We start from the raw sequence: 57671 nt of genomic DNA, 5'->3' as shown, positions 1-57671 counted from the left end.
CCAATTCCTGACCCGATCGCGCCACCAAGTCCAACTCACCGGCCCGGCAGCGCCATCGCCGCGCCTCGATCGTCCAGCCCTCTTGGATCAACCAGGCGGCCACCAACGCTTCACCCAATTCGCCTAACTGGGCCGCAGTTGATCGGCGATCGGAACCTTGGGAATGTGGGGTCATAGGCCGATGTCCTAGCGGCCCTCGCCCGTATCGAGCATTACGCCCAGAGCCAAGGCAATCCGGCGATCGAGATAGCGATTGAGATCCGCACTCATATCCAAAACGTAGCGATCAAGCAGGGTAAATTTGCGGTTAAATTCCCCAATTTGGCGATCGCTATTCCCCTCCAAAATGATGAAGTTCGTTCGCAAAACCCACATCAGTGGTTCTAAAAAGCGCCGCAATAATGACAGCACAATCGAATCCTCTTTGGCTACGCAAAGCAGTGAGCCATCGGGGCGATAGCAGTGCCACCGTTTGCGCAATATATCGTAGAGATAGTTCTTGCGCAATCGAGCTAAGTCCCCTTTCAAATCGCGCACAGTGAAAGTGGCGGTGAACCATTCAAATTTTTTCTCTTGAATGATTTTAATCAGCGGTTCCTGTTTGCTGGCATCTCGATAGATAGTGACATGGCGCTTAGGTGAAATCAGCACAATCACCGCCAGAACAACCCCACAAGCAGCAAGCGTACCCACCAAAAACACTGGCCATTGCAGGTTTTCTGGCATCACAGATAGCAGAAGAGCCAACAGCACAATCATGACGATGGTGGCGACTAAACCGGCCAAAACCGCCAGCAAGCTACGCGCCCAATGGGTTGGCCGTTCAATGAACAGGATGGGGTCTCCGTGATCATCACAAACGTCATACTTTTCCGAAAGGGTCATCAACTTTTGTCGCAATAGAAATCGATCGCGGTTAAAGACTGAATCGACCTGAAACATGCTCAATTCTCCACAACATCACCCGATCGCCCCGTGGCGACGGCCCCGGTTAGCCCAGGTTTCTGGGCCAACGTTAACCGACAACCCACCTCATCGCAGGGTCACCACTACCCCTTGGCTTTCACGGGCCGATCGATCCACGGCACATAGGGCATAGGTTCCGGCCCCCAAGGCGAGCGATCGCGCTCCGGCCGCCAACAGGCGATCGAGCGTCCAACTGTTGCCCTGCTGTCGGTAAAGGGCCCAACCGCGTAACCCTTCGCCACCCCCAGCCCAAGTGAGTTCCCCGCCATTGACTCTCACCCCCGTGGGCGGACTCGGCGGGTTGCCGGTGGCCCTCAAAACCGGCGGCAAGGCTGGTTGGGCGTAAAGTTCCTGGCGCAGTTGGTCGGCAAACCCTTGGCGATTTTCCGCGATCGGCTCAATGTTATAGAACGCATTCCCCAGGGCCCGCTGGGCTGCCAGCTCTCGCGTGAGGGTAATTTGCTGCTCAAATTCGGCCACTGACCAAGCGCTGCTGCTGCCCAGTTTGTCCAAGTTGTTGCCGGGGTAAACATGGGCCCCGTTGGCAATCTGCACCCACCAATTCAGCAGGGTGCGGTAACTTTGGGCCGTTTGGTCAATTCGCCAATAGAGTTGAGGCGCAACGTAATCTAACCAGCCGGCCTTAAGCCACCATTTGGGATCAGCAAATAGGCGATCATACTGATCCAATCCCACAATGCCCGCCGGTTCTCCGGGGCGATAGATACCAAAGGGGCTGATACCGAATTTCACCCAAGGCTTGACCGATCGAATCTGTTCCGACAACCGCTTCACCAGCTTGTTTACGTTGTCTCGCCGCCAATCGGCTACGGTTTTGCCACCCCCCCAAGACCAGTAGGTTTGGCGATCGGGAAACTCTTGCCCCTCCACGGGATAGGGATAGAAATAGTCATCCAGGTGAATGCCGTCAATGTCGTAGCGCCGCACCACATCCAACACCACCTCCACGGCTCGGTTTTGCACCTCGGGCAGGCCCGGATCCATCCAACGCTGCGTGCCGTAGGTGTAAACGGCGTTGGGGTAAACGGCTTCCACATGGTTCCCGGTGCCGATCGGGGCGTTGAGGGAGGTGCGGGCCCGGTAGGGATTGAACCAAGCGTGGAGTTCCAGGTTTCGTTGGCGGCATTGCTCGATCGCGAAGGCCAGCGGGTCATAGTAAGGATTGGGTGCGCGGCCCTGGGTGCCCGTTAACCAGCGGCTCCAAGGCTCAATGCTGGAGTCGTAAAGCGCGTCTCCTTCGGGGCGAATTTGCAGAAAGATGGCGTTTAAGCGGGCCGCCGCCGCCCGATCGAGCAGGGTCACCAATTCCGCCTGCTGCTGGGCACTGGACAGGCCCGCCTTGGACGGCCAATTCACATTCCACACGCTGGCAATCCAAGCGGCTCGAAATTCCCGCCGATGGGACAGATTCACCAACTGGGGCGGCGGCTCCCCGGGTTCTACCAAGTAGGGCGAGTCGATCGTGGGGAAATCCCGATCGGCCACCAAGGCTTGATAGAGCATGGTGGCCACTTCCGCCCGGCTGCTGGCTTGGCTGGGGCGCAGTTGCCGCAAGTTGGGAAAATTCGCCACCAAGCGACGGTGCAAGGCTCGCTGCACCGGTTGTCGGGCATAGGTTGCGATCGCCCCCGCATCATCAAAAAAACGGCTCAGATCCAAGGTTTCGCCGCCGGTTAAGCCCAACCCGTTCACCAAGGCCACCAACACATCGGCCCGCATGATCGTGGCATCGGGGCGAAAGGAACCGTCCGGGTAGCCACTGAGCAGACCACGTTCCCAAGCCTGTTGAATCGCGGTTCGGGCCCAATGGTTGGCGGCCACATCCCGAAAGCTGCGGGGCGATCGCACGGGGGGCCGATCGACCGATCGAACCAGCAAGGCCGCGAATTGGGCCCGAGTTAAGGGGCGATCCGGCTGGAAGGAGCCATCGGGAAATCCGCTAATCAACCCTCGATCGGCCAGGGCCACGATGAAGGCTTGGGCCCAGTGGTTGGTGATGTCTGCAAACGTCGCCATTGTCTTCCAATCCCTTGCTGCGCTGCGATCGCCTCTCGCACCCTAGCATGGCCTTGAACTTTCGCCCCATGGCCCGATCCCCTTTTGGGCCCCGGCCAAGGGGGCGCTGATTAGAATCGAAAATCACTGCGATTGCAAGATCCAATCGGGCGATCGCCCCCAGATTCCCAAAGAAGTTCAAACACTCAGCGTTGCGATCGCCAATCGCCCGTACAATGTTGCGTGGACGCTCAACCCCGCGTCACAACCCCGGGCGCTGTTTGTGTTCGGCAATTTGCGCTGGGCAGTTGAATTTGCGCTGAGCAATGGGTTGTGACCGCTGCCGGTTGAGGCGGTTCCATGTCTTGCAACTTTTGCAACCCACTGTTTTCATTTAGCTAGGCTTTTCACAGGAGAGCGCCCCATGGCCCAAGCGGTAGGCTCGATCGAAACCAAAGGCTTTCCCGCCGTCTTGGCCGCAGCCGATGCAATGGTTAAGGCCGGGCGCGTCACCCTCGTTGGCTACATCCGCGTGGGCAGCGCTCGCTTCACCGTTAATGTGCGCGGCGAAGTGGCTGAAGTTAAACAATCCGTTGAAGCGGGCATCGCGGCGGCCGAAAACGTCTTCGGCGGCGTGGTGGAATCGTGGGTGATCATCCCGCGTCCCCACGAGAATGTGGTGGCGGTGCTGCCCATTGAATACAACGACAAGGTGGAACAGTATCGCGTGGCAGTGGAAGGCCCGCGCCTGCTCACCTCGCGCTAGGGCTGATTGCTAAAGGCCCCATTGGTCACTGGCCGCCCTTCCTCGGGCGGCTTTTGTTTGGGCATTGGGTCGTTGGATGGGCCTAGGTCTCAGCACCATTCCTAATCCCAACGATCGAGGTCGTCTGACCAACGCTGTAACAGGGCCATGGCGCGATCGCGCTGGGTTTCAAAGGTGGCCGCCAGCCAGATCATCCCCGTGCCCAACGCCAGCCCCACCAACCATTTCAGGAACGACCACCGAGCATTCAACTCCACAAAGTTGGCCAGGGTGGCGGCTCCCAGCAACAGGGATCCCATCAACAGATAGGCGCGCACTTGCCAGAAAATGCCGGCCCCGATCGCCCCGAGGGCCAAAACCAGACTTACCCAATCGGTGCTGTGCTGTGCGAAGGCCGCCCAAGCAATGATTCCCGTGCCAGCTAACCGCAGGCCATGGCGCAGGGGCCGGCCTTTGGCCCCTTGCCAAGCGGGATCAATTTCCGCCGCCAAAATTAAGCTGCTGCCCAAGGGCCCCACATAGAGCAGGGCTTCCATGGAACCGGCCAGCCACAGACTCCGCCAAATCGACCAAGTGGCAAACAGCAGCCCCAGGTAATACAACCGGCGACGACGCAACAGGGCAGCCAACGCACCATAACTGGCGGCCACCACCATCAACGCGGGCGGGGCGATCGACCCGGCCAGCAAGAGGCTGATGCTGGCGGGCAACCAGAGGGCAACCCGTTCCCAGGCGGTTTTTTGGGGGCGGGTTTGGCCCAAGATGGCCAGCCCGATCGCGCTGAAGGCCGCCAAGGCAGCCCAATGGGGGTCAACGGCGGCCCAGTCCGGCAACCAAGCCCGACCCCAACTGATCCAGGCGATCGTTTGCAGAACCGCCAGATCCACCCACAGGCCCGAGGTGCGCCACCCCTGAACCCAGGGATAGGCCACCAACAATCCCAAAGCCACCCAGGCCAAGGATCCGTGGGTGGGGCCCGCCGTCAACCACAGCAAGCCCGAAAACCCAGTGCCCACCAACCAGTGGCCATGGGCTGTCCAGGCCAGGGTAGGGCCATTGAGGGCAAAGAGCGATCGCCCCCATCGATCGCGCCCCAGGTCATAAAACCAAGCCAGAAAACCCGCCACCACGGCAAACAACACCAGGGCATCCGTGGTGGTTCCGGCGGGTAACCAATGGCCCGTCCAAAAGAAGGCCAATTCACCCCAACCCCAGGAGGCGATCGCCAGGGAACCGTAACTCAGCCAGCGTTGATGGGGCGATCGGGCGGCCACCCGCAAACCAATGAGCGCCACCCCCACCATCAGCAAGCCCGTCCAACCGTCCCAATAGCTCGATCGCCACAACAGAGTTAACAGGCCATAGCCCAAGGGCAACCATCGACGGCTGGGAAACTGTCGCCCCAACCGCTCCGTAGCCAGCAGGCAGATGAACCCCAGCCCAAGCGTCACAGCGGCGTAGTGACTGAGGGAACCGTTCAGTTGGCGAAGGGTTTCCGCCGCTGCCAACTCCAAGGCCGCGGCTCCCGCCCAGAGCAGTCCCGGAATGGCGGCGGGCCGACCAGCCCGCCGACTGGTGAACAACCGAAACCCGATCGCCCCCAACAGCAGCCCAATCACCCACCCTTCCCAAAGCGCTTGGGGCTGATCCCAGTCCAGGGCCAACACCAACAGTCGCAGGGCCGTGAAGGGCAACAGCAACCAACTCACCGCCGTGGCCCAGCGATCGAGGGCTTGGCCATAGAGACGCAGCAGCGGATTCGATCGCCCCACCCCCAACCACCACAGCCCCCAAGCTACGACCAACAGACCACTTTGCAACGTCACCCAAGGGCCAAAGGCTAACCCGCTCCAAGACCCCACGCCGGCCCCGGTCAAGGCGGATAAGGACAACCAACCAAAGGTCACGGCCATCAGGGCCACCCACCCTTGTCGAAACCCAGGCAGCAGGGAGCTGGCCCCCAAGGCCAACCCGGCCACACCCAGGGACAAAGTGAGGGACTGGGGTGAGGCAATGGCCAGGGATTGGGCCAACACTAATCCACCAGCCCCAAGGCCCTTGGCAGCTTTGCGGAGCCTTCCGGGCCCGATCGCCGCCAACCCCAACAGGGCCAGCGGAATCACCAACCAACTGAGCAAGCCCGAGGTTGCCACCTGTGCAGGGACGGTTTCCCAAACCCCATGGGTCAGTTGCACCAGGCTCAAACCCGCTAGCCCCAAACCCAGCCACCAACTGGTTTTGACCCAAGGTTGCCAAGGGGAACGATCGCCCCCGATCGCCACCAAACTCCACACAACCAGGGTGGCTCCGATGCCCACCTGCCCCCAACCGATCGGGGCGCTGGTGGTGGGCAAGGCAAACCGGGCCAGGGCATAAACAGCGGCCAGGGCGGCCGTGAGGGTGCAGTTGGCCAGGGCTTGGGGCAGCAGGGATCCCAAGGGCGATCGACTGGCCACTAAGCCGAAGCTAGCGGTGGTGAGCAAGCTGAGGGGCAAAAGCCGCAGGTTATGGGGCCAGAGGGCGAGGGCATAGGCATTGAGCAGCAACAGGATCCCCAGCGCCAGGCCCAAGCCAAATTTCGCCAAATCGGGGCGATCGCGCCGCTGCTGGGCAATCGCCAGGCCCCCGGGCATGATCGGGTAAGGCAACCACAGCAACCCCAAAACCTGCTCCGGTTGCCGCAGTTCCAGCAGGGATTGGGCCGCCATCAATAGGCTCGATCGCCAATCGTCGGGCAACAGGGCCGCGGCTCCTCGGCAGGCTCCAGCCATGACCAGGGTTAAGCCCAACAGATCCGTTCTTCGCCCCGATCGCTGCAACCGTTCCCACAACAGACCTCCCACGATCAGGGCCAAGGTCAACTGCTGCCAAGGAGCCGTGGCATCCGTCTGCCCCAACAACCAACCCAAGCCCACCAGCAACCAGCCCAACCCACTCAATCCCGCCTTAGCCCGGGTTGCCTCGCGCGCATCCAAAATCACCAGCAACCCAGACACCACCATCACCAACGCCACATCGGCCAAGCTGGCGATCTGGGTGGCCAGGGCCCGCAACAACAAAATCAGCAGTGAACCGGCCATCAGGGCCCGATGATGGCGCGATCGCAGTTGCCACCGGCCGGGCCAAGCGGCCGCCAGGGCGATGAACCCCGCACAAATCGTCACCCCAGCCCAAGCTTGGCCCGATGGCCAGTTCCAGTGCAATCCACAGGCCAACAGGATCAAGAGAGCGACCGATCGACGACTCACCATCGTCCAGGCAATCATTAACCACAATCCGCCTGCTCCAAACCAGCCCCACAGGGGCAACCCCAAGCCATCGGCGGCCCAGGCATTCACCGGCAACAGCAGGGTTACTAGGCCACGCAGGGTTTGACCCGTCAGGCGCAATCGGGCCTGGCGATCGGTCCAGAGGGCAGCCCCCCAAAACAACATCGTGTAGAGCAGCAAGATGCCATATTGCCCCACACCTCCCACTTGGCTCCAAAAGCTGGCCGCCAACCAAGCGGAGGACACCACCACCAAAAACGCCCCCAACAGCAGCAACCAAACCACGCTCAGCTCGGCCGTGATGGCCCGCAGCCGGCTGGGGGACTGGGTGGCGGGTTGGGGGGAGGGGCTGGGGACGGGAGCAACGGGCGATCGAGCGGTTACCGGTAGAGGACAGGTGAGCCAAGTGCTGGCCACTTCGCGCACCCAATCTTCGGACACCAACCCCAAACGCAACCACACCTCCAACCCCTCCAAAAGTCGGGGGTCAGAGGTGCGGACAGCCAATTCAATGGTTAGCAGGTGGTCACGGTGTTGCGGAGCAAGGTCAGCCATAAAGGGGGTCGAAGGGACGCGATCGGCTCAGGAGGGGTCAACCGCCATGAGCCTAACCCGATCGTCCCGTCATCCCCCAGCCACCGGACCAGTTCCGCCGCTGTCGGTGGGCCACCGCCAACAACTGCCCACCGATCGCTTGCCCTAGACCAACTCAACCTAAACCAAGATGAAGTCCTGGCTGTTCACGAATTGCAAGGCGGGAATGCCCTGAAGACGAGCGATCGGGGTCTCGCCCGCCCGAACCAGGATCGAGTTGCCCTCTTCCACAAAGGACAAATCGGTAAATCGCAACCCACCGGCCAGCGCGATTCGGTCATTGTTAGCGAAGTAGTCGGAAATGATGTCCACGCCGCGATTGAGACCGATCACAAAGGTGTCAATTCCCTCGCCCCCAAAGAGCACATCATCCCCTTGATCGCCGGAGAGCACGTCATTGCCCGCGCTGCCCGTGAGGGTGTCGTTCCCCTTGCCCCCAAAAAGGGTGTCGTCATCCTCGCAACCATCCAGTTGGTCATCGCCATCGTTGCCAAAGAGCAAGTCATTCCCGGCGTTACCGGACAACACATCGTTATCGGAAGCCGTGCCAACGGACTGGGGCCGATCGGGATTGTTGCCGTAGAGGGTATCGTTGCCCGCTTCACCGCAGAGGGTGTCGTTGCCCCGATCGCCCATCAACAGATCCAACCCAGCACCACCCCAGAGGTAGTCATTCCCCTGACCACCCCGGGCCGTGTCGTTGCCATCTTCGCCCGCCAGGCTGTCGTTGCCATCGTTGCCCAACAGCAAGTCTTCATTGCCGCCGCCCAACAGCAGATCGTTGCCGGTGCGATCGGGATCCCGCGTGTTGTTGTTGCCACCAATTAGGGTGTCGTTGCCCAGGTCACCGGACAACACATCATTGCCCTTATCGCCATAGAGCAAATCGTTGTCCTTACCGCCATACACCAAGTCATCCTCTTGACCGGCATAGATGGTGTCTTGGCCCTGGCCGCCATTCAGGTTGTCTTGGCCACGACCGCCATAGAGCAGGTCATCGTCCGCGCCGCCCCCGATCGGGACATTGCTGCCGCCGCTGCCCAACAGGGTGTCGTTGCCCAGGTCACCGTAGAGCACGTCATTGCCCAAATCGCCCAGGATCAAATCATTATCCCGGCCGCCAAAGGCCGTGTCCTTGCCGTCGCCCCCGGAGAGGGTGTCTTGACCTTCGTTCCCATAAAGCAGGTCATCGCCGCCCAAGCCAAACAACAGGTCTTGGCCGTTGGGATCGGAAATGAGGCGCACGCCGGTTCCACCGATCAGGGTGTCGTTGCCCAAGTCACCGATCAGAATGTCGTTACCCCGATCGCCGTGCAGCAAGTCGGCTTCCTTGCCGCCCCGGATGTAGTCATCCCCTTGGCCGCCAAACACCGTATCTTCACCTTCATTGGCGCTGATTACGTCGTTTTCGGTGTTGCCAAAGATCAGATCCCGATCGCTCGGATCCGGCCGGTTATCCGGGCGACCCTGGCCGCCGATGATGGTGTCGGCTCCTTGGTCGCCACGCAGGATGTCACTGCCCCGATCGCCCAGCAGAATATCGTTATCCTTGCCGCCATTGATGATGTCTTGGCCATTACCGCCAAAGATCACATCATCACCCTCATTCCCGTTGAGCAGATCGTTGCCCTCGCCGCCACCGAGGCGATCGGCATCCACCCCGGAACCCACCGCAGCACGATTGCCCAGACCACCAAAAATGGAATCGTTGCCAAGGTCGCCAATCAGTTCATCGGAACCGGGGCCGCCCCGCAGGCGATCGTTCCCCGCAGACCCCGACACAAAATCGTTGGACGCTGTGCCCACCAAATCATCATTACCCGGCGTACCCAACAGTCGGTTCCCGCCAGTTTCGGGCGGCGGCGGAATCACCAACGCGGGTAGCTCAGGCACAATCAGAGGATTGGGAATTTGCCAGGAAGCCGCCAACGGCGAGGCCACACAACCGCAATTCGGGGCCGCACCCGCCACATCAGCAAAGCTAGTGATGAAGAAGGGTAGATCTCCCAAGGCCCTATTAACCGTAGTGGGCGGCGTGGGCGGCGTGCTGGCCACCGAAATTCCCGGCGGCGCAATGAAGGAAATCGTGCCACTGATCAGGCTGCGATTGCCTTTTATATCAATCACGTCGAAGGTCAGAAAGTCCTTACCCGTGAAATCGGCCCGGGGAATAAAGAACAGATTGCCGAATTCTTCCGGAGTCAGGAGGCCCGTGCTGGTGATTTTGCGCCCCCCATTGAACGGATCGCCCACGTACAAGTCACCCAAGGCCGGTAGGCGGGTGATGTTGTAATTTTTGATGGAATCGCTGTTCGGGTCGATCGCCGTGGGTGGTAATCCCCCCAGTCGAAACTTGGCAACGCCGTTTTCGGGAGGTTCGGTCAAATCCGTGGCCGAGCCGGGAACCACGTTGAAGATTCCGTTCAAGGGAACCGGCGGTTCGGCAATAATTTCCGGGCGATCGAACAATACCGTTGCTGAATCTGGACTCAGGTTCCCCTTGTCATCCCTGGCGGAGTACTTGAAGAACCCTTTGCCATCCGGTGACTCAAACCGTAGGTTACCGACATTTCCCGGCGGAATCGATTGCCCCGCCGACAGGGAAACTTTCGCCCCCGTCAGTGGATCGAGCAGAAACAGTGAACTCCCCGGGGGAATTTCCGTAATCACAAATTCCCGAATCGGATCACTATCGGGATCCGCCGCCGCCAACGGAATGGAACCATTGGGGTTATAGGGCAACACCAAGTTGAGCGGGGTCGGCGGTGTATTCACACCCCCCACCACGCGCGTCGCATCGGTCGCTGTAATCACCTGGGGCGCGAGGGGCCCCAAATCCGGATCAAAAAGCCCGGCCGGAAGGGAGACTCGGGCCGTGTTGGTGATCACCCCGGTAGCCGTCTCCGAAAGGCGACCCGACACCTGGAAGGTTTTCGTTTCTCCAGCATTGAGCGCCAAGCCAATCCCGGGAGGAGCCAGCACATTGGGATTCCAAACGGGACTGAGCAACTCTGCCGGGGGCGCATCGGACAGATTCAGCAAAAACGGGGCCGTAATGTCGCAGCCCCCGGTGTTGGAGATCGTAATGCTGTAGGTAATGGTGCTGCCGGGCAGTACTGCTTCTAGACCATCGGTTTTGGTGAGATTAATGTTGGGCTTGATCGGCTGGCTGGGCAACGTTCCCAGGTCACCCACGCTGATTGCCTGATCGGAGGTGAGGGCTACACCGTTAATCACGGTTCCCGCTGGAATCCGTGTGCGGGCCACCAGGGACACGGCTCCCGAATTTTGGTCAATCCGATATAGCCCTGCACCACCCGGGTTTTGACCCGTTGTGGTGGCATAAAGGTTGCCATCGTAACCTAAGGCTAGCCCTGCGAAGGGAACACTGTTTTTGGTTAAGAGTTGCGCCGAAACTGGGATGGGAGTGCCATCAAAAGGTTTAGCCAACTCAGTTGCCGGGATCCTATAAAGACGACCGGTCGTTGCTCCGTTGGCGGGGCTCCGCAAAACCATGAGCAGTGATCCATCGGTGGGATCCACCGCAAAATCACCACTGGTAAAGCCACTCACCCCATCAGCCGGTGGCAAATCATCAGGGTTACTGGAACCGATGATGCTCGTGATTTGCAGTCTTTTGGAGAGGATTTGGCTGGAGGCGGCTGTGGAAGCGGCCACATTGATAAAGTCGATCGTCCGACCACTGCCCGCAATTAGGTTCCCCGCCGTATCAAAGGCTAAGCGCCCAGAGTTGAGGGTGTTAGGCACGGGAGTGCCACTGCCACCGGCTAAATCGGTGACCTGGATCGTACCGCCCCCGTTGGGTAAGCCATAGATGCGGTTGGAGTTGGGTTCACGGGCGATCGCGTCGCTGGCCAGGAAATTAGCCTGCTGTAGCTTCACTTCTCCCGTGGCCAAATCAACCGTTACCAGGTCGTTTTGTCCACCACTACCATCGAAGTTGGCGATCCCAAGGAATTGGTTGGGAATACAGGGAGCCAACAGACCGGGATATTGGGCGATCGCCCGTTGCGTGAAGGGCACTTGGGCTTGCAGGGGCCCGGTCGATCGATCCAAGCGCCAAGATCCACCCCGATCGGCCGATCCCACGGGGCTGGTGGCCGCGCCCACGGTTGCTTGGGTCAGGTGGGCCAGGGTTTCAATCAGTTGCTGCCCCAAGATGCCGGCCCCCGTGCGGCAACCATAGAGCAAAATTTCGGCTCGATCGCTCAGCAACAAAGCCCAACGCCGCAGCCAGTCCCGCACATCCCGAGACAGATCCGCCGCAGACAGCCCCCGATCGCCCAACTGCAACCAGCCCGGTTGACCGTGAGCAATCACATGGAGTTGTTGAACCGGTTTTTCAGCTAAGGCTTGGGTCATTTGGGCCCAAGCTGCTTCCGTTGGCTCCAACCTCAGCACCCTTGTGCCGGGCTGCACTCCCTGAATCAATTGGTCGATCGCTTCTACCCTTGCATCAATCACAACCAGGGTGGATTCAAGGTTGTTGGGCTGGCGTGACTGAAAAGACGTAGACAAAACAATCGATCGATCGGTGGACTGCAATGAGCCATCAAAATGTTGATCTTGCGAATCACAATTTTGATCATTGCTTTGGCATTGCATCGATGATGAACCCTCAGCAAAAATACTCAGAGTAGTCAACCCAGACGATTGTGTTGATTGATGCGTGCTCATGAAGCTCTCACAGAAAGGTAGAAAACAATGTGTCTTGCATCCCTTTAACGGGGAAATAAATAGATGCCCCGGACGATTGATAAATTTGAGAGAACTTGATCGTTCTCGTCTAAATTTAATGATGGACTAGTTTTGCCGAGAGAAGGGTCATGGGTAGTTCCAAAGCATGATATTGATCACGGATTACACCGTGAAAACCAAGCAAGGAAAGTTAGTCCAGACTGTGGCAGAACGAGTATTCGGAAATTCACAATCTTGATTGAAAATTCACAATCTTGATTGAAAAATTCTCGAAAAATTTAAATTTTTTAGAGTGAAATTGATCCATGCATTTTGAGTTCTGATCATGACTCAATGCCAACCAATTCATTCACTCCTCGTCTTTACGTCTTTCGCTTGAGATCAATCTCAAGGCCATGAAAAGCCATGACGATATCACAATAGCTTGAACGTACCCTGACCAACGACCTGGGTTTCACCAGGGCGCTGATTTGAGTAAACTGTCTCAGTTGCGAACTTGTAAAGGACTCTTGGGACAGTCCGTGAAATTGATGAGACGGTTCGACACCCAAAGGAACGACTTCAAGGCAGATTCTGGGTGATCGAGTATCAAAGACTACAGCCAGTTTCACTGGTTCTTCATCTTTGGTGTGTAATCTGCGATCGCTCAAACCTTGGGTAGGGTGGCCATCCTTGAGCAACTTCTTGAGTCCTATCTATCTAAAGGAAACATATTTTTCTGTTTGAATGTGCTTGGATCGATCTGCGCCCTGATTTTAAAATATAGCGATAAATTTCTTAAGAAAAGTCAGTTCAAAGGAAGATTTTAGATTTTTTCACTGAAATAAAGTCTTCGTACAATTATTTCTTCAGTTCTCAATCAAGAAAATAAATAATCATCGTTCGATAATTTAAGTTTGGTGATTCAATAATTTGATTTTTAATTTCCAATGATTTTTGATAATTATTTGACAATTAAGTCATCTCGAAATCATGAAAATATCATGATCAAGGTACTTCATTAGCTCTTACACTGCTCAATCATAATTTAGTCATCATAGTTTGTAGTATTTAGCAGTTGGGATCGAATAATTATCGAATCATAAACACTGAAAGAGAGAACGGATGGGTGAAGGACGAATTGATCGTAATCTGGTTTTGATCCTTCAATTACCGTAGCTTGCGTGGCTCAAAATCGAGGGAGACAAAAGACTTTTCGATTGACTCAGACCAATCAGTTCGATCGAGTCCAGACAATTACAACACTGAGCGCAGAAAGTTAGTTTTCTTGAGTAGATGGGACTCCAGAAATGATGTCAAGCTGAGTCATCCCGCCTGGGGTTTGGTTGATTGCATCCTAAACCGCAAAAATGAAAAACCAGTGAAGCCACAGAAATCATGGCCCCCAGATACCCTGAATCATCCCTGACTCAGGTTATGGATTCGTGAGCGTTTGCAAGGTCAAAACCTGGGGCGGAGTGGCATCGGGGGGATAGATCAGGCTGACTTGCACGAGCCGATCGCCCTGGGGGGGTAATTGCACGGTCGCAAGGGGCTGACCCGGTTCTCCTCGGCGCTGCACCAAATGCACATATCGCGTTTGTGGCAACCCCCGATCGTCGGGGTATCGAATGCGGACGGTTCCCCGAAAGAAGACCGAGTTGGGCAACGGATCGAAAAACTGCAACCCAGGCGCGGGCGCATCAAATTTCACTGGCGTTTCTAGGGCGATCGCCACCGTCTGCGGTTGGGCTGTGGGGTTATGCAGGGGCAAGGTGAGGTCATATTCAATCCCGTAGTTGCCGTGGGCGGCCCAGGCCGTATCCGGGTAGCGAGCCACGATCGGGGCGGTTTGCACTTGCTCAGTCCCTAACCGACCGGCAACCAGGGTGCTCACACCATAGGAAAAGGCTGCACCGGGGGCGGGAATGCTGAGGCGTGGGTTGTTGGGCCCATCGGTGACGATCGCGCGCCAACGGGACCCGATCGCCACGCCGGCCACCCGGCCATAACGTAGGGGGCCCGGTGCGCCGGGGGCCGTGGGAACCGGCTCGCGTGGCCCTGACAGGGTTCCGGTGGTGAGTGTGGATCGCCAGTCCGCTTCCGTGGGGGGCTGTTCTCCACCGTCGGGGGTTACCTGGGCAAAACGGGCGAGGGTAGCAGCATAAACCGGGCGATCGCTGTCCAGACGCAGCAGGGTGGAGCGACCGTTCAGGGGTGGATTGAGCGATCGAACCGGGATGGGCAAACTGGTCAGCACGATGGTTTCACCCGGGGGAATGGTGACCCGATCGGGCAGATCCCCTTGGCGGCGGCCGCGCAACACCCAATCCACCGCTCGGCTGCCGGGCCCCGAGTAGACCTGGCCGATCGGGTTATCCACCATCGGCGGCAGGGCAATGAACGGCGCATCAGGCTGGCTGAGATAGCTGGCCCCCTGAAGAACTCGCACCGTTGCCGATCGGTTGGGATCCGGGTTGCCCAACACAATTCCCACATAGAGCGATCGCAGGTCGATCGCCCCGTTCGGCCCGGTTGCCTCCGCTTTGGCAATGTGGTGGGCAAAAATATCAAACCGTCCTTGAAACACCTGATTAAGGTGCGCCTCTGGACTGCGCATTCCAGCAGGGGGAAAGGTCGAGAGCAAAATTCCCTCCCGCTGGACAATTTCCGGGCTGTTGCTATTCAGCACAGGCACAGCATCCAAATGTCCTGGGAGCGATCGAACCTCCTGGGGCCGTAGATTTGGCCTCGGACTCGGTGCAGGCGTTCCGGGTGGCAAGCCCTGCGCTCCCAAAATCCCCGCCAGTAGCCAGCTTGCCAACACCATCCTTCAAACCCTCCCGCAACCACAAAGCATTGCGGCTCCCATTATCTCAAACCAACGGCCCCTCCTTGGTTGCCGGCTGCTGGGGTTCCTCAACCGTCACTAATTCACTAACAATTGCTGCAATTGACTAGCAAATACAGCAATCAGGAAACTTCCTGCTTCATCGCGGCGAAGTCGGCTTCATCCGCTCCACAGGCTGACACGACCGGACTGGCCGCCTTTTGCAGATTAATCGCGGCATTCAAGTCGCGATCAATCTGCAATCCACAGTGATCGCAATCAAACACCCGCTCTGAAAGCGATAGGGTCTCTTTTTTCTTGCCACAACAGGAACAAGTCTTGCTGGATGGAAACCAGCGATCCATGATCACCAGTTCAGAGCCATACAACTTCGTCTTGTAATCCAGTTGCCGCCGAAACTCATAGAACCCCATATCCTGAATCGCCTTGGCTAGCTTGTGATTCGCCATCATTCCAGACACATTCAGATCCTCAATGACCACCATGCCGTGGTTCTTGGCTAAGTAGGTCGTGAGCTTATGGAGCGTGTCTTTACGGATGTTGGCGATTCGCTGATGGAGTTGAGCGATCCTCCATTGAGCCTTTTTCCAATTGGCAGAGCCTCTTTGCTTGTGGCGATTCAGCCATTGCAAACGAGAGAGCCGGGACTCCAGTTGTCTGTAGGCTTTAGCGCCTTCAAACACTTCTCCAGGGCTGAGAGTTGCTAAGGATTTGACACCCAAGTCAACCCCAACAATTTCAACCGCCTTGGGTGTGATGACAGGTTCTATCTCAATCCGAAACGAGATAAACCAATCACGCGCTTGGCGGCTGATGGTGACTGATTTGGGCTGGACATTCTGAGGCAAGGCTTCATAGGTCTTCAGGATGCCAATCTTAGGAACCTGAATCTTTTTTAGTCCCTTAATATGAATAGCTCCATCCAGTTCAAAGGAGTCATGGCGACCCTTTTTCTTGAATTTAGGAGCACCTGAAGTCTTTTTGAAGCATCGATCCCAAGCCGCCCGTAAATGACGAAGGGCATTTTGAGGAGAACTTTTGGAGACCTCATAGTACCAAGGGTGTTCAGACTTGACCAAGGCTACTAACCACTTGTGCAAATCAATAGCTGATGGAAATTTGATCTTTTCCTCGGGATGTAATTTGTTCTGGTCAAGGATGCTCTTGGTTAGTCCCAATCCCCAATTCCAAGCATGACGCGCAACACCGGCATGGCGAGCTAATGCGGTGCGTTGTTGGTTGTTGAGCTTGAGTTGAGTTTTGAATCCGAGTAGCATCTGTTCATTGTATGACAGCCTCTAGGATGGATTCGCATTTTTAAGAAAATATGGGCAAATGACAGGAAATCAATCACTGTTGATTAACCCATCGCCCTAATTGAATCGAGCAACTCGCAACCCTCGATCGCCCCAGCCGTGCAACTCCCCAGCGCAAAAAACCAGCATAGCCCAGCATCTATCGGCACTCAACAGCGAAATTAGCCCAAAAACGGGCTGAAACGTTTCATTTAGGGTTACTAACCTATTCGTGCCCCTTGGAAGCCGAAGAAATAGTTCAACAGTCCCTTGGCAACAAAGCCACGACAACCCATCAGTCCCAAGAGGACAATGGCATCAGAAATTGCAATCGAAAATCCTGAGTAATTTTTGGAGTAATTCTTGGAGCAATCTTTGCAGAATCACCTGGACAGAGTGATCAATTTTTCGCCTAAAGGCTTCGTGATTTCTGACAAAAACATCCCGTGATGGCCGTCACCATAATTTAAATTTTTTCAAATTTTCAATCACCAGAAATCTTGCCCACAAAGACTTTCAGCTTTTTTGTATTTGATCTTTACTTAATCTTTAAACTTTAAATAGACTTCATAAAACTGGCTTGCAATTAAAGATTCCGCCAAGAGCCAGAAAAACCCTAGACAGGCCTTCGTAAACACAGTACAAGTAAATCAAGAACCCAAAAGAGCGCGTGCTTTTCCAGGCAAAACAAGCGGACTAAATCATTCACCGGTTTGGTAAGTGGGCGCGATCAACATCAAGGGTGCTGTCAGGAAAAGCGATTCCAGCAAAACTACCACTGCTCACCAAGAACATTCGGATTAGGACTAGGAGGATTTAAATCGTGAAAGGTTTTATTTGGAAAGGCTTTGTCCTCGCAGCGGCTACCCTCGTCGGCACCATGTCTGCCTCCGCCGCCCGCGCATTGCAACTAACTCCCGAACAGTTGGCCCAATTTGATACTTACGTCCAACAGGAGCGCAAAGCATTCACGGCGCTGGAACTCTCGAAAATTAACCCCAACAGCCTGAAATGGTCAGGTGCTGCTGATTCGCTGGAAGTCTACTTCATCAACGAAGGCGCAGCCTATCGCAACCAGTTGCTCTTTTCCGCCAACGATGGCCCTTTGAGCACGGTCTTCAACGATGTGTCTTCCAAGGAGTCGATTTTGGCTGAGGCTGATGGCCCCCTGAAGCGGGGTCAAGGCGTGAGCCTCGGATCCTTCAGCAAAGGCAGCATGATTGACTTCTTCCTGAACTCTGATGGTTACAGCCGTGGCGAAAACTACGCTGGCATCACTTCGGATCAGGTTTATGGCACCGGGACTTGGAACTTCTTGGGCGCTGATGCCAACCGCAATGGCGACAAGCTGCAACACATGGTTGCCTATGACCTGGGCGACGGTTGGACTCTGATGGGCTTTGAGGACATCGTGACCGGCGGTGACCTGGACTATAACGACACGGTGTTCGTGGTTCGTGGTGTGGCTGGCTCGAAGGTGGCAACGCCTGAGCCTTCGGTGATGCTGTCGCTGGCTGCTGCTGCGGCTTTGGGCTTGGTGTCCCGCCGTCGTCAGCAAGATAGCTAGACCGCTCAAGTGATGCTGCCATGGGTTGCTACTCAACAGTAGGCAGATGATTGAAGTAGATGGTGGCTAGCGATTGCTAGTCGTTAGCAATCGCTAGCCATCAGACTGGCGGGTGAACCTTTCAATTGGGCTGAAGTTCCATCCGTCGGTTCGATCGAGCAATGGATATGGATTTGGTTCGGTAGATTATGGGTGAGTTGAGCAAAATCAACTCGCCCACCTTTTTTTTGGCTATTTTTCGGCTTTTCGGCTACTTTTCGGCTACCTTGCGGGCAAAGGGTATTTTTTGGGAAAACTGCGCTTGGCCTGTGCCTAGCCTGTGCCATCATCTCCGGGTTAGGAATGCTGACCGGGAGATGATGGCTTTTGGACGTTACAGGATGGATGGCGGCAACGCTGGCGGCTAGTTCGATCGCCCCGGTGGGGATGGCGCACCCTGGCGTGGGCTGGTTGGGGGCGACGGTGGCGGCGCTGTTTTGGGGGTCGTATCTGATCCCCGTGAAACGGTTGCCAGCGGTGGATCCTTTGGCGGCGCAACTGAGCATGGCGATCGGGATTGGGCTGTTGGCTATTCCGTTGGCGATCGCCTCTGGAGCTTGGATTCCCAATGGCTGGGGCCTGCTGGCGGGGATGATTTGGGCCTTGGGCAATTACGGCTCCATTTTTGTGGTGCGGGCCTTGGGATTGGCGCGGGGGTTGGCCCTGTGGGCCACGATCGGGATTGGGGTTTCGTTTCTTTGGGGGGCGTTATTTTTTCGGGAGCCGGTGTTGTTACCGGTGGCCCTTGGGGGAGTGGCGCTGTTGGTGGCGGGAATTGCCCTGATGAACTGGCCCGATCGCCCAACCAAAACGCAACCCCCGATCGAACAATCCGCCCATCCACCGGCTAACCGATCGAGCCAACAACCCAGCCGCCGACTCAAAATCCAGGATCAGGGCTGGTGGCTTTGTGCAGTGGTGGGGTTGCTGTTTGGGTCGCAATCAGTCCCCTTTGCCTTTGCGGCCCAAAGCCCGATCGCCTTTGTGCCGTCTATGTCCCTTGGGATTTTGGGAACAGCGAGTCTGTTGGCTGGGCAACGGGGAGGCCGGGTGTTGCGGCAATTGCCCCGATCGAGCCTGTTGGCGTTGGTTTGCTCGGGAATGCTCTGGAATGTGGCGAATGTGGGCAGCTTTTTCGCGGTCGATCGCCTCGGGATGGCGGTGGGAATGCCCCTAACTCAGTTTGCGATCGTGGTGAATGCGGCCTGGGGTCTGTGGTTGTTTCGAGAGGTGACCGGTCACCAGCGAATTTTGCGAGTGGCGATCGGGACGATCTGCGCCTTTGGTGGAATTATTCTGATTGGAGGATCGCGGCTTTGAGGATTGTTGGATTTTTAAGTTATTGGATTTTTCAGGCGCTTGGTCTTCGATCTTTGATATTTCCTCTGTATGAGGAGAGATTTTTATGAATGTTCCATTTTCAGGTGGCTGTGCATGCGGTGCTATACGCTACGAGTGTTCTAGTCAGCCAATGGCAATGCTCAATTGTCATTGCCGCGATTGTCAGCAATCTAGCGGAGCACCATTCGCATCTGGCATGGTTGTTTCTACAAAGTCCATTCGGGTTACAGGTTCTCCAAGCACATACTCCGTTCGCGCATCTAGCGGTGCTCAAACAACTCGGAGCTTTTGTCCAAATTGCGGTAGTCCTTTATTTGCAACCGGCGAAGCAATCCCCGATTTTACATCCATCCGCTTCACGACACTGGATGATCAAAGTAACTTTTATCCAGCGCTGGATATCTGGACATCGAGCGCAGCTTCGTGGGTTTGCCTGAATGAGGAGCTGCCACATTTTCCGCAGTCGCCACCCCAAAGTAACGACCGTCTTTGAATATCCGAGTTTGTATATCTGAATGACGGGAGAAACCGGCGCGCTCAATCAGGGTTGGGTTTATCAAGATCGGGTCGATCGCGCAGCGGCGGGCCTCACCCTCTTGGCCTACTACAGCCAACACTATCGACACTCCACAGAACAGACTTGGCGCGATCGAATTTTAGCGGGTCAAATTTTGGTCGAAGATGGCCCGGCCAGTCCTCAGCAAATTCTGCGATCGGGACAACGGTTGACCTACCATCGCTCTCCTTGGGTGGAACCAACCGTGCCCCTGGATTTCGCAGTGCTCTATGAAGATGCAGATCTGTTGGTGGTGGCGAAACCCGCTGGCTTGCCCGTGATGCCGGCGGGAGGTTTTTTGGAACATACCCTGTTGCGGCAATTGCAAAAACGCTATCCACAATCCAGCCCTGTGCCCATTCACCGACTGGGGCGCGGCACTTCCGGTTTGGTCTTGCTGGCCCGATCGCCCCAGGCCCGATCGCACCTGACCCAACAAATGCGCGATCGACAAATACATAAGGTCTACTGGGCTTTGGCGGTGGGCAACGCTCCCCTGGATCAGTTTCGGATTGAGCAGCCGATCGGCAAAATTCCCCACCCCCAATTGGGGCATCTTTACGGGGTCACCCCGGATGGAGCCTTTGCCCGCAGCGATTGCCAAGTATTACGACGAGATCATGACCAAATGTTGGTCGAAGTCACCATTCTCACGGGCCGTCCCCACCAAATTCGGATTCACTTAGCCGCCGCCGGATTTCCCCTCGTGGGCGACCCACTCTATGGAGCTGGTGGGCAACCGCGACTGACCCCGATCGCGCCGGAGGCCTCCAGAGATCCCGAGGCGATCGCCCTGCCCGGCGACTGTGGCTATTGGCTCCATGCCCAAACTCTCGTCTTTCGCCATCCCCGCACCCAAGCCCCGATCGAGGTTTCTTGTCCTGCGCCGTCGCAATTTGGCCAACCCGCCCATCGTTAGCACCAAATCTTGAGCGCCAAATCTTGAGCACCAGATCTTGAGCACCAAATCTAGGGAGCTTTGGAACCCGCCGCCGAACCGCCGATTTGCACATTGGGCGTTTGAATGGTTGGGGCTTGCTGACCGTTCCATTTTTCAATGCGAGTCCGTTCCACCCGCAACCGTTCCAGCTCCAATAATTGCGGGGTAATGGAACCCGCCCGCAGGCGATTGGACTCCGCCTCTGCCCGGGCCTGCTCGATCGTCACCAACGCTTCTCCCTTGGCCCTCGCCACATTGGAAGCCGCCTCCGCTTCCACTTTGCGACGATTGGCCTCGGCCGTTTGGGCCGCCTGTTGGGCCGCAAACTGCTCGTTAATGCTTTTTTGAATGTCCGGGGGCAGCCGCAACGGCCCCAACAGGGACACATCTTGAACAGTGATGAACTGAAAGCGCCGCTGCACACAGGCCCGCACCGTTGCCACCAATCGCTGCTGACTGGTGGGCACCTGCACAGGGGTCAGGGCTAAGGTTTCCGCCGCTTCCGAAAAACAATTTCTCAGCCCATTTCTCAACTCATTTGCCCGAAACTGATCGGGGGTTTTGCGATAGGTTTCATAGAACTCATGCAGTCTGGTTCTGGTGGTGTTGGGAATCGCTTCCGTAGAAAAACCAAACGATAAGCCCACATCCGCCGAAACGGGACTGCCGGCTACGGAAAACACAATCGATTCATCAACGGGTGAGCCTTCCGTTGTTTCTTTGGTGAAAGGATAGGTATTGACAAAGGTTGGAAAAACAACAATTTCTTCCGTGTAGCCATTAAACCAAACACGCCCCGAAACCAATTCAGCTTTATCAATTCCTTTGCTGCCACCATAGAGTTGAATTTTGAGGCCAGCATACCCTGGCTCAACGGTGGTGATGCTGGTTCCGGGAATGATGCCACAGGCGTTAAGGGCTGAGGTAAGCAGGGCAAGGGCTGAAGTTTGGATGATTACTCGTTTTGGAAGTTTTGTCATGGTTGATTCTCACACCTTCAATCAAAAAACAGTTAAAAGGATGACTAGCGAGCATTAATCATGAATTGAGCAAGCAATTGAGCAATATATAAATCGAGACACCTATTAAAAATCAATTAATTTATTAACTTTAAATAAAGCTCGAATTGAGTCATGTTTTCAGAGGATGTCTGAAAAGTGTCTTTTGGCACGGGCAATGCACCAATAGTCTTGGGGGCAAGGGGCTTAAGCCCCTTGTCTTCGTCGATCGATGGGGCGTGCAGAGTATCGATTTTGGCTTTTCAGACATCCTCTCAGGGCGATCGGTGAGTAGGCTTAACGGATTGTGACGGATCAGCAGCATCAGCAATAGGCGATTGATGATCAGTTGCCAGGTCAGGAGAATGCTGCAACAAATCCAAGGGCGATCGATTCAAGGCGCGATAGGTTTCGTCCTGGTTGAGCAGTTGCAAGGTTTCGATCGCCTCCTCCACCGCTCGCGAAGAAATCGTCAGTAACTGCACAATTCGTAGTCGTCGATAGACCGGATCGTATTGCGCCAACAGGGTTCGGGCCCGTCGAGCATCTAGCCACCGCCACAGGCCATAACCCAGCGATCCAATCCAGGCGATCGGCACACCCAACACAATTGCAAACCCCAAGAGGGGCCAAGGGGAATTGAGAAAGAACGGTGCGATCGCAAAGAGAATCAAACCCAGCAAGATTTCTCCCAGGGCCGTGAGTAACCAACGTTGCCAGGTTTGAAGCGGCCAGCGCCGCCAGCGTCGTTTCATGGCTACCTTGCCCATCGCCTGTGCAATGGCATGTTGAATCGCCGGTTTCGATGTGCTGAGAAGTTGGGTGATTGCTCGATCGTAGCCAGCGATGCCCACGATTGCCCAGCGTTTGATCGATCGACCTATTGATCGACCGATCGATCGGCCTTGGGATTTACATCACCGGGGCCACGAAGCCGATCGACCTTGGCAAAATGAAATGAGCTGCCCCAGTTTCCGGGCCAGTAGCCGCATCGATCCACCCTCACCCCCCGATCGCCCTTGAACTCCCTGCTCACCGACCTAACTAAACTTCGCCCCCACTTGCGATCGCGCCTGTTGCTATCTCACCTGCTGGTGGTTTTCCTCAGCATCGGTAGCTTTGCGTTGGTGGGTTGGTTTTCGTCCCCCAAAACCTTTGTTTGGAAGCTGGATGAGCTGGAGGTGCGGGGGTTTCGGTTGCGCTATGCCCGCACGCAACTGGTGAACAGTTTCGGGTTTGTGTTGCAGCAAAGCACCCTTTGGTCAGCGCTGGTGGGGGCCACGGCGGCAGGGGCCTTTAGCTATTGGGCGGCTTTGCGGATTGCACGGCCCCTGAAGCATATGGAAGAGGTGACTGTACGGTTTGCCTCGGGGGAACTGGATGCCCGCATCCAAGCCAGTGATATTCCAGAACTAAATCAGTTGGGCAGTAGTTTCAACCGTTTGGCCACGAGCTTGGAGGGCACGGAGCAGCGCCGCCGGGATTTGATCAGCGACCTGACCCATGAACTGCGCACACCGCTGACGGTGGTGAGGGGCTATCTCGAAGAACTGAGTGAAGGGCGGATTGATCCCACGCCGGATTTGTTCGATCGCCTGATTCGCGAAACCAAACGGCTGGAGCGACTGGTGAGCGACACTCAAGAGCTATCGCGGGCAGAAACGGGCTATTTACCGATTCATGTGCAGTCGATCGACCTGCGGTCACTGTTGGAATCGATCATCAACCGCATTGCCGATCAGGTGTTTGATGATGAACCGAGGTTAATTCTCGACTGCCCGGCTGTCCTGCCGCTGGTGGCCGCCGATCCCGATCGAGTGGAACAGGTGTTGCTGAATCTGATGGGCAATGCCTTACGCCACACCACCTGTGGCTCAATTCGCCTTTGGGCCAGCCCCAAGGATGAACGCGCCCTTTGGGTGGGGGTCACGGATACGGGGGAAGGCATTTCTGAGGAAGATTTGCCCCATGTGTTTGAGCGATTTTGGCGTGCCGATCGCAGTCGTTGCCGCCACGAGGGCCGCCAATCCGCTGGCGTGGGGATTGGGCTATCCATTTCCCGGCGATTGGTGGAGCTTCAGGGGGGTGAAATGGAGGTGACCAGCGAGCTAGGCAAGGGCAGCACGTTTCAATTCAGCCTCCCGATCGCGATCGGGAGCGAGAAACTTCAGAAAAACATCGAAACAAATTAGCAGTAGTAGCATGACAGGCTTAATACATTGGGTCGAAGTTGCGGAGCCAGTCGTGGTAACAAGGGGCTTAAGCCCCTTGCTGCCTAACGATTTGGTGACGGTAACAGCCATGTAATTTAACCCAGTGAATTAGGGCAGCCACGCTAGTAGAAACATCCAGAAAACTTGAACCCCTCTCCCCAGCCCGAGCGATCGCCCAGGTAATCACACCAGTCATCGCCCAAATAATTGCCCAAATAATTGCCCCAGCAATAATCAGAAACTATTCCACCTCGCGCCGACCTTCGAGGGCCTTCGCCAAGGTAACCTCATCGGCATATTCCAACTCACCCCCCACGGGCAACCCAAATGCAATTCTGGTCACCTTTGTAAAGGGCTTCAGGAGTTGAGACAGATAAAGGGTGGTGGTTTCCCCTTCAATGCTGGGCCCGATCGCCAAAATTACCTCATGGGTCTTTTCGCGATGCACCCGCTGCACCAGGGGCTGAATCGTCAGGCTTTCGGGGCCAATACCATCCATGGGGGAAATGACCCCGCCCAAGACGTGGTAGCGCCCACGATATTCACGAGTGCGCTCGATCGCAATCAGATCCCGCGAGTCCGCCACCACACAGATCGTCTGTTGATCGCGGTTCGGGTTGCTGCAAACCTCGCAAACCGGCTCCGCCGAGAGGTGATAGCAAACCTGACAATGGCCCACCTGTTGCTTGGCATCCAGCAGCGCTTGGGCAAGGGTTTGAATTTCCGCTTCCGGGCGATTCAACAGATACAGCGCCAACCGCTGGGCAGATTTAGGGCCAATGCCCGGTAGCCGTTGCAATTGCTCAATTAATCGAGCCAAAGGACGAGTATAAACAGCACACCTCCTGCGCTGCGCCGCGTAAAGCACCAGTTTGTTTCGCAGTCGCGTATTCTAGCACTTCCCTTTCGGGCAAGCGGAGCCTACAATCGTGCTGATTTTTCGCAATGGCTGGAACTATGACCGAGGCTCCGATCGATCGCGCTCCCGAGCCTAACTTGGTCTCCCCTCAACTGTCCGGTGACCTCTTAGCGCTCTATCAAAACCTGCCCCCGATCGCCCTGGGCGTATTAGCCTCGGGAAGTGGCAGTAATTTTGAAACCATCATGGAGGCGATCGCCGATGGCCGCTTACGGGCAGAGGTGAAAGTGCTGATTTACAACAATCCCGGGGCCAAAGTCGCCGCCCGGGCAGCCCGCTGGGGCGTGACCGCCGTTCTCCTCGACCATCGCCAATACCCCGATCGAAACCAGTTTGACGCGGCCGTTGTCCAAGCGCTCCAGGCCGCTGGAGTGGAATGGGTTGCCATGGCCGGTTGGATGCGGCGGGCCACCGAAACCCTCGTCAACGCCTTTCCCCAACGGGCCATCAACATTCACCCCAGCCTGTTGCCCAGCTTTCCCGGCATTCGGGCCGTTGAACAAGCCCTCGCCGCCCAAGTCAGAATCACCGGCTGCACAGTGCATTTCGTGGAGCTAGAGGTGGACAGCGGCCCCATCCTGATGCAGGCTGCTGTTCCCGTCTACCCCACCGACAACGCCGAAACGCTCCACGCCAGAATTCAAACCCAAGAGCATTTGATTTTTCCCCAGGCGATCGCCCTGGCCGTCGCCCAAGCCAATCAAGCCACTCAGCCCTAGTCGTTTCAAGATCAATCCAAAATCAATCCAAAATGCCCAAGAGTTACATGAACTCTCGGGCACTAAAGCATTAGCTTGAGTAACCAAATCCCCAACTGGGCAATTCAACCAGCACAGCTTTGAACTACTGGTAACTTTTTTAATTACTGGTAATTGCTGGCAATTACTGATTGAAATTGTTAGGGATAACTGGCGATCAACCGCCCTACTTAAAATCTCTAGAGCTTCACTTCAATATCCACACCAGCCGGCAAATCGAGCTTCATCAAAGCATCGATCGTTTTCGACGACGGCTGATAGATATCAACCACGCGGCGGTGAGTGCGCGTTTCAAAATGCTCACGCGAATCCTTGTCCACGTGGGGAGAACGCAGCACGCAATAGATCTTGCGCTTCGTCGGCAGCGGAATCGGGCCCACCGCCGTCGCGCTCGTGCGGTTCGCCGTATCCACAATCTTTTCGCAGGAAGCATCCAACAGCTTTCGATCGAAAGCTTGCAAGCGGATCCGGATTTTCTGTTGCTGAATCGTCGCCATACTCAAGGACTCAGGGGGTATAAAGACTCAATTTTCAAGGTTCAGGGTTTGACTGAAGACAGCCGTAGGAACGCTGAATCCAGCGCTCCTACAGTGTCTAGCTCAGATGAACCAACAACTACTTAACGATCTTGGCAACCACACCAGCACCAATCGTCCGGCCGCCTTCGCGAATAGCGAAGCGCATCCCCTGTTCGATTGCTACCGGGCAGATCAGCTCAACCGTCATCTTGATCCGGTCACCGGGCATCACCATTTCCACGGTCGAGCCGTCGTCAGCGGTGTAAGCCGTGATTTGACCGGTCACATCCGTAGTCCGCACATAGAACTGAGGACGATAGCCAGCGAAGAACGGGGTGTGGCGGCCGCCTTCTTCCTTGGTCAACACGTACACTTCAGCCTCGAATTGCGTATGGGGGCTGATCGACTTCGGCTTCGCCAGCACCATACCGCGCTCGATATCTTCCTTTTGGATACCGCGCAACAGCAAACCAGCATTGTCCCCAGCCATCCCTTGATCCAGGGACTTCTTGAACATCTCCACACCGGTCACAGTGGTGCTGCGGGTGTCCTTCAGACCCACGATTTCCACCGTGTCGCCCACCTTGACGATACCGCGCTCGATCCGGCCGGTGGCAACCGTACCACGACCCGTAATCGAGAACACGTCTTCCACTGCCATCAGGAAGTCACGATCCACATCGCGCTCAGGAGTGGGCACATAGCCATCCACTTCATCCATCAGCTTCAGGATCTTGTCAACCCACTCGTTTTCGCCGCGAGCGATCTTGGGGTTAGCGGTCAGGGCTTCCACAGCCTTCACAGCCGAACCGATCACGATCGGGATGTCGTCGCCGGGGAAGTCATAGCTGCTCAGCAGTTCACGGACTTCCAGTTCAACCAGCTCCAGCAGTTCAGCATCATCCACCAAGTCTTCCTTATTCAGGAAAACCACCAGGTTGGGCACGCCCACCTGACGAGCCAGCAGGATGTGCTCACGGGTTTGGGGCATGGGGCCGTCAGCCGCCGACACCACCAGGATGCCGCCGTCCATTTGAGCAGCACCGGTGATCATGTTCTTCACGTAGTCCGCGTGACCGGGGCAGTCCACGTGGGCATAGTGGCGCTCTTCGGTCTCGTATTCCACGTGAGCCGTGTTGATCGTGATCCCACGGGCTTTTTCTTCCGGTGCGGAGTCGATGTCGGCGTAGTTACGAGCCTTGGCCTTCCCTTGGGCTGCCAACGACATGGTGATTGCAGCGGTCAGGGTCGTTTTGCCGTGGTCAACGTGACCGATCGTCCCGATGTTGACGTGAGGTTTAGTCCGTTCAAACTTTTCGCGTGCCATGAGTCTTGTGCGTTCCTTTTCCTTGCTATGCGTTCCCCTTACTCTTCGCGATGATCGCCTCAGCGACGTTGCGAGGAACTTCGCTGTATTGGCTGAACTCCATCGAGAAGATACCGCGGCCTTGCGTCATCGAGCGAATGTCGGTGGCATAACCAAACATTTCTGCCAGAGGTACTTTAGCAGCAACCTTGGCCGTTCCGCTCTCGGAACCCATCCCTTCGATTTGACCGCGACGGGAGTTGAGGTTCCCCATCACGTCACCGAGAAACTCTTCAGGAGCTTCAACCTCAACCTTCATCAAAGGTTCGAGGAGGACGGGTGCTGCTTTCATGACCGCCTCGCGGACAGCCATGGAGCCAGCAATTTTGAATGCCATTTCCGACGAGTCCACATCGTGGTAAGACCCATCGACCATGGTGACCTTCACATCGATCAGTGGGTAGCCTGCTAGGATACCGGATTCGCAAGCTTCGCGCATCCCCTGTTCCGCAGGGCCGATGTATTCCTTCGGCACCACACCACCGACGATCTTCGAGACGAACTCAAAGCCCGTCCCCGGTTCGCCCGGCTCAATTTCAACCACCACGTGGCCGTATTGACCCTTACCACCGCTCTGGCGGACAAATTTGCCTTCTGCCTTGGCAGCCTTACCGATGGTTTCGCGATACGCCACCTGCGGCGCACCCACGTTGGCTTCCACGCGGAATTCCCGCATCATGCGATCTACGAGGATTTCGAGGTGCAGCTCACCCATCCCAGCGATCACGGTTTGGTTGGTTTCCGAGTCAATGCTGACGCGGAAGGTCGGATCTTCTTCCGAGAGGGATTGCAGGGCCTTGGACAGTTTTTCCATGTCCTGCTTGGTCTTCGGCTCAACGGCCACCGAGATCACCGGCTCAGGAATGAACAGGGATTCCAGAATGACCGGATCGCTTTCGCTGCAAATCGTGTCGCCGGTAATGGTGTCTTTCAGACCCAGGGCTGCGCCAAGGTCGCCAGCACGCATTTCGTCTACTTCGATTCGTTCGTCAGCTTTGAGCACGATCAAGCGCGAAATCCGCTCTTTCTTGCCCTTGGTGGCGTTGTAGACGTAGCTACCCTTGGTGATCACGCCGGAGTAGACCCGGATGAAGGTCAAGCGACCGTAGGGGTCAGCCATGATCTTGAAGGCCAGGGCTGCCGGGGGCGCGTTGTCGTCGGCCGGACGGGTCACTTCCGAACCGTCGGGCAGCAGACCCTTAATCGGGGGCACGTCGATCGGGGCGGGCAGGTAGTCCACCACGGCATCGAGCAGCAGTTGAACCCCTTTGTTTTTGAAGGCAGAGCCGCAGAGCATGGGGACGATCGTGCCGTCGATTGTGCCCTTGCGCAGCGCACCCTTGATTTCCTCTTGGGTCAGCTCTTCGCCTTCAAGATACTTTTCGGTCAAGGCATCGTCGGTTTCGGCAACCGCTTCCACCAACTTCAGGCGATATTCATCAGCCAGGTCAACCAGATCTTCAGGAATATCGGTTTCTTGGATGTCGGTGCCCAGATCGTTGGCGTAGATGTAGGCGCGCATCTTCACCAGGTCAACAATGCCGCGCAACTCAGATTCAGCCCCGATCGGGATTTGAACCGGCACCGCATTGGCCTTTAGGCGATCGCGCACCTGACCATAGACCTTGTAGAAGTTCGCACCCGTCCGGTCCATCTTGTTCACGAACACAATCCGGGGGACTTTGTAACGGTCAGCTTGCCGCCACACCGTTTCCGACTGGGGCTGCACGCCACCCACCGAACAGAACACCGCGATCACACCATCGAGCACCCGCATGGAGCGCTCCACCTCGATCGTGAAGTCCACGTGACCAGGCGTATCAATGATGTTGATCTTGTGATCGTTCCAGCTCGTACTGATGGCCGCAGCGGTGATCGTGATTCCACGCTCACGCTCTTGCTCCATCCAGTCCGTGACGGCAGTTCCCTCGTGAACTTCACCGATTTTGTGAACCACGCCCGAGTAATACAGAATCCGCTCGGTCGTCGTTGTTTTGCCCGCATCAATGTGGGCGGCAATTCCAATATTTCGCACTCGTTCGAGCGGAATCGATCTGGCCACTTTAACCTCCTGGGACTCCTATCGCAGATACCATGTTACATCCTTGTTAAGTAATCGAAACAAAGACAGAACGCTGGGGAAACAGATTGGGCTGACCGCTATTTAGAATGCGATCGAACCCCACTGCCACCAAAACGCTTGTCTCAGTTTCCAACTTACGAGGACTGAAGCACTGAGCCATTTGTCAGCCGATGAATCGTCGTGACAAACGCTCGAAACTCTCGAAACCTAGTAGCGATAGTGAGCAAAGGCCTTGTTCGCTTCCGCCATCCGGTGCGTTTCTTCGCGCTTCCGGATTGCGCTACCCGTTTCGTTGGCCGCATCCATCACTTCATTCGCAAAGCGGCTCACCATGCTGCGGCCACCGCGTTGGCGAGCAAATTGGATCAACCAGCGCAGGGCCAGGGCAATGCCCCGATCGCTCCGCACTTCCATGGGCACTTGGTAAGTTGCACCACCCACCCGGCGAGCTTTTACCTCCACCAGGGGCGTTGCGTTCTTCACGGCCCGCTCAAAGATATCCAGGGGTTCCGAGCCAGTGCGCTCTTGGATGAGCTTGAAGGCATCGTAAACAATCCGGGAAGCGACCGACTTCTTGCCAGACTTCATGATCCGGCGAACAGTCATGCTGACCAGGCGGCTGTTGTAAACAGGGTCAGGGGGAACAGGGCGTTTGTTGACAGTTGTACGACGAGACATATAACAGTAGCCGTTAGGTCACAATCAGAGCGTGAACAAGCAAACTAAAACTTTGGTGTCGCAAAGTCCATGAATATCTGCCACCCAGTCAGCACTCAGTCAGGGGGCTGCATGGGTGCTTGCTGGGAGCCTGAAATGGCTAACCGCGATTTTCTAATTCCTTTGCGTACCAAGCACCCGAGCAGTCACCGACAACTTCGTCATGAGCAATTTCAATTGTTGAAAATTGTTGAATTGGCCATGCTGAAGTTGCGGTTAACAGTGCCGGCCCGGGACTACGGAACCACCATTATTTTTGGGGCTTCGGGCGCTTCGCACCGTACTTGGATCGCCCTTGCTTACGATCTTTAACGCCGGCAGTGTCAAGGGTTCCGCGAATGATGTGGTAGCGCACGCCGGGCAGGTCTTTTACCCGACCACCGCGAATCATGACCACTGAGTGTTCTTGCAGATTGTGCCCAATGCCCGGAATGTAGGCTGTCACTTCAAAGCCGGAGGTTAGGCGAACACGTGCCACCTTACGCAGGGCAGAGTTGGGCTTTTTGGGTGTGGTGGTGTACACGCGCGTGCAAACGCCGCGGCGCTGAGGACAGCTTTTGAGCGCTGGCGATTTGGTTTTGCTCTTAGCTTTGGCGCGCTCAGATCGGATGAGTTGCTGAATCGTGGGCATGGGCTTACTGCACCGGCAGATTCTAGATATTCGATGGGGTCATAAAATGTCACGGTCTATAACTATACGGATGTGCTGTTACCTTTGTCAATGAAGCGTAGCTAGGTTGACAGCTTTCTGGGAATGGCTTCGCTAGGTGGGCTTTTCGTCAAAGTTCGCCGTCCCTTGGCCGGTGCGGTGGCCATGGTTTCGAGACGATCGCCCTCAACCCTCAACCAAACGCACCGATCGGCTACGATTCGCCATGATCGAAGGAGTGCCCACAACTGCAATTGTTGCGAGCATTGGGGTTTTGGAACCGAAAATTACCACCCACCAGATCTTCGGAATAGTCGATCGTCAAGCCTCGTAGGTAGGGCAAATCATGGTCGCGCACGATCGCCCGCCAGCCATCTCCTTCAAGGGCCTGTTCATCAGGGGCGATCGCCTGGCTCGGTGGGTGGAACTGCAAGACATAGGTCAGGGAGCGACATCCTCCCGATCGCACCTCCAGCCGAAACCAGCCTTGCTCCAGTCCCCATTGTTGAGCAAGGCGGTGAACTTCAGCTTGGGCCGCAGCAGACAGAACCAACATGGATAGTCAACAGAATTTTTGAGAAATGGTTTAAAAAATGCGATCAACGAAGTGTGATTTGGCTCGCCAAACGCCTTAGTCAGACCTGAAACCATTGCCATCGCAGCAGCATTCACGACCTCAGGCAGACCCAAGCGAACGGACTCAATTCAAGAGCAGAGCAAGCCAAAATCAGGGCAAGCCAAATCAAAACAAATCAAAATCGAATCGAAGCAATGGCCCTACTTAGCAGCAGGAGTCCGGGCGTAATCATCCTGAAAACGAACAATATCGTCTTCGCCCAAATATTCCCCATTCTGCACTTCAATCAACACCAGGGGAATAGTGCCGGGGTTCTCCAGCCGGTGGGCAGTGCATTGGGGAACGTAGGTGGACTGATTGGGCGTGAGCATAATCTCGTTGTCGCCACAAACCACACGCGCCGTGCCTGAGACAACGATCCAATGCTCGCTGCGGTGGTGATGCATCTGTAGGCTCAGGCGATGGCCAGGGCTAACCTCAATGCGCTTGATTTTGTAGCCGCGTCCCTCTTCTAGCACCGTGAAAGATCCCCAGGGCCGTGCCTCGGTTTGGTTCGTGCTGAGGCCGTTTTTGGGAACAACGCCGTTCTCGGTCTCGGGGGTTTGAGTTTTTGTTGCAGCCACCGTACTGTCCTCGTTGAGTGTGGGTGTTCAGTTGCCTAAGTTGACGCAGCTAAGTTGACGCAGTGTTGATGCAGTTCAGCTTCCTTTGCCGCTGAACCCCCTGACCATCCCTCTGTTTCGAGTATAGGCGAGGAATTTTGAGGCGAAAATAGTCCCCCTACTCAGCACTAACCCTCTCCAAACCCGTCAGCACCCGCGCGATCGCCCCAGATCTATTCCCCAGCGGCATCGCCCTGTTGAGTCGCCCTGTTGCGCCGCCCAGTGGTAGCCAATTCGCAAAACCAGAGCGTCCCGATCGCCCGATTATTTCCCAGCTCCTCGATCCCCAACCTCGGGATTCGATCGCCCCCCAGGGATTCACAGTGACCTGTGGCGCATCGGTGATAATCTGATACTTGGCAAAAATACCGATGAAGGCGCGCTGGCGTACCTTCAGTGCGGTTCGCCCCGTTAACACCGAGTTTGAAAAACCGCTCGCACCCCAATCAGCGATCGTCCGGTGCCTCCCACCAAGACAGCGCGATCACTGGATTTGCGAGCAAGCCAACCCAGATCATTGAAGCGATAAACTCACAGGCTCGAGCATGGTCACCACCACTGAAAAAACCAACGTCGGCTACATCACGCAAGTCATCGGCCCCGTGATCGACGTGAAGTTCCCCGGCGGTAAATTGCCCCGCATTTACAACGCCCTCAAAGTCCAGGGAACGAACCGCGCCGGTCAAGAAGTTTCTGTGACCTGCGAAGTGCAACAGTTGCTCGGCGACCAACAAGTCCGTGCTGTGGCAATGAGCAGCACCGATGGTCTCGTGCGCGGCATGGAAGTCCAAGACACCGGTGCACCGATCAGCGTTCCCGTGGGTAAAGCCACGCTCGGCCGCATTTTCAACGTTTTGGGCGAACCCGTTGATAACCAAGGCCCCGTCGAAGCCACTGAGTTTTCTCCCATCCACCGAGCAGCCCCCAAGCTGACCGATCTGGAAACCAAGCCCTCCGTGTTTGAAACCGGGATCAAGGTCGTTGACCTGCTGACCCCCTACCGTCGTGGCGGCAAAATCGGCCTGTTCGGCGGCGCTGGCGTGGGCAAGACCGTGATCATGATGGAATTGATCAACAACATTGCCACCCAGCACGGTGGGGTGTCGGTGTTTGCCGGTGTGGGCGAGCGAACCCGCGAAGGGAACGACCTCTACAACGAAATGAAGGAGTCCGGCGTAATCAACGAGGGCAACCTGAAGGAGTCCAAGATTGCGCTGGTTTACGGCCAGATGAACGAGCCGCCGGGAGCACGGATGCGTGTGGGCCTGTCGGGTCTGACCATGGCTGAATATTTCCGCGACACCAACAAGCAAGACGTGCTGTTGTTTGTGGATAACATCTTCCGATTTGTGCAAGCGGGTTCGGAAGTATCGGCGCTGCTGGGTCGGATGCCCTCCGCTGTGGGTTACCAGCCCACCCTGGGTACGGATGTGGGTGACCTGCAAGAGCGGATTACCTCGACCACCGAAGGTTCGATCACCTCGATTCAAGCGGTCTACGTGCCCGCAGATGACTTGACCGACCCCGCTCCGGCAACCACCTTTGCTCACTTGGACGGTACCACCGTGTTGTCCCGGGGCTTGGCCGCTAAGGGAATTTACCCGGCTGTGGATCCGTTGGGTTCGACCTCGACGATGCTGCAACCGGCGATCGTGGGTCGCGATCACTACGACACGGCTCGGGCGGTGCAAGCAACCCTGCAACGCTACAAGGAACTGCAAGACATCATCGCCATCTTGGGTCTGGATGAATTGTCTGAGGAAGACCGCTTGACGGTGGCCCGTGCCCGGAAGCTGGAGCGTTTCCTGTCGCAGCCGTTCTTCGTGGCGGAAGTGTTTACCGGCTCGCCTGGTAAGTACGTGACTCTGGAAGACACGATCAAGGGCTTCAAGCTGATCCTGTCGGGTGAGCTGGATAAGTATCCTGAGCAAGCCTTCTATATGGTTGGCGACATCGATGAAGCGATCGCCAAGGGCGAAAAGCTGCTGAATAGCTAGTTTTTAAATCGCGCTGCGGAATGCGGGGGCTGGATTAACTAGTCTCCGCTGCCGCTGGTGTTGTTTGTTCACGGTGTTGCAATTCCGCTCGATCGAGCCAAGAGGTTATGAGCTTAACAGTTCGTGTTATTTCCCCAGACAAGACCGTTTGGGATAACCAGGCAGAGGAAGTGATCCTGCCGAGTACCACAGGACAGTTAGGCATCCTGCCCGGTCACGCGCCGCTGTTGACGGCGTTGGGCACGGGGGTGATGCGTGTTCGGGTCAGTAAGGATTGGTTACCGATCGCCCTGATGGGTGGCTTTGCCGAAATCGAAGATAACGAAGTGACGGTGCTGGTGAATGGAGCCGAGCGGGGTGACTCGATCGACCGTTCCGCCGCCCAAGCAGAATATACCGACGCAGAAGCTCGGGTCGCTGCCGCTAACAGTCCTCAAGAGAAAATTAAGGCAACCCAAGCCCTCAAGCGCGCCCGTGCTCGGGTGCAGGCGGCTGGTGGCACGGTTTAGACCGCCAACCAATTTTCATATTTTCTCGATCTCAATATCTATTTGTTGATGATCTTGATTATTCAGATCAACGAAACGATTGGATTGACTCATCCAGAGCGGGGTAGGGCTAAGCCTATCCCGCTTTTCTTTATCCTGTTCCGATCTCGCTTCTATCCATCTCGCTTTTAATGAGAAGAGGCAACTTTGCTCACCAGTCGCGGGGATCCCGTCGGTCTTCGCGTCAGGGTTTTGGTAATCTCCTCCGAACGATCAAAATCATGCAAATTTCAGGTTTATTGCGGACGATCGGGCAGCAACTGAGCAAACGGCTGGGGCAATGGGGCGCGATCGGCCTGTTGGGCCTGTTGATGTGGCTGATGGTTCCCACGGGCGCGGCCCAAGCCCTCACCAATATCAAGCTGTCGGATTTGAACTATCGAGAATGCCCGGCTGAAGTGGCCGCTGGGGCCGTCACCTCTGGCGGGGCAACGTTGCCGGCCAAGTGCTTCATTGTCTATGGCAAAGCAAACAACACCACAGGCAAAACGGTGTTTGATGCGGATATCTTTGGGCGAATTTATGACGCGACGGACAATTCCATCATGGAAAATCGCACCCGTTTAGGCGCGATCGAACAGATTCCGCCCGGCGTGAGCGAATTTGAGTTTCGGATTTCTGTGCCCGTCAGCCAACCGGAACCGCTCCAGCTCAAGCAATTTAAGGCAGCAGGGTTCACCGCTCGTGTGCGCCGTTAGTGTGGTTACCCACCCTTGGGATGAATCTTGGGACCAAGTTGAAAGATGACTGTCTAGTTGCCACAACAAGTCCTAAATAACAGCAAAAACGACAGCAAAAGAGGGGCCAGTTCTGAAACTTGCCCCTCTCGATGACATGGGTTAATTGAGCTAGCCAGCTCGATCCATCAAACTAATCCAATCAATCAAACCAGTCGAACTAATTCACTCAGCCGAAGCGATCAAGCAAGCCAATCAAGCAGTTGTTACGACTGCACCGACTTCAAGTAAGCCAGCATCGTATCAGCATCAGAAACTTCAAAAGGATCGCTGGGAGCATTGTCCCCATAGCCAGGTTCAATGAACATTTTTTCGATCGCGCCGTCATTTACCACCATGGAATAGCGCCAAGAACGCATCCCAAACCCCAGATTGGACTTGTCCACCAACATGCCCATCTTGCGAGTAAATTCCCCATTACCATCGGGCAACAGGAAGACATTCTGGGCGTTTTGTTGCTTGCCCCACTGGAACATCACAAAAGCATCATTCACCGACAAACAAATCACCGCATCCACACCCAGGCTCTTGATTTCCTCATAGAGTTCTTCATAGCGCGGCAGATGGCTGGTGGAACAGGTGGGCGTGAAAGCACCCGGCAGGGAGAACAACACAACGCGCTTGCCACCGAAGAGGTCTTGGGTGCTGAGATCTTGCCAACGGAAGGGGTTAGGGCCCGGCACGGACTCATCGCGGACACGGGTTTTGAACACAACATCGGGGACACGATCGAGCATGGTGGTGACTTCCTTATACGTAGAACGGCACTTCGCCTAAACTCATAATGATTATGACTTACAAGAAAGAATTTGACAAGGGACAGGCCCTGGTTAATGGCCAATGCGCCCCCGACCGATGCAAGGGGTGTTAGTCGCTACAATCAAACAATCAATGCAGCGCCCTGAAAGCGTTGCTGATTTAGCCGTTGCAATCGTAGGCATTGCGATCCTGGGCCAGGACGCGGGGACTAAATTTCGTTGAAATTGTTGCAATTGTTGAAATTAGGGCACATGACATTGGGGCACAAGTAATGAATTTTTTGGATTCGGATGATGATCCGCCTCTCCAAATTAACGTCACGCCCATGGTAGATGTGATTTTTGCAATTCTGGCGTTTTTTGTGGTGGCGACGGCTTTTTTGACCCGATCGCGTGGTTTGCCGGTGAACTTGCCCAGCGCTGCCACGGGCCAAGCCCAAACCCAGTCAATGCCGGTGGTGACGGTGGATGCGGCGGGGAATTTGGCAGTCGATCGACAGCCGATCCCGATCGAGCAATTACCCACCCTGGTGCAGACAAAGTTGGGGCCGAGCAACCCAGAACAGCCCATGCGCACTGTAGCCATTGAGGCCGATCGAGCCGTGAGCCACGGGCGCGTGGTGGAAGTGATGGATCGGTTGCGTCAAATCCCCAACCTGCAATTGGCGATCGCGACGCGATCGGGCAACCCCTAGCCCCAAGAGTCCGAACCCCAAGATTCCGAGCCATGGCGATCCAAGCCCCAACAGTTCGCGCTATGGCATTAATGGCATTATTTGGGAAGAATCGCGGCAGACCACTGCGCTGATTCTGATTAGATCTCCTCTCTTCATCATCGTTTAGGCTCACCTGCCATGCGCGATCGCCTTGAACCTGCTCCCTACCTTCCCCGTGTGCCCCTGTGGCGACGTGGTGCGGCCACGGCGATCGATGCGGTCATTGCGGGATTGTTCAGCAGCCTGTTGGGGGCCGGGTTTGAACTGCCGGTTTTTGTGATCCTGTGGCTCTTGGTACGAGTGGTGATGGTGGCCAATAATCGCGGCCAAAGCATCGGGCGATTGGCCATGGATATCAAACTGGTGAATCCCCGCACCCGCCGCCTGCCGACGATGGTGGAGCTGACCCAACGGGAGGGCATCGTGGGCATTGAAGCTTGGTTAGCCTTGCAGGGATTGTCCCTGTTGTCACAGGTGAACCCGGTGGCGCTGCTTTGTTTGGCTCCAGCCATTGTGGATGGCATTGTGACGGCTACCGATGAAAGCCGCCAACAACAGTCTTTTCACGATCGCCTGATTGGGTCGATTGTGGTGCAAACGTCTCGGGGGTTTTCCCTCGATTTGAAGGTGCAACGGTGGTATCGTCTCCTGCGCGATCGAACTGAGCGTTTTATGCGAAGATAGAGTGCTGCAAAACTGCCCGAATCCGTTTGCGGACAAAATCAGCAGTTCTGCTCGATCGGCGATCGCCCCCCGCCTGTTTTGCCCAGTGCCAATGCGGCGGCGCACGATCGTCCAATCGCAAACCCTTTGCACCGATCGAACCATTAGGAGTCTCCCACCGTGGCTAAAGGTAAAGACGTACGGCTCGTGATCACCTTGGAGTGCACCGAGTGCCGCACCAACACCGACAAGCGCTCGCCCGGCGTGTCGCGCTACACCACCCAAAAAAACCGCCGCAACACCACCGCGCGCCTGGAACTGAAGAAGTTCTGCACCCACTGCAACAAGCACACGGTGCACCGCGAAATTAAGTAATTTTTCGCCCTTAACCCAATCCCGGCCCGGAGCGCTCGATCGCCCCGGCCGTGGATTGTGCAGTCTCGTTATACGAACTCGGTGCGATCGGCTGTTTCCAAGCCGAGCCGCCCGATTCTTCTGAATCACTCCTGAATCATTAGCGAATCACCATGGCTTACTATCGTCGTCGCGTTTCTCCCCTCAAACCCGAAGAGCCGATCGACTACAAAGATGTTGATCTGCTGCGTCGCTTCATCACCGAGCGCGGCAAAATCCTGCCCCGCCGTGTCACCGGCCTGACGGCTAAGCAACAACGCGATTTGGCTGTGGCCATCAAGCGCGCCCGCATCTTGGCCCTGCTGCCGTTCATCAACAAAGAAGCCTAGACCACCATCGGGCGCTGAGCACCGAGTACCTAGGGTCTACCGCCGACAATTGTCCAAAACCCCAATCCCACCGTTACCAGCTCACGGGAGATAAGGGGCTTAAGTCTCTTGTTATGACCATTGGGGTGCAGGAAGTCAATTTGGCTTAAACAGGCTCAAAAGGGGCGATCGATTAGTTTGATCGCCCCTTTGCTGTATCTAAAATCCGTGAGGCTAGGGGTGGGTTCTGGGCTTAAAAGGAGATGATCAAGTAGCGATCGCTGAACTTTGCGCCCTTAACCGATCGCCCGGCTAGGGACGGCGGCAAGAAGATATTGCGGCGTTGTTCGCCCGCTTCGATCGTCACTTCCGGCCCCGATTGGGTCAGGTGGATTTGCTCCTTGGTGAATCCTGGCAGGAACAGCTTCACCTGTTGGGTGGCCAAGTCGATCTCGATCGGGCGGGGAGCCTGCTGGGCCAAAGTGGCAAAATCCGGCATCAACGGGATCAATGCATCCCAATTGGGGGTGGCGGTTTGCTCAGGAATCGCCGTCACGGTCAGGGGATCGAAATCTGAGCCGATCGCCCCTGGATCGCTCGATCGATTCAAAAACAAACCGCCCACCGTCAAACCGGCCTGTTGAGCGCTGCCCCAGAGATATTGAGCCAAGGCCTGCGAGACCGAATCACCATTGGCCACCAGCCAGCCCGCCACCCGACGCGGATCGGCCAACAAATTCCGCCCCCGATCGAGCAAGTCCTGAAACTCACCCAAGGGGCCTTCCCACGGCGTGCTCGACATGCCGCCACTGCTCAACACCGCCATGGAAATCGGCTGCACAAAGGGCGCGATCGCCTTGGCAAAATCCGACTCCGCCACCACCTTTTGGAACCGGCGCACATACCAGGACAAAACCTCCGGCGCGCCGATGGTTAGCAGGGTGGCTCGATCGCTGTTGCCGTCATAGACGATCGCGTCGTAATTTCCCGACGCTTCGTATTGCCGCAGGGTGTTCAACGTCAATGCCCGATCCATCCCCGGCAGTACGGCCAGCTCTTCGCCGTAGACATTGCGGAAAAAGGGTTGGCGCAAATATTCCGACTCTAGGCGCTTAATTTCATCCCAGCCCCGTTCCAGGAGGGTGGTGGCGGCCGGTTGCACGGCCCAAAGGTTGGAGCCGATCGCCTGGGGATCCGAACCGATCGCCCCCGTTCCCAACATCATGCCCAGGGTGGGCCCCGCGTCTTGCCCAAACAGCAGCACCCGCTTGCCTTGGTTGGCCAGGGCCATCGCCGCCGCGATCGCCAGGGTCGATCGCCCCGATCCCCCTTTTCCCAACAGCGTCAGCGTGAAAGCCACGATCGCACTCCTCTAGCGTTGTCGCCCCCCATTGTGCCAACGATTGCCGGCCGGCGTGTATTTACTGCCGCATCTCGCCCAAAATTTCGATCACCCGCTGAATTTCTGTTTTCAGGCCTGTGACATCTGTTTTTAGACCCGTGACATCTGTTTTTAGGCCCGTGACATCTGCTTTGAGGGCGGTGATGTCACTTTGCACCTGATCCATGCGGGCAAAGCTAGCGGCTTGGAGTTGATCGATGCGAGCAAAGGTTTGGTCAAATAGGCCCAGAAACGTATCGGTGCGATCGTCTACGACCTGCTCCAACTGGGCGATTCGGTTATTTAACCCTTCGATGGCCTGTTGCAGACTGCTAATCGCCAAGCGCAATTCCCCGATCGCCTGTGTGTTGGTGGCGATCGCCTGGGTATTCGCGGCGGTCAGGTCGGCGAGGTGGCTAAACCGCTGATTCCAATCAAAGGACTGCTGCGTGGTAACGCTGGCCAGGGTGGTGACGTTGATCGTCAGTTGCTGGAGCTGAGCTTCGAGAGTGTTGAGGCGGGTTTCGGTGGTCATGGGGCGATCGGGGGCTGGGGCGAGGCCGCTACCCACAGCCTAGCAAGTTCTTGTGGGACGGTGCGGGGTCGATCGATCTCTGGAATCGGCGGTCGTGCTCCAAGGAGTTGAGCAACAGAATTTTGGGCCCAATCATTTTGGGGCGAATACTGGGGTCAAATAAAAACGCCAGTAAAAACGCCAGCGGAATAACTCCCACTGGCGTAATTTATTCACTCGTTGCTTAGACCGCTTCGAGTTCGTCTTCAAAAAACCAAGTTGCCAAACCACCCGTAAACTCAACGACAACGCCGATGCCGCTGCCGTCAACCATTTTGTATTCCTTAACCGTACCGACCGGATTTTGTTTAATTTTTTCAACCATCGCGGTGGACATGCGATCGCGAATCCGGCGCACTTTGACGCGCTGACCTAGCTCAATCACCACTGGAACCGTCTCTAGTAAACTGAATCCACAGCTAATAAGACTACTGCATTTTGACCCGATCGCCGCGCTTGAGAGATTTGGAGAGAAATCAGCGATCGGGCGATCGGGTTTTGCCTCTTCACAACGGCTTAGTCAACCAGCTCAGGACTGGCGGCATGGCGATAGCGCTCCATGATCCGCTTTTCGGGGTCAATGCCCTCAAAGGTGGGCGGTAACCAAACCCGCGCCAACAGAATCAGGGTCAAAACCAACAGAAATACACCCGTGGCCAAAAGTTGCTGCCAGGGCACTTCCAACACACCTCGCACGATCGACTCTCGGAGCACGGAAACGATCGCCACTTCCACGGCCACCCCGATCGACACGCGCTGTTCTTGTAAGTAAATGATCAGCAGCCGGAACATTTCCACCAAAATCAGCACCGATAGGATATCCGCCGTAATCAGGTGAAAGTTTGGGGGTTCCAGCAGGGAGATGAAAATGACGCGCAGTTGCACCACCATCACCCCAAACAGCCCCAAACAAAGGGACACGGCGATCGCATCTTGCACCCGCTCCAACACCCAGACCAGGCGTGATCGAAACCTGCCGGTTTCCGTGGCGCGATCACTGGCGGGCAACAACTGGACGGGGGGCAATCGACGGGAGGGGGCTGAGGACAGGTTCATGGCGATTTCTCCGGCTTGCTGCGGGCTGTTCTTATTTTGATTATGGGAATCTTATAAATCAACCTCTAATTTATTTGTATTATTTATATTGACGCATCTGCTCAGACCACCGGGGCCAAGGTTCATCGCGATCGCGTAGTTTGATCTGTGGCTATTCACGGCTGTTCACCTTCACTCCTCCACCCTATGCTCGCCAAACGGATCGTTCCCTGCCTCGATGTCAAAGCCGGTCGCGTCGTCAAGGGCGTGAACTTTGTGAATCTGCAAGATGCGGGCGATCCGGTGGAGCTGGCCAGGGCCTACGATCGCGCCGGGGCCGATGAACTGGTGTTTTTGGACATCACGGCCACCCACGAAGATCGCGGGATTATTTTTGATGTGGTCTATGAAACCGCCGAGCAGGTGTTCATTCCCCTGACCGTGGGCGGCGGGATCAGCGACTTAGAAACGATTAAAAAACTGTTACGGGCCGGAGCCGACAAAATTAGCATCAACTCATCAGCGGTGCGGGATCCGGACTTGATCGATCGCGCCAGTGCCCGGTTTGGCAACCAATGCATTGTGGTGGCGATCGATGCCCGCCGCCGCCCCGGAACCGGCGAAAATAGTGTGCCCAGCGCATGGGATGTCTATGTGCGCGGCGGTCGGGAAAATACAGGTTTGGATGCGATCGCCTGGGCCGAAGAGGTGGTGCGGCGCGGCGCGGGGGAATTGCTGGTGACCAGCATGGATGCGGACGGAACCCAGGCGGGCTATGACCTGGAGCTGACCCGAACAATCGCCGATCGCGTGGCCGTGCCGGTGATTGCCTCCGGGGGCGCGGGCAACTGTCAACATATCCGCGAAGCTCTGACCGAAGGCAAGGCCGAGGCCGCCCTGCTAGCTTCTTTGTTACATTACGGTCAACTCAGCATTGACGAGATTAAGACCGATTTGCAGCAAGCGGGCTTGCCAGTGCGTCACACGGGGGCGATCGCGACTCTGTAGAAAACCTTAGGAAACGATAAATTGCTGGCAGATTGTCAAGATTTCCTTTACAATACGTAAAAACACACTCATAAATCTTGATCTGCACTCTGTCCATGGTTGTCGTTCTGCTGCTGGCGATCGCCCTAGTAGCTTGGTCATTGCACCTGATGCAACAGGCCCTCAGCAACAAGGAGTTTTCGCTGATGCTGGCCGGAACCCTCGTTGCTTCAGCAGCGGCAGCCCTGGTGGTGGTCTACTTCCTGGGCAACAGTTCGCTGCGCTACTTGCTCTCGGTCGATCGCAATGCCTATGCCACCTATAACGTGCCCGTCACCGCTAGCGATCCTTTAGCCGGGATGCGCCAATCCGCCATCCTCGCCGATTGGGATCGATTGGTGGAGCCTCTGCAATAGCAGGATGGTTCCGCCGGTTCCCTGTTTTTTGCACCCCCAGTGATTGATCATCAAAACCGACCCGCAATTCAGTTGCATTCAAACAAACGAAATCGGCTAGACCTGAGGCAATACAACCGGTCTAGCCGATTTTGTTTCGAGCTTTGGGGGTTTGAGCTTCTCGAAATGGGGCTTCAGTCCCATTGTTTGCGGATCGGGGGCACTGACCAGGCGATCGCCTCAGGCAAGGATATGTTTCTAGGGCCTGTCGTCAAATTGCCTGAAACCCTGATTCCACCGTGGGCAGATCGTGGGGGGCAAGGGGCTTAAGCCCCTTGTCTGGGATGGTTAGCGTATGACAGATCAACCGTTTTTACTGGATCCCAGGAAATGACGACAGACCCTAGGGCACGCCCATTTGAATCAAATCCTCGCCGGGTAACACTTCGCTAAATTCACCTCGATGGGCCACAAACAGGGCCAAACGCAGCCCCCAATCTGGCTCGACGGGCAAATCATCCCAAGGAACCGCCAGCTCCAAACAGCTATCCACGGCGAAGCGGGCGCGGCTGGGTCGGGCCCGCCAGGTGTCGAATTCCGCCGCTTCCGAGAACCAAAGAGTTTTGGTGGGCAACTTTAGGCCGATGTGATGGCGATAGTGGTAGTTGGCCGGGGCCAAATCGGGCAATTGCTCCAGGGGCACAGGACTGTTGTGGGCGGGGCGATCGGGATAGAACCAGCACAGGTGAATTTCATCGGGCTGTTTGCCGGTTTGGAAATCCAGCCGGACATAAAAGTGATGGTGATCCACTCCGTACCAAATGGTTTGAATCGGGCTGGATTGGTGCATCGTGCCCCGGGAACCACCCACCGCAATCCGGCCCGCTTGGTTCCAGTCTTGATCATCGCCACAGCCGTCAATGATCGGGTGAATGAAGTTTTGGGGGGTGCGATCGCCCGTGGCTTCATGGACTTCCACCGGCTCCAATAATTCCGGGGGAATGGGTTCGTTCAGGGCTTGGTAAATGGCGCACAGGTGCTCCCGAAACAGGCGATCAAAAATGGCATCTTGATTCGACGAGTGGCCAAACCCAAACCACCAAAACCAATCGGAACCCTCCGCCGCATAGAGCGCTTCCCAGGCGGCCGGATTGGTGGTTTCGGTGGCTTCCGGGTGGCGAGCCAGGGCTTCGCGGGCCGCCGTCAGCAAATCCCAGGCGCGGTTTTTGGCCGGGTCACCAATCCAGGTGGAAAAGGAGCCATCCACCCAAGAGCCACTGTGCAGGCGATCGACCGGCAGGGTTTCGCGGGGCGGGAACCGATCGAGATAATCACCCACGGTTACCAGCTCAATTTCAGGATGCTGGCTGAGGCGGCTGTAGAGCGCGTCCAAGAAGGGCATCCCGTCCCGATCGTAATATTCCCAGCAGTTTTCCCCATCCAGAGCAATGGTCACCAACCAAGGCTGCTCTAGGCTGGTGCGATCGTCCCCTTGGCGTTGCTTCAGTTGCCGAGTAATCGCTTCCAAGTGGCCAATCAAGTCTTGGGCAGCATGTTGGGGTTCCATCCCCGCATAGCTAAAGCCAATCAGATCCGAAAGGCGGTGGTCACGGAACACGATCGCCAAGTCTCCCTGATCCGTGGCCAGGCGATAGGGCTGGTAAAGATACTGTGGCTCCAGAACATTGCCAGATCCGTCGCGGTGGAAGAAATGCTCGATCGTCCAGCCCAACACCGCCTCATCGGAAATTAACCATTGGAAACCGGCCGCCGCCACATCGGGCAAAATCGCCGGACTCACGGACTGCTCCGAAGGCCACAGCCCCCGAGGCAAACAGCCAAACCGCTCGTGATACATGGCTTTGGCCCGTTCCAGATGCCGGGGAATATCTTCCGCCCACTGAAACCGGCTCGCGGGCAGTTGCATTTGGGGAATGGCCACCCGGCCCGCATCCGTATCGGCCAACAGGGGCAAAATGGGATGGGTGTAGGGCGTGGTGGTCACTTCCAACTGGCCCGACTCCTGCATCGATCGGTGCTTGGGAATAATTTGCGCCAAAATTTCCCGTTGCTTATCCCAAATTTCTTGGCGATCGGTGAGCGAAAAATCCTTGCCCCGTTCTAACCAACCGGCAATTTTTGGATCATCCCAAAACAACGGATCAATCCAAGCCAGGTTATGCCAAGCCAACAGATCTCCAAAATCCTCGGGTTTCCAATGGTCTAAACACCAAGGAATTCCCAAATCATTTCGTTGTTCAAACAATTGGCAATAGCGAGGATGGGGATCCACCAAGGTGCGGTGGTTGCCATCAAAAAAATGCTCCAGCACAAAGCGCTTTTGTGTCGGTTGCAGTTGTTCAGCAGGGGTGAGCGCCAGGGCCAAGTAGGGGTCGATCGCCCGGCCCGCCACATAATCTTCAATTTGCAAGATCAGAGAAGGAACCAAGTTCACGGTTTGACGCAACCGGGGGAACCGTTCCAACATCAAAATCAAATCGAGATAGTCCTTGGTGCCATGCAATCGCACCCAAGGCAATCGATATTGCGCTTCTTCTGACTGTTGGGGCACGTCTGCCAAGGCTATTTCGGCCAGGTTGCCACGGCTTTTGTAGAGGGGCTGGTGTTGATGCCAAACAAAGGCAACGTGCAGCGGGTAAGGCATAGGGGGCGATCGAACCAATCTTTCTCCCATTCTAGGCGCGAGGTCAATTCCCGGAGCAATGGTTGAGGGCCCTTGTACTGAATTCCTGATGCGATTCACAACAAAAAAGCGGGCGGAAAAATTCCACCCGCATTGTTAGCCAATGGTCTACTAATTGCTAGTAATTGCTAGTCAATTGTTGGTCATGAACCAACCAATTATCAGCAAGCGATTAGCAAGGGGTCAGCCAATTTCAAGTAATGCGCTGGCAATTACTGCCAAATGACTGATAACCGGCATTAACAAGGAATCATCAGACGGAAGTTTACCTGATTTATCCTTGCAATTTCAGATTAGAAAACGTCATCGTGGTGACGATTTCTTGGTCTCCTTCCTTGACCCGAATGGTTTGAGAACTCATCAAAACGTAGTTGCCAACCCGCTCATGGGTGTCTTCATAGCGCACCTGCTTCACCAGTTGGTTTTCCGGCAGCTTATAGCAATTGGCATCGGTCAAGGTGGGCAAATAGCCTTCACCGGTATCCATCGTTGTTTGGGTGTCAATGATGAATTTCATGGGGCCCACGGGACGCTCCACATGGCAAATTTCCCGATCGCGCACTTTGTAGCTGGATCCCATGGATTTCCCAGTAACCAACACTTCCACTGCGCCCGTTTCGTCAGTGGCTCCTAAGGTAAATTCGTTTTGGCCGTGGGCCTTGTCGAAGCTGCTGCGCTGACGATGGGTGACAATATCGCGCAGTTGATGTTCCAACGTTTTCAACACTTCGGGATGGTCAATGCCGGTGACGCTGACGCTGAAATCGGCCGCGATCGCCACGGATCCCCGATAGCTTTCTTCCCCTTGACGCAATTCCACATCGGCGGTGTAACCCGGAAAGTTAGCATCCCAGGTATAGCGATTTTCGTAGGCGGCCCGGAACAAGTCCCGAGCGTTGGTTTCTTGGGCGCGATCTTGAGCGAGGGTCATAGCGATCCAGAGTTAGGGTGTTTGGAAGGTGGTGATTGGAAACCGATCGGGAACCAGCCACGAATCAATTACCAAATCATTGATCAGTCGCCAATGAGTGGCTAACCAATTGATGATGAATTGATCCTGGGTTGATCATGATTGCGTTGATCGTGATCTTGATCATGAACGAATTGCAAACCAATTGCAAATTAACTGCAAATTAACTGCAAACCAACAGCGAAATAATTGGCCATAAGCTGCCGATTGTTCATGAATAAATCAAGCACGATCAACTCATGGATGAATTGATCATCGATACATCGCACATCAATCATGAGTTGCGCATGAATCCATGATCCATTAATCGGGAATGGGGCGATCGCCCTGGGCAATCTATCGCAGGGTCACGAACTCTTCAGCGGTGGAAGGATGAATGGCCATGGTGCGATCGAAGTCGGCCTTCGTTGCCCCCATCACCACAGGAATAGCCATGCCTTGGATAATTTCCGCCGCATCTTTACCCACCATATGCACCCCTAAAATTCGCTCGTCTTCACCTTCCACCACCAGTTTGACCAACACCTTTTCGGTGCAGTCGGTCAGGCTGTAGATCATTGGGCGGAAGCGGGCCCGGTAGATTTTCACCCGATCGCCATAAACAGCGCGGGCTTCCTCTTCGGTCATGCCCACGGTGGCGGCTTCCGGTTGCGAAAACACGGCGGAGGGAATATTGCGATGGCTGATAGTGCGGGGCTGGTGACCAAATACCGTGTCCGCAAAGGCGCGCCCTTCCGCGATCGCCACGGGGGTGAGATTAACCCGATCGGTGCAGTCGCCCACGGCGTAGATGTGGGGCTGGTTGGTGCAGTGGTCGGCCGTCACGGCGATCGCCCCATTCGCCACTGCCACCCCGGCACGATCGAGGTTCAGCGGCTCAATTTGAGGCTTGGGTTTGCGGCCCGTGGCACTCAGGATGGCATCGGCCATCAACTCATGGGCCACGCCGTCAGTTGTTTTGAACTGCATCCGCAGGCCGGCATCGGTTTTTTCAATTTGGAGGGTGGCGATATCGGCATGGGTATGTACAGCAATGCCTCGATCGACCATGGCTTGCTGGATTTGATCCCGAATGTCACTATCAAAGCCGCGCAGGATTCGATCGCCCCGCAACACTTGCGTCACCTCAGAGCCTAAGCCCTTCAGGATTCCGGCAAATTCCACGCCGATATAGCCCCCACCTAAGACCACAAACCGTTGGGGTCGCTCCTTCAGCAGGAACATCTCCCGAGAGGTGATCGTATGTTCAATGCCGGGCACATCTGGGCGCACGGCTTCGCCACCCACGGCAATCAGGATGTAGCGGGCGGTCACTTCGCGAGTGCCGCTGGGGCTAACGATTTCAATCCGGTGCTCATCCACAAATCGCCCCAGACCCGAAATCAGCTCTACGCCCGCTTTTTCCAGAAAACTGATGTGTAGTTTGTTAAGGCGCATCACTTCCGTCTGCACCGCATTGATCAGCTTAGGCCAGTCGTGCTCTGGCTCCACTGCTGACCAACCGTAGCCCGTGGCATCCTCGTACCAGTGGGCAAACTGGGATGCATAGACCATGAGCTTTTTGGGCACGCAACCGCGAATTACGCAAGTGCCGCCCACGAGGTCGCTTTCTGAGATCGCCACTTTTGCGCCATAGCTGGCGGCTCGCTTGGAAGCGGCCAGCCCGCCGGAGCCTGCACCAATAACGAAGAGGTCGTAGTCAAATGTCATGATGTTGCCTTCTGATCCAGCCGGAGCGATCGAGCTTGCCCCGCCCTTCGATCGTAGCAACCGACCTTGCAAACGGGCGCAATGGATTGCGATCGAGCTAGCAGCCCAGAAGGAGCAAGGCGATCAAAAGGCGATCAGAGCACGATCATGAAATGCCCTGACCCCGCGCCCTCGGCCGATTAACTATCGATTAACCATGGGTTGAGCAGATTCTTTTGCGCAGATCCCTTTGGGCGAATCCTTAAGCCCCGATCGCCTCAGAACTGTCGGCCATCCGAGGAGCCGCGTAGCCCGTGCCGCGCACCGTCAAGATAATCTCTGGGTTACGCGGATCGTCTTCCAGTTTCGATCGCAGCCGCGCCACATGCACGTCCACCACCCGCATGTCCGCTTGGATCCGAGGGGCATAACCCCAGAGAGTTTGCAGAATTTCGCCCCGGGGCACGGCTTCCCCATTGCGGCTAAACAGCAATTCCAACAGGCTGAATTCCGTATGGGTCAGACGAATTCGTCGATCGCTGCGATAAACCTGGCGCTTCCGGGTATCGACTCGCAGGGAACCAATTTGAATCGTGCCATTCCCGATCGGGGGCGGCGTGGTTTTGTCCTTCACCCGACGCAGCACACAGGCAATTCGCGCCTCTAATTCTTTAGGGGAAAAAGGTTTAGCTAAATAATCATCGGCTCCCATTTGTAAGCCAGTGATGCGATCGCCCACATCGCCCAAGGCCGTCAACATAATGATCGGCACATCGGAGTTTTGGCGCAGGGTTTGGCAAACGCCATAGCCGTCAATTTTCGGCATCATCACATCCAACACCACCAGATCGGGATCCTCGCGGTCAAATACCTCGAGGGCCTCCTCTCCATCCGCCGCCGACACGACTTCATACCCCGCCAGCGAAAGGCGCGTAGTCAGGATCATCCGCAATGCCGATTCATCATCGACAATCAGGATTTTGCCGCGCGATCGCCCTGATTCTGTGATCGTCTGCAAGGAATTTTCTGCCAACATTTTTGTTGATTTCATTTAAAAAGCTTGCAGTTATTCATCAACGTTGGCTACTGATTGGGCTGGTTATTTTGATTCATGAATTGTTTCAGAACAATTCGAGCAAAATCAGCCGATCGCAGCCGATTGATGAACACTTCAGCAATCAACGGAGAAGGGGTTTCGACGGTTGAATGGTGTCATTCAGTCGCCAAAGGGAAATTAAGAAACGTGAATGCACGTCTGTCAAATGCGGTGCGGTCTGAACGCAATCGCCCTTCAACCCAATGGATTGACAAGTCACCAGTAACCGACGGTTTAGGGAATGGATCGCAACTAATTGAGATCAATTCCAGTCGGTTGTGTTGGCCAATAATGGGCCAAGGTGTTGATGGGCTAAGGATTCTCGCTCATCTAAATATTACCAGATGTAACGTTTTCGCCGCAAATCTTAAAGAAATCTGAGGATTAACCATAACGGTTGATTAATTGCCCCCCTTGATCCTGAGCCGTGAGCTTGGCTCGTCATCTCGGCTCGTGGCGGTAGCCAGCGCGATCGGTCTTTGGATCGATCCTGAAGCGCAGCCCAATGGTGGCCAGTGAATCGATCGAACCATCATCGAACCCACAGCAGAGTGCTAGAGTCTACTCGATCGCCCGGCCGGCGAGCGGTTCCCCGCACCAGGGCTGCTCGCACCCCCACGCTTTCATGTTCCCAATTTCTGCATTATTTCTGCGTTCCGAAGGAGCCTATTCCCATGACTGTCGGTGGCGACACCATTTTTGGCAAAATCATCCGCCGCGAAATTCCCGCCGCGATCGTGTATGAAGACGACCTGGCCTTGGCTTTTCGGGATGTGAATCCGCAAGCCCCCGTCCACCTGTTGGTGATTCCTAAAAAGCCGATCGAGAACCTGGCGGCGGCCACGGCGGAAGATCAAGCACTACTGGGGCATTTGATGCTTGTGATCCAAAAAGTTGCCCAACAGGAAGGCCTAGATCAGGGCTATCGTGTGGTGGCCAACACAGGCGAAGATGGCGGACAAACGGTTTTTCATCTGCACTTCCATGTGCTGGGCGGACGATCACTCGCCTGGCCGCCGGGTTGATGGACTGCTAGACACCTCCCGATCGGGGCCCAAATCCTTTCAACGGGCCCCGCGCTCCGCCTGAACCACCCACACTTAAGAAGCCGCCGTTGCTAGGGATGGAGATGGGGCAGCATCCTGATTTTTGAGTTGAATGAGTTCCACCTTGTAGCCGTCTGGATCCTCCACGAAGGCAATCACCGTCGAGCCATGTTTCATGGGGCCGGGGGCGCGGGTCACTCGCCCACCCCGGGTCGTGATTTCCTCGCAGGTGGCATAGATATCATCTACCCCCAGAGCAATGTGACCGTAGGCCGTCCCGAGTTCGTAGGACTCCACGCCCCAGTTGTGGGTTAGCTCAATGACGGCCGTTTCTGACTCGTCCCCATAGCCCACAAAGGCCAGCGTGAACTTGCCATCGGGATAATCCTTTTGGCGCAAGAGTTTCATCCCCAACACATTGCAATAGAAATCGAGCGATCGCTGCAAGTCGCCCACCCGCAGCATGGTGTGAAGTAGTCGCATGGTTCTCTCCCGCAAACGGTTCAATCTAACAAAGTCACTCGCAAGCAAAGTCACTCGCAAGCAAAGTCACTCGCAAGGTCAGCCTGATGCATGGCCCATTAGGGACAATGCTTTTAAGTTTAAACTCGAAAACTTCAACCGGTTCCCCAGAGGCATCTCCAGAGAGACCCACCCCAAACACCCCAAACACCCAAAATTAATTGCCAACTAAAAAATGCCACTAAAAATGCCCACTAAAAAACCCATGCCGGATGCAGCGATCGCGTCCAGCACGGGTTTAGTTTAGGGGAACCTAAGCAGGGATTGGAGCGTCAGTTAACCTAACGAGCCGCCCGTAGTCCACCGCTCGGCAAGAAGGCCATCGGGTTTACTGCGCCTTTGCCCGATGGGCGAATTTCAAAGTGCAGGTGGGGGCCAGTGCTGCGACCAGTGCTGCCCATTTCTGCAATCAGTTGACCTTGGCGGACGGTTTGGCCAGCCCGTACCAAAAGACGGCTGTTGTGGGCATAGCGAGTGAGGCTGCCATCCGGGTGGCGAATATCCACCTTGTTACCGTAGCCACCGCTGTCCCAACCGGAAGTTGCCACCACGCCATCAGCCGCAGCCACAACCGGTGTACCCACAGGGGCTGCAATATCAATGCCTCGGTGCATCCGGCCCCAGCGCCAGCCATAGCCGGAAGTCAGAATGCCTTGGCTCGGCCAGATGTAGCCGCGCATGGTCTGGGGTTGTGCGCCCGGTAGGTAAGCTGAAGGATCCGACAGGGGCGGCAGTTGCGGCGAAACACTGGCATTGAGCAGAGTTTGCACACGGGGATTACGAGCATTCAGCGGTTCGGAGGCGGCTGCAATCAGTTGGCTGCGACGCGGATCCGCCTCCGGCATCGGTTGGCTCAGGGCCAGCGGGCGATCGCTCAGGGGCGCAGAGGGAGGTTGCACAGCCACGGTTGCCGCTTGATTAGCCACGGTGCTGGCTTGGCTGGCGGCCACGGCGGTGGCAGCGGCCGGAGCCAACAGGCTGATGGCACCGCTGCGGCTTGATTCGCCGGTTTGGTTTTGGTAGCGAGCTTGCAGGGCCTGAATTTCAGCTCGCAGACCATCAATGTAGGGGCTATAGCGTGGGCTGGCTAGGTCGCTGTTTGCTGTTCCCTGTTGAAGGCGGCTGCTGGCGGTGGGCACATCGGCAGCACCGGCCAAGGATTGAGCGGTGGCCGCATGGCTCAGAAGATTGACAGCACCACCGCCAACTTCTTCCGTTGCAACCGTCCGAGCAGCCGCAGCACTCACGGGGACAGCCGGGCGATCGAGCCGCTGCGTGGGAACTGCAACGGCCGTGAGTCGATAATCAGCGGCGGTGGGGATGCTAACCACCAGGTCGTTGGCAGTGGGAGTGACCGCATCTGCAGAAGCACGCTCGGCCGTAGTCGCCGATTGCAGTGCAACGGTTTCTTCGGTGCGATCGGTCGTGGGAACCTCTGCTGATTCAGTGGTTGGTTGCGGCTCCAGGGCCAGCAGTTCGATCGCCTCAGTGGTGGAACCCAGCAGGTTTCCGGTATTCGCCGCCAGAGACTCCAAGGCTTGGCTCAATCGTTGGCTTTGGGCCTGCAAGCGATCGATGCTCCGGATGGCAGCAGCATCGGCCAGCAGGTCGATCGTGTTGGGCGAAGAAGGGGCTTCTGCGGCGGGAATTTCAGTCACAGCAGGACTGTTGGCGCTAGCCGACTCGGCAGCAGTGGCCGAAGCGTCAATCACAACGGACGCTTCCGGTGCAACCGCAGCCACTTCAACCTGGTTGTCCGGGAGGGCTGGAATTCGGCTGCGATCGAGGGTGATTGCTGTGGTCTGGCTGTCGGCTTCGCTTTCGCCATGGGCCAGGGAGGCGGAAAATTGCTCGGAATTCGCTTCAGCCGTTGTTTGACTCGTTTCGACGGTGGGCGCGCTCAAGGTCGCCGTTTCCACTTCGGCGGTGATTGGCTCGATCGCGCTAACAACGGTGCGTTGGGGAATGCTGCGGGCTGGAATGGTGAGTTGTTGACCAGCGCTCAGGACAGCATCAATCGACAGGTGGTTCGCCGCCGCCAGGGCTTCAGGCGCAACATCGTATTGACGGGCGATGGTCGCGATCGTGTCGTTGGCTTGAACCGTGTGGGTCTTGCTGGTGGCCGCCGCCACGGCTTGGCTACTGAGGGACGGAGCCTGGTTGGGTTCTGCCGCAATCGCGTGGTCGCCTTGGCGGGGCAACAGCAACCCTGTTGCACCCATTGAGATTGCCAACCCTAGCGTCGCGATCGAGGCGCGGGTCTTCCGACTAGTCTCCGTGGGAGCTTGTTGGTACTGTTCGGTCATCGCACGATGTGGATTGTTGGTCATTGGGGCGCTGGCAACTCAGCAGTCAGCAAGCCTTGGGCTGGTAAACCACAGAACTCGCCTCGACTCTGGTCGTGGGTGGGGTGCTCAATCGTTGATTGCCCATTGGACTGCGATTGAATCAGCCTTGCCGTCCCAAGCGCCTTGGATGGCTAGATCACCGCTCAGGTGCGACGCGGCGGCCAGCGATAAGCTCGGTTAGACCGGGGTCTTAATACGAGTTAAGGCTTAGGCAAGACTACCCTGCTTTTGTGGTTTAGGCAAGTTTAACCAGATTGGCAACTGATTTGTGACAGTTTCGGTATTTGTTTTCTTGATGAATATTGCGCCTTTCGGTGATGTTTTGCCGTTCAGGATTGCACTCCTTATTTGATCATCGTTTTTCCAAAATTCTTTCTCCAAAAGACTTTCAGGCGTTCAAGTCATTGACAACGAGTATCGGATTACCTCCCTTTCAAGACTTAGCCGACAGGTCAGGATCACCGTAATTCTACGCTGTGTCTTGGATTGCCTAGTCAAGATTTCCAAGGGGGGAATATGTCGTTTTAGAGCCTGATGAATTAAAAAAAATGTAAAATTCGCTGCAAAATTCGGACGATTGATCGATAGGATTTTCTTATTAATCAATCGTCCAATCGCCCCCTGTGGGGCACGAAAGCCCCGTTACGCCGATCGCCCCTGAGCTTTAGAGGGCTGATTAGACCTGAGCAATCACGGCCCAGCAATTGCCAGGTGGCGATCACTGGGCGATCGGGAGCCAAAACACGCCCTCAGCAACTCCATCGGCCCCTGACGGGCGATCACCACCGATTCCAGCTCCCCCAGACCGCTGAATCCAGCAACAGGCTACCCATCGGTTGCGATCGGCCCTGTCAAAAATGGACAGCATGGGCAAATTCCAGGCGATCGCTATTCCGTTACTCCCTTGATGCTCAGGTGCTGATGCGACCTCAACGGATTCAGCCTCGCCCCATTCAAATTTGGTCTTTTGGTCGATTACCTGGTCTATTGATTTGGCCCATATGAGACCTCAATCCATGCATTCGCAACGCCTGTACCCACAACAGGACTTACCCCAATAATCCCAACTGCCGCCGAGCCTCAAACAGCCCGATCGCGGTGCTTGACGATAGATTCAGGCTACGGACACCCGCACAGTCCATGGGAATGCGAGCAATCAGGTCGCAAGTTTCCAGCACCGAAGTCGGCAACCCCTCCGTTTCGCTGCCAAACAGCAGCCAATCCGTCGGGGCATAGGCGATGTGGTGATAGGACGTGCTGCCACCGCTGGAAAATCCAATCAGCCGTCCCCCGATCGGGCGGTGAAATTCGGCAAAGGTCGGCCAATCGGCATGATAGCGAAGCTTGACAAACGGCCAGTAGTCCAGTCCAGCCCGTTTGAGGTAGCGATCGGTAATTTCAAAGCCCAAAGGGCCCACCAGGTGCAGTTCCGTACCAGTGGCAGCGCAGGTACGGGCAATATTGCCCGTATTGGGCGGAATTTGAGGATTAACCAGCACAATTTGGGGTTGCATGGAATTTTTTGGCAACTGAGGAACTGAGACAACGGTATTTCAGGGAAATTCACCCCAAACCGCTCAATTGAGATCGTCAAACGAACCAGGATTTTTCACCCTGATTCGCCTGCTCCGGGAGGCTGACAACTATAGATTTTTTTAATCACTGACCGGGAATCTCGATTGATTATCAAAAATAATTTAAAATCCGTCAAACATCACAATTACCAATCATTAATCGCGATTGAAAAACATAATCAATCGTGAATCGATCGCGATCGCTCCTCAGAAGGCCCCCAGGGAACCTCCCCAGGCAAACAGCGGCCCGGCCACCCCTGTGATTCCCATCCAATCCCGATTGGATCAGGCCCCCAGTCCACTACTGCGAACTTCGATCAGCGATCGGGTCGCCGATCAGGCCCAACAGTTGTGTTCAACAATACATATATATGGATGTGTACAGAGGTGCCGACAAACAAGCCGCACTGTCCCACAGCGATCCACAGCGCCTGGCATGATTCGGTATCGTGAAAGGTTGGGCTTTGATCGGTGGGGCGCACTTTGATCGCCGCCGCCAATTTGCCTAGGTCAAAATCATACCCCCCAACAGCTTGCGATACCGATAGCCCAGTTCGGCGGCAATTCGAGGATGGTTGGCCAAATCTGGGTCGGTGTGGATCAAATCCTCAGCGGCCGATCGAGCCAGGTTCAACACATCGCGATCGTCCACCAAGCTGGCCAGGGCAAAATCCGGCAACCCCGATTGGCGCGTGCCCAACACTTCACCGGGGCCACGAAACCGCATATCCATCTCTGAAATAAAAAAGCCATCCTGAGATTGGGCCAACACCTCCAGCCGCTGGCTGGCTTCCGGGCTTTTGCTGGTGTTCATCAACAAACAAAAGGACTGGGCCGCCCCCCGCCCCACCCGACCACGCAACTGGTGTAACTGAGACAAACCGAAGCGTTCCGCATGTTCAATCACCATCACCGTGGCGTTGGGCACATCCACCCCCACTTCAATCACCGTGGTGGACACCAAAATCTGGGTTTGGTTTTGCCGAAATTGCTCGATCGCCCGGTCTTTATCCGCCGAACTCATGCGCCCATGGAGCAAACCCACCTGAAACTCCGGAAACACCACCTCAGAGAGGTATTGATATTCCTCAATCGCGGATTTCAAATCGAGCTTTTCTGACTCCTCCACCAGCGGCAACACCACGTAAACCTGGCGACCTTGGGCAATTTCTCGGCGGATCAGGTCATGGGCCGCCGGGCGATCGCCCGATCGCAACACCGTGGTTTGAATCGCCTGCCGGCCGGGCGGCAACTCGTCAATTTGGCTCACATCCAAGTCCCCATGGATCGTCAGCGCCAAGGTGCGCGGAATCGGCGTAGCAGTCATGGTCAACACATGGGGCTGAAATCCCTTTTGTTGCAGCTTGGCCCGCTGTTGCACCCCGAATCGGTGCTGCTCATCAATCACCGCCAAGCCCAAACGGGAAAATTCCACCTTGTCTTGGATCAGGGCATGGGTTCCCACCAACAGGGGCAACTCCCCCGTTTGCAATTGGGCATGGATGGCTCGCCGTTTTTTGGCCCCCGTGGAACCCGTCAGCAATTCCACGGGCAAATGCAACAGGTTAAACCAACCCACAATTTTTCGGTAATGTTGCTCCGCCAGCACTTCCGTGGGAGCCATCAGGGCCGCTTGGTAGCCCGCCTGGATGGCCGCCAGGATGGTGATCACGGCCACGACGGTTTTTCCAGATCCCACATCCCCTTGCACCAGACGGTTCATGGGGGTAGGCCGTTGTAAGTCTTCCAGAATTTCGCCCACCACACGCTTTTGGGCCCCGGTCAGCTCAAAGGGCAACACCTGATGAAATTGGTCAATCAGAGGGCCAGTGGTGGCCAAGACCACACTGGTTTCCTGGCGCTTTTGTTGCGATCGCCGCTGGAGCAATCCCAACTGGAGGTAGAAAAATTCATCGAAAATCAACCGTCGCCGGGCTGCCGCCAACTGATCATCGTCGGCGGGAAAATGCACTTGGGCGATCGCGTCGGCAATTTTGATCAGGTTGTAGCGTTCACGAAAGTCGCGGGGCAGGGCTTCCGGTACTTGGCTGGCGGCGGGCAACACGGCCAAGACCGATCGCCGCACCAAATCCGCCGTCACTCCTTCGGTCAGGGAATAGACCGGCACAACCCGCCCCACCGTCAAGGAGGCGATCGTCCCGTCGGCGCTGTCGATTACTTCCAGATCAGGGTTGTCGAGCGTAATGCCATATTTATCCTGCTTCACCAGGCCGGACGCGGCCACCAGCGTGCCTGAGGAATAGAGACTTTGTTGGCTCTTTTGCCAGGCGATCGAACTAAAGCGGGTTCCTGCAAAAAACTTGCTAATTCGCACTTGGCCCGTGCGATCGCGCAGAATCAGTTCAAAAATCGTCAGTTTCGAGTTTTTGGGACTGGTGAAGCAGTTACAACGCTTGACCGTTCCCACAATTGTCACCGTTTCGCCCCCTTCCAAGTCGCGGATATTTACCTGGCGAGCGTAATCGATATAGTCACGAGGGTAATGGCACAGCAAATCCTGCACCGTCAACAGGCCCAACTTGGCCAGCCGCCCCCCCGATCGCGTCCCGATCGATCGCACCTGCGACAGGGGTAGATCCAACGTCAGCGATCGCGTGCTGACCGCCGGTTGAAGTTGGTTCAAATCCTTGGTTTTTGGGCGCTTGGGCGATCGGGGGGCCGCCTCTGGAGCCGCAGCCTCGGCGATCGCCCCCTCACAGGCCCGCTGCACCTGATGCAAAAACTGCCGCGTATTCACCACAATTCGCTTGCGTTGGGCCAAGTCCAAATTGGGATAGTCCGCAAACTGGGCCGCCGTTTCCCGCCACCGCCGTCGATCGCTCGCAGACAG

General features: G+C 56.0%; 48 protein-coding genes and 1 pseudogene (2 of these 49 cut by a window edge). 19 read left to right on the top strand and 30 right to left on the bottom strand.

Translation table 11 applies throughout. The features are described from left to right. The 3 genes from AC2IAX_RS16320 to AC2IAX_RS16310 all read right to left on the bottom strand — a co-directional run. Window positions 1-175: the 5' portion of a YraN family protein gene (locus tag AC2IAX_RS16320; RefSeq protein ID WP_494388394.1), read on the bottom strand. It extends 368 nt beyond the left edge of the window; the window shows 175 of its 543 coding nt (coding positions 1-175); the start codon lies at window positions 173-175; the stop codon falls past the left edge of the window. A gap of 11 nt (window positions 176-186) precedes the next feature. Next, complete coding sequence (locus tag AC2IAX_RS16315) at window positions 187-942, bottom strand: hypothetical protein (protein WP_494388393.1); 756 nt, start codon at window positions 940-942, stop codon at window positions 187-189. Between the two features lie 90 nt (window positions 943-1032). Then, window positions 1033-3003 carry a glycoside hydrolase family 10-like protein gene (locus AC2IAX_RS16310; RefSeq protein WP_494388392.1) on the bottom strand — a complete coding sequence of 657 codons (1971 nt, stop codon included), beginning with the start codon at window positions 3001-3003 and terminating at the stop codon, window positions 1033-1035. Between the two features lie 403 nt (window positions 3004-3406). On the opposite strand from AC2IAX_RS16310, the gene AC2IAX_RS16305 reads away from it, so the two are divergent. Then, window positions 3407-3748 (top strand): carbon dioxide-concentrating mechanism protein CcmK, encoded by a 342-nt coding sequence (locus AC2IAX_RS16305; protein ID WP_099532966.1) that lies wholly within the window; start codon window positions 3407-3409, stop codon window positions 3746-3748. A 101-nt stretch (window positions 3749-3849) separates the two neighbouring features. Here the strand turns inward: AC2IAX_RS16305 and AC2IAX_RS16300 are convergent, their stop codons facing one another. From AC2IAX_RS16300 to AC2IAX_RS16285, 4 genes are all read right to left on the bottom strand, one after another. Then, window positions 3850-7572: a hypothetical protein gene (locus tag AC2IAX_RS16300; RefSeq protein WP_494388391.1), complete on the bottom strand. Its 3723-nt coding sequence runs from the start codon at window positions 7570-7572 to the stop codon at window positions 3850-3852. Between the two features lie 159 nt (window positions 7573-7731). Continuing rightward, a complete protein-coding gene (locus AC2IAX_RS16295; RefSeq protein ID WP_494388390.1) occupies window positions 7732-12150 on the bottom strand; it encodes a DUF4347 domain-containing protein in 4419 nt (1472 codons plus the stop codon). Window positions 12151-13744: 1594 nt separating this feature from the next. Continuing rightward, window positions 13745-15139: a DUF3370 domain-containing protein gene (locus tag AC2IAX_RS16290; protein ID WP_494388389.1), complete on the bottom strand. Its 1395-nt coding sequence runs from the start codon at window positions 15137-15139 to the stop codon at window positions 13745-13747. 143 nt (window positions 15140-15282) lie between these two features. After that, the gene (locus tag AC2IAX_RS16285; protein WP_494388388.1) at window positions 15283-16437 is read right to left on the bottom strand and encodes an RNA-guided endonuclease InsQ/TnpB family protein; all 1155 of its coding nucleotides are present in this window, start codon (window positions 16435-16437) and stop codon (window positions 15283-15285) included. Window positions 16438-17278: 841 nt separating this feature from the next. On the opposite strand from AC2IAX_RS16285, the gene AC2IAX_RS16280 reads away from it, so the two are divergent. The 4 genes from AC2IAX_RS16280 (at window position 17279) to AC2IAX_RS16265 (ending at window position 20877) form a co-directional block, all read left to right on the top strand. Then, window positions 17279-18022 (top strand): DUF4114 domain-containing protein, encoded by a 744-nt coding sequence (locus tag AC2IAX_RS16280; RefSeq protein ID WP_494388387.1) that lies wholly within the window; start codon window positions 17279-17281, stop codon window positions 18020-18022. A 384-nt stretch (window positions 18023-18406) separates the two neighbouring features. Then, entirely contained in the window at window positions 18407-19381 is a 975-nt protein-coding gene (locus AC2IAX_RS16275; protein ID WP_494388386.1) for a GRP family sugar transporter, read from the top strand. Window positions 19382-19466: 85 nt separating this feature from the next. Beyond that, a complete protein-coding gene (locus AC2IAX_RS16270; RefSeq protein WP_494388385.1) occupies window positions 19467-19895 on the top strand; it encodes a GFA family protein in 429 nt (142 codons plus the stop codon). 22 nt (window positions 19896-19917) lie between these two features. Continuing rightward, the gene (locus AC2IAX_RS16265) at window positions 19918-20877 is read left to right on the top strand and encodes an RluA family pseudouridine synthase (protein WP_494388384.1); all 960 of its coding nucleotides are present in this window, start codon (window positions 19918-19920) and stop codon (window positions 20875-20877) included. A gap of 50 nt (window positions 20878-20927) precedes the next feature. On the opposite strand, the gene AC2IAX_RS16260 is transcribed toward AC2IAX_RS16265, so the two are convergent. Together AC2IAX_RS16260 and AC2IAX_RS16255 are read right to left on the bottom strand one after the other, a co-directional pair. Then, window positions 20928-21878, bottom strand: a complete 951-nt coding sequence (locus AC2IAX_RS16260) for an SPFH domain-containing protein (RefSeq protein ID WP_494388383.1) — start codon at window positions 21876-21878, stop codon at window positions 20928-20930. A 293-nt stretch (window positions 21879-22171) separates the two neighbouring features. Next, on the bottom strand, window positions 22172-22750 hold the full coding sequence (locus AC2IAX_RS16255; protein WP_494388382.1) for a hypothetical protein: 579 nt from the start codon (window positions 22748-22750) through the stop codon (window positions 22172-22174). On the opposite strand from AC2IAX_RS16255, the gene AC2IAX_RS16250 reads away from it, so the two are divergent. After that, the gene (locus AC2IAX_RS16250; RefSeq protein ID WP_494388381.1) at window positions 22743-22919 is read left to right on the top strand and encodes a hypothetical protein; all 177 of its coding nucleotides are present in this window, start codon (window positions 22743-22745) and stop codon (window positions 22917-22919) included. The genes AC2IAX_RS16255 and AC2IAX_RS16250 overlap by 8 nt on opposite strands. Then, the gene (locus AC2IAX_RS16245) at window positions 22916-24088 is read left to right on the top strand and encodes a sensor histidine kinase (RefSeq protein WP_494388380.1); all 1173 of its coding nucleotides are present in this window, start codon (window positions 22916-22918) and stop codon (window positions 24086-24088) included. The genes AC2IAX_RS16250 and AC2IAX_RS16245 overlap by 4 nt, the downstream gene beginning before the upstream one ends. A 262-nt stretch (window positions 24089-24350) precedes the next feature. Here the strand turns inward: AC2IAX_RS16245 and recR are convergent, their stop codons facing one another. Further along, on the bottom strand, window positions 24351-24977 hold the full coding sequence (recR, locus tag AC2IAX_RS16240; RefSeq protein ID WP_190353861.1) for a recombination mediator RecR: 627 nt from the start codon (window positions 24975-24977) through the stop codon (window positions 24351-24353). A gap of 77 nt (window positions 24978-25054) precedes the next feature. Between recR and purN the strand changes: the two genes are divergently transcribed. Continuing rightward, window positions 25055-25747, top strand: coding sequence for a phosphoribosylglycinamide formyltransferase (gene purN / locus AC2IAX_RS16235; RefSeq protein WP_494388379.1), 693 nt, complete (start codon window positions 25055-25057; stop codon window positions 25745-25747). Between the two features lie 218 nt (window positions 25748-25965). Here the strand turns inward: purN and rpsJ are convergent, their stop codons facing one another. From rpsJ to rpsG, 4 genes are all read right to left on the bottom strand, one after another. Next, window positions 25966-26283, bottom strand: a complete 318-nt coding sequence (gene rpsJ / locus AC2IAX_RS16230) for a 30S ribosomal protein S10 (RefSeq protein ID WP_099532978.1) — start codon at window positions 26281-26283, stop codon at window positions 25966-25968. 118 nt (window positions 26284-26401) lie between these two features. After that, window positions 26402-27631, bottom strand: a complete 1230-nt coding sequence (gene tuf, locus AC2IAX_RS16225; RefSeq protein ID WP_494388378.1) for an elongation factor Tu — start codon at window positions 27629-27631, stop codon at window positions 26402-26404. 25 nt (window positions 27632-27656) lie between these two features. Next, window positions 27657-29732, bottom strand: a complete 2076-nt coding sequence (gene fusA, locus AC2IAX_RS16220) for an elongation factor G (protein ID WP_494388377.1) — start codon at window positions 29730-29732, stop codon at window positions 27657-27659. A 228-nt stretch (window positions 29733-29960) separates the two neighbouring features. Further along, window positions 29961-30431, bottom strand: a complete 471-nt coding sequence (gene rpsG / locus AC2IAX_RS16215) for a 30S ribosomal protein S7 (RefSeq protein ID WP_190353862.1) — start codon at window positions 30429-30431, stop codon at window positions 29961-29963. A gap of 135 nt (window positions 30432-30566) precedes the next feature. Here rpsG and AC2IAX_RS16210 point away from each other — a divergent pair, with 135 nt between their 5' ends. Continuing rightward, a complete protein-coding gene (locus AC2IAX_RS16210; protein WP_494390461.1) occupies window positions 30567-30782 on the top strand; it encodes a hypothetical protein in 216 nt (71 codons plus the stop codon). Here AC2IAX_RS16210 and rpsL read toward each other — a convergent pair. From rpsL to AC2IAX_RS16195, 3 genes are all read right to left on the bottom strand, one after another. Further along, on the bottom strand, window positions 30721-31101 hold the full coding sequence (rpsL, locus tag AC2IAX_RS16205) for a 30S ribosomal protein S12 (RefSeq protein ID WP_099532982.1): 381 nt from the start codon (window positions 31099-31101) through the stop codon (window positions 30721-30723). The genes AC2IAX_RS16210 and rpsL overlap by 62 nt on opposite strands. Before the next feature lie 232 nt (window positions 31102-31333). Next, window positions 31334-31675 (bottom strand): HesB/IscA family protein, encoded by a 342-nt coding sequence (locus AC2IAX_RS16200; protein ID WP_494388376.1) that lies wholly within the window; start codon window positions 31673-31675, stop codon window positions 31334-31336. Between the two features lie 221 nt (window positions 31676-31896). After that, window positions 31897-32319 (bottom strand): phosphomannose isomerase type II C-terminal cupin domain, encoded by a 423-nt coding sequence (locus tag AC2IAX_RS16195; protein WP_494388375.1) that lies wholly within the window; start codon window positions 32317-32319, stop codon window positions 31897-31899. 584 nt (window positions 32320-32903) lie between these two features. On the opposite strand from AC2IAX_RS16195, the gene atpD reads away from it, so the two are divergent. The 3 genes from atpD (at window position 32904) to AC2IAX_RS16180 (ending at window position 35601) form a co-directional block, all read left to right on the top strand. Then, entirely contained in the window at window positions 32904-34355 is a 1452-nt protein-coding gene (atpD, locus tag AC2IAX_RS16190) for a F0F1 ATP synthase subunit beta (protein WP_494388374.1), read from the top strand. Window positions 34356-34462: 107 nt separating this feature from the next. Continuing rightward, on the top strand, window positions 34463-34864 hold the full coding sequence (atpC, locus tag AC2IAX_RS16185; protein ID WP_099532987.1) for an ATP synthase F1 subunit epsilon: 402 nt from the start codon (window positions 34463-34465) through the stop codon (window positions 34862-34864). A gap of 350 nt (window positions 34865-35214) precedes the next feature. Then, entirely contained in the window at window positions 35215-35601 is a 387-nt protein-coding gene (locus AC2IAX_RS16180) for a hypothetical protein (protein WP_099533033.1), read from the top strand. A 245-nt stretch (window positions 35602-35846) separates the two neighbouring features. Here the strand turns inward: AC2IAX_RS16180 and AC2IAX_RS16175 are convergent, their stop codons facing one another. Beyond that, window positions 35847-36377, bottom strand: coding sequence for a peroxiredoxin (locus AC2IAX_RS16175; protein ID WP_494388373.1), 531 nt, complete (start codon window positions 36375-36377; stop codon window positions 35847-35849). Between the two features lie 293 nt (window positions 36378-36670). On the opposite strand from AC2IAX_RS16175, the gene AC2IAX_RS16170 reads away from it, so the two are divergent. The 4 genes from AC2IAX_RS16170 (at window position 36671) to rpsR (ending at window position 38520) form a co-directional block, all read left to right on the top strand. Continuing rightward, window positions 36671-37093 (top strand): ExbD/TolR family protein, encoded by a 423-nt coding sequence (locus AC2IAX_RS16170; RefSeq protein WP_494388372.1) that lies wholly within the window; start codon window positions 36671-36673, stop codon window positions 37091-37093. A gap of 159 nt (window positions 37094-37252) precedes the next feature. After that, entirely contained in the window at window positions 37253-37798 is a 546-nt protein-coding gene (locus AC2IAX_RS16165) for an RDD family protein (RefSeq protein WP_494388371.1), read from the top strand. A gap of 159 nt (window positions 37799-37957) precedes the next feature. Then, complete coding sequence (gene rpmG / locus AC2IAX_RS16160) at window positions 37958-38152, top strand: 50S ribosomal protein L33 (RefSeq protein ID WP_494388370.1); 195 nt, start codon at window positions 37958-37960, stop codon at window positions 38150-38152. 152 nt (window positions 38153-38304) lie between these two features. Next, window positions 38305-38520 carry a 30S ribosomal protein S18 gene (gene rpsR, locus AC2IAX_RS16155; RefSeq protein ID WP_099532992.1) on the top strand — a complete coding sequence of 72 codons (216 nt, stop codon included), beginning with the start codon at window positions 38305-38307 and terminating at the stop codon, window positions 38518-38520. 232 nt (window positions 38521-38752) lie between these two features. Here the strand turns inward: rpsR and AC2IAX_RS16150 are convergent, their stop codons facing one another. The 4 genes from AC2IAX_RS16150 to AC2IAX_RS16135 all read right to left on the bottom strand — a co-directional run bounded on the left by AC2IAX_RS16150 (window position 38753) and on the right by AC2IAX_RS16135 (window position 41510). Continuing rightward, window positions 38753-39859: a Get3/ArsA fold putative tail anchor-mediating ATPase NosAFP gene (locus tag AC2IAX_RS16150; RefSeq protein ID WP_494388369.1), complete on the bottom strand. Its 1107-nt coding sequence runs from the start codon at window positions 39857-39859 to the stop codon at window positions 38753-38755. 61 nt (window positions 39860-39920) lie between these two features. Then, window positions 39921-40415, bottom strand: coding sequence for a hypothetical protein (locus AC2IAX_RS16145; RefSeq protein WP_494388368.1), 495 nt, complete (start codon window positions 40413-40415; stop codon window positions 39921-39923). A gap of 223 nt (window positions 40416-40638) precedes the next feature. Next, entirely contained in the window at window positions 40639-40842 is a 204-nt protein-coding gene (gene petP / locus AC2IAX_RS16140) for a cytochrome b6f subunit PetP (protein WP_099533394.1), read from the bottom strand. A 128-nt stretch (window positions 40843-40970) separates the two neighbouring features. Then, window positions 40971-41510 carry a phosphate-starvation-inducible PsiE family protein gene (locus AC2IAX_RS16135; protein ID WP_494388367.1) on the bottom strand — a complete coding sequence of 180 codons (540 nt, stop codon included), beginning with the start codon at window positions 41508-41510 and terminating at the stop codon, window positions 40971-40973. Between the two features lie 186 nt (window positions 41511-41696). Here AC2IAX_RS16135 and hisF point away from each other — a divergent pair, with 186 nt between their 5' ends. Both hisF and AC2IAX_RS16125 read left to right on the top strand, forming a co-directional pair. Continuing rightward, entirely contained in the window at window positions 41697-42497 is an 801-nt protein-coding gene (gene hisF / locus AC2IAX_RS16130; protein WP_494388366.1) for an imidazole glycerol phosphate synthase subunit HisF, read from the top strand. A gap of 95 nt (window positions 42498-42592) precedes the next feature. After that, window positions 42593-42775: pseudogene (locus tag AC2IAX_RS16125) on the top strand (hypothetical protein); the annotation flags it as partial. A gap of 499 nt (window positions 42776-43274) precedes the next feature. Here the strand turns inward: AC2IAX_RS16125 and AC2IAX_RS16120 are convergent. The 4 genes from AC2IAX_RS16120 to rpaB all read right to left on the bottom strand — a co-directional run bounded on the left by AC2IAX_RS16120 (window position 43275) and on the right by rpaB (window position 49270). Continuing rightward, window positions 43275-45536, bottom strand: coding sequence for a glycoside hydrolase family 57 protein (locus tag AC2IAX_RS16120; protein WP_494388365.1), 2262 nt, complete (start codon window positions 45534-45536; stop codon window positions 43275-43277). A 313-nt stretch (window positions 45537-45849) separates the two neighbouring features. Continuing rightward, window positions 45850-46506 (bottom strand): DUF3386 domain-containing protein, encoded by a 657-nt coding sequence (locus tag AC2IAX_RS16115; protein WP_494388364.1) that lies wholly within the window; start codon window positions 46504-46506, stop codon window positions 45850-45852. 375 nt (window positions 46507-46881) lie between these two features. Beyond that, the gene (gene gor, locus AC2IAX_RS16110; RefSeq protein ID WP_494388363.1) at window positions 46882-48255 is read right to left on the bottom strand and encodes a glutathione-disulfide reductase; all 1374 of its coding nucleotides are present in this window, start codon (window positions 48253-48255) and stop codon (window positions 46882-46884) included. Between the two features lie 241 nt (window positions 48256-48496). After that, window positions 48497-49270: a response regulator transcription factor RpaB gene (rpaB, locus tag AC2IAX_RS16105; RefSeq protein WP_494390419.1), complete on the bottom strand. Its 774-nt coding sequence runs from the start codon at window positions 49268-49270 to the stop codon at window positions 48497-48499. A gap of 734 nt (window positions 49271-50004) precedes the next feature. Here rpaB and AC2IAX_RS16100 point away from each other — a divergent pair. Continuing rightward, a complete protein-coding gene (locus AC2IAX_RS16100) occupies window positions 50005-50355 on the top strand; it encodes a histidine triad nucleotide-binding protein (protein ID WP_190525925.1) in 351 nt (116 codons plus the stop codon). A 75-nt stretch (window positions 50356-50430) separates the two neighbouring features. Here the strand turns inward: AC2IAX_RS16100 and gloA are convergent, their stop codons facing one another. From gloA to recG, 4 genes are all read right to left on the bottom strand, one after another. Continuing rightward, complete coding sequence (gene gloA / locus AC2IAX_RS16095; RefSeq protein WP_099533404.1) at window positions 50431-50859, bottom strand: lactoylglutathione lyase; 429 nt, start codon at window positions 50857-50859, stop codon at window positions 50431-50433. A gap of 320 nt (window positions 50860-51179) precedes the next feature. Next, window positions 51180-53204, bottom strand: a complete 2025-nt coding sequence (locus AC2IAX_RS16090; RefSeq protein WP_494388362.1) for a LysM peptidoglycan-binding domain-containing M23 family metallopeptidase — start codon at window positions 53202-53204, stop codon at window positions 51180-51182. 1091 nt (window positions 53205-54295) lie between these two features. Then, the gene (locus tag AC2IAX_RS16085; protein WP_494388361.1) at window positions 54296-54760 is read right to left on the bottom strand and encodes a tRNA (cytidine(34)-2'-O)-methyltransferase; all 465 of its coding nucleotides are present in this window, start codon (window positions 54758-54760) and stop codon (window positions 54296-54298) included. A 565-nt stretch (window positions 54761-55325) separates the two neighbouring features. Beyond that, window positions 55326-57671, bottom strand: the 3' portion of a protein-coding gene (gene recG / locus AC2IAX_RS16080) for an ATP-dependent DNA helicase RecG (protein ID WP_494390418.1). 141 nt of this gene lie beyond the right edge of the window; only the last 2346 of its 2487 coding nucleotides appear in the window; its start codon lies beyond the right edge, outside the window; its stop codon occupies window positions 55326-55328.

It is taken from the genome of Limnothrix sp. HT2024, assembly GCF_059138625.1.
The sequence above is the reverse complement of the archived record's forward strand: the minus strand, read 5'-3'. Positions and strand labels throughout refer to the sequence as shown.

Bases quoted from the DNA above. Each gene is read 5' to 3' on its own strand.
- AC2IAX_RS16315 (WP_494388393.1), bottom strand. From the start codon at position 942: ATGTTTCAGGTCGATTCAGTCTTTAACCGCGATCGATTTCTATTGCGA.
- AC2IAX_RS16310 (WP_494388392.1), bottom strand. From the start codon at position 3,003: ATGGCGACGTTTGCAGACATCACCAACCACTGGGCCCAAGCCTTCATC.
- AC2IAX_RS16305 (WP_099532966.1), top strand. From the start codon at position 3,407: ATGGCCCAAGCGGTAGGCTCGATCGAAACCAAAGGCTTTCCCGCCGTC.
- AC2IAX_RS16300 (WP_494388391.1), bottom strand. From the start codon at position 7,572: ATGGCTGACCTTGCTCCGCAACACCGTGACCACCTGCTAACCATTGAA.
- AC2IAX_RS16290 (WP_494388389.1), bottom strand. From the start codon at position 15,139: ATGGTGTTGGCAAGCTGGCTACTGGCGGGGATTTTGGGAGCGCAGGGC.
- AC2IAX_RS16285 (WP_494388388.1), bottom strand. From the start codon at position 16,437: ATGCTACTCGGATTCAAAACTCAACTCAAGCTCAACAACCAACAACGC.
- AC2IAX_RS16275 (WP_494388386.1), top strand. From the start codon at position 18,407: ATGGCGGCAACGCTGGCGGCTAGTTCGATCGCCCCGGTGGGGATGGCG.
- AC2IAX_RS16270 (WP_494388385.1), top strand. From the start codon at position 19,467: ATGAATGTTCCATTTTCAGGTGGCTGTGCATGCGGTGCTATACGCTAC.
- AC2IAX_RS16265 (WP_494388384.1), top strand. From the start codon at position 19,918: ATGACGGGAGAAACCGGCGCGCTCAATCAGGGTTGGGTTTATCAAGAT.
- AC2IAX_RS16260 (WP_494388383.1), bottom strand. From the start codon at position 21,878: ATGACAAAACTTCCAAAACGAGTAATCATCCAAACTTCAGCCCTTGCC.
- AC2IAX_RS16250 (WP_494388381.1), top strand. From the start codon at position 22,743: ATGCCCACGATTGCCCAGCGTTTGATCGATCGACCTATTGATCGACCG.
- purN (WP_494388379.1), top strand. From the start codon at position 25,055: ATGGCTGGAACTATGACCGAGGCTCCGATCGATCGCGCTCCCGAGCCT.
- rpsJ (WP_099532978.1), bottom strand. From the start codon at position 26,283: ATGGCGACGATTCAGCAACAGAAAATCCGGATCCGCTTGCAAGCTTTC.
- tuf (WP_494388378.1), bottom strand. From the start codon at position 27,631: ATGGCACGCGAAAAGTTTGAACGGACTAAACCTCACGTCAACATCGGG.
- rpsG (WP_190353862.1), bottom strand. From the start codon at position 30,431: ATGTCTCGTCGTACAACTGTCAACAAACGCCCTGTTCCCCCTGACCCT.
- AC2IAX_RS16210 (WP_494390461.1), top strand. From the start codon at position 30,567: ATGGCTAACCGCGATTTTCTAATTCCTTTGCGTACCAAGCACCCGAGC.
- rpsL (WP_099532982.1), bottom strand. From the start codon at position 31,101: ATGCCCACGATTCAGCAACTCATCCGATCTGAGCGCGCCAAAGCTAAG.
- AC2IAX_RS16200 (WP_494388376.1), bottom strand. From the start codon at position 31,675: ATGTTGGTTCTGTCTGCTGCGGCCCAAGCTGAAGTTCACCGCCTTGCT.
- atpD (WP_494388374.1), top strand. From the start codon at position 32,904: ATGGTCACCACCACTGAAAAAACCAACGTCGGCTACATCACGCAAGTC.
- atpC (WP_099532987.1), top strand. From the start codon at position 34,463: ATGAGCTTAACAGTTCGTGTTATTTCCCCAGACAAGACCGTTTGGGAT.
- AC2IAX_RS16180 (WP_099533033.1), top strand. From the start codon at position 35,215: ATGTGGCTGATGGTTCCCACGGGCGCGGCCCAAGCCCTCACCAATATC.
- AC2IAX_RS16175 (WP_494388373.1), bottom strand. From the start codon at position 36,377: ATGCTCGATCGTGTCCCCGATGTTGTGTTCAAAACCCGTGTCCGCGAT.
- AC2IAX_RS16170 (WP_494388372.1), top strand. From the start codon at position 36,671: ATGAATTTTTTGGATTCGGATGATGATCCGCCTCTCCAAATTAACGTC.
- AC2IAX_RS16165 (WP_494388371.1), top strand. From the start codon at position 37,253: ATGCGCGATCGCCTTGAACCTGCTCCCTACCTTCCCCGTGTGCCCCTG.
- rpsR (WP_099532992.1), top strand. From the start codon at position 38,305: ATGGCTTACTATCGTCGTCGCGTTTCTCCCCTCAAACCCGAAGAGCCG.
- AC2IAX_RS16145 (WP_494388368.1), bottom strand. From the start codon at position 40,415: ATGACCACCGAAACCCGCCTCAACACTCTCGAAGCTCAGCTCCAGCAA.
- AC2IAX_RS16135 (WP_494388367.1), bottom strand. From the start codon at position 41,510: ATGAACCTGTCCTCAGCCCCCTCCCGTCGATTGCCCCCCGTCCAGTTG.
- hisF (WP_494388366.1), top strand. From the start codon at position 41,697: ATGCTCGCCAAACGGATCGTTCCCTGCCTCGATGTCAAAGCCGGTCGC.
- AC2IAX_RS16120 (WP_494388365.1), bottom strand. From the start codon at position 45,536: ATGCCTTACCCGCTGCACGTTGCCTTTGTTTGGCATCAACACCAGCCC.
- AC2IAX_RS16115 (WP_494388364.1), bottom strand. From the start codon at position 46,506: ATGACCCTCGCTCAAGATCGCGCCCAAGAAACCAACGCTCGGGACTTG.
- gor (WP_494388363.1), bottom strand. From the start codon at position 48,255: ATGACATTTGACTACGACCTCTTCGTTATTGGTGCAGGCTCCGGCGGG.
- rpaB (WP_494390419.1), bottom strand. From the start codon at position 49,270: ATGTTGGCAGAAAATTCCTTGCAGACGATCACAGAATCAGGGCGATCG.
- AC2IAX_RS16100 (WP_190525925.1), top strand. From the start codon at position 50,005: ATGACTGTCGGTGGCGACACCATTTTTGGCAAAATCATCCGCCGCGAA.
- gloA (WP_099533404.1), bottom strand. From the start codon at position 50,859: ATGCGACTACTTCACACCATGCTGCGGGTGGGCGACTTGCAGCGATCG.
- AC2IAX_RS16090 (WP_494388362.1), bottom strand. From the start codon at position 53,204: ATGACCGAACAGTACCAACAAGCTCCCACGGAGACTAGTCGGAAGACC.
- AC2IAX_RS16085 (WP_494388361.1), bottom strand. From the start codon at position 54,760: ATGCAACCCCAAATTGTGCTGGTTAATCCTCAAATTCCGCCCAATACG.